This window comes from Flavobacterium sp. Leaf82, from assembly GCF_001422725.1.
Classification (GTDB): domain Bacteria; phylum Bacteroidota; class Bacteroidia; order Flavobacteriales; family Flavobacteriaceae; genus Flavobacterium.
This window is the reverse complement of record NZ_LMMA01000033.1, coordinates 1-57671: the sequence shown is the minus strand read 5'-3', so window position 1 is coordinate 57671 and position 57671 is coordinate 1. Positions and strand designations below refer to the sequence as shown.

The window sequence follows — 57671 nt, the reverse complement described above, 5'->3', positions numbered from 1 at the left end:
CCAGATCATATTTCTTTTGGTACAAATAAACTTTTGCCAGAAAAGCTTTTGCAGATCCGCTGGACACGTGCGCATTCGACGCATAATCTGAACCTCTGTTTTTTGTTCTTAAATTCTCTATTGCAAATTTTAAATCATTCTCTATGAATTTGTAAACATCCTCAGTAGGATTACTTGGAACAACAAAGTTTTTAGAATAGTCAGCATTATTTTCGATAATTGGCACATTTCCCCATAATCTTACTAAGAAGAAATATGAAAAAGCTCTGATAAAATGTGACTCACCTAAAGCGTTATTCAAGGCTTCTTTACTAACATTTGGTCCCACACTTTGAGGTAAATTACTGATATAGGCATTAGAATTTGCAATTGCGCCAAAACAAGATCTCCAGGCATCAGAAATAAAAGCCTGAGAATTGGTAAAACTTAAATCTGTGAACTTACCAAAATCATTGTATTGGCTTGCATACATATTACCCGAAATTACATCTGTAATACCATAAAATGCCGATTTATTCATGTTGAACCAAACGATCCCATACAATCCGTTACTGGCATTATCAAGTTTTGAATCTGAATCGTAATAATTACCTATCGTAGGAGTTCCCTCTGCCGGCACATCAAGAAAATCCTGAGAACAAGACGATGAGATCAACAATATCAACGCCATAGCAATAGCACTGTTTATTTTTAGTATATTTTTCATATTTATTCGTATTAAAATTCAACATTAAAACCAAAAGTTATTTGTCTTGGCGTTGGGTAACGTCCGTTATCCACACCAGATAACAATGCATCCTGGTTATAAGAACCTACTTCTGGATCGTATCCTTTATATTTTGTAAACGTAAATAAGTTTTGCCCGGAAGCGTAAAGCCTCAATCTTGATAATTTTAATTTCGAAATCATATCAGAAGGCAGAGAATACCCAAGAGTTACGTTCTGAACTCTTAAATACGATCCGTTTTCTATAAAGCGGGTTGATACAGCATTGTTTATATTATCATAAGTTGAAGGTCTTGGAAGAGAAGCATCTAAATTAGAAGCTGAATAAAAATCTGCTGCTTCTGTTAAATAATTCGTTCCCATATTACTATTCATTACGCCCGAAGCACGAGTTAAATTCATTAACTTATTTCCGGCAGTTCCCTGAACAAAAACAGATAAATCGACATTTTTATATTTAAAGTTGTTGGTAAAACCATACGTAAATTTAGGATTTGGATTTCCTATGTTAACCATATCTTTTAAGTCAATAACACCATCGTTGTTTTGATCTTTATAGATAACATCTCCTTTTTGAAAACTCGGTAATAAAGAGTTTGTTCCGTTTTTCAAAACTACTTTAGCTCCGGTTCCGTCTGTATGACCGTAAGTTGTCAAATCATCATCCGTTCTGTAAATCCCTAAAGCTTCATACCCTATAAACGATCCTATTGGCAAACCTTCCTGAGTTCTTGAAACCGTTACCGTATTATAAGCAAGAGTACCCATTGTTCTAACAATATTTAAACCTGCCATATTTGTAACCTCATTTTCATATTTGGTAAAGTTTAAATTCGCATTCCATGAAAAATTTTGAGAGAATTTCTCCGTATAACCCAGCGTAATCTCAATACCTTTATTTTCCATGCTTCCAAGATTAAAGTACGGAGGATTTACACCACCTTCATAATCTCCGCCACCAGAAAGAAAATTTGGTAAAGGAACCTGATACAAGAAGTTTTTAGAAACTTTTTTATACAAATCTACAGATGCAGTAAGCTTAGATTTGAACAATGCAAAATCTAATCCTAAGTTGGTTTGATCCTGAGTTTCCCATTTCAAATCTTTATTAGGTGTATTAGATGGCAAATAAGAAGTTCCCATCGAGCTGTTAATCAAGTGTAAATTAGCATCATATAAATTATTACCAATTTGGTTATTTCCGGTTTGTCCCCAACCAAATCTAAGTTTTATACCATCAACATATTTCTTAGTGCCTTCCATAAAAGCCTCATTCGAAATCTTCCATGAACCACCAACAGAACTAAAAACACCCCATTTATTGCCAACAAAAAACTTAGAAGATCCATCAGTTCTTACCGCAGCAGAAATTCCGTATTTATCGCCATAATCATAAACCACCCTTCCTAAATAAGAAGCTAAAGTCTGAGTTCCTGAATATACACCGCTTGTTACCGCTTTAGGCAAATCAGATGCCGCAAGAGATTTATCATTATTATCCTTATATCCTTCACCCGTTATAGTATATCCTTCCCAGTGCGCCCTGTTAGATTCCTGCACAGCCAAAACTGTAAAGTTGTGTTTACCAATAGTGTTTCTATAAGTAAGCATGTTTTTTAAGTTCCATGAATTACCACTTGATGGGCTGTAATATAAATTAGCAAAACTTTTTACCGCATTCCCCAATGAATACATCGGATCAAATCGCTGTCCTAAATTATCATAGATATAACCACCAGCTTCAAAACGATATTCTAAACCTTTAAATAAATCAACCTGAGTATAAAAATTTCCAGAATAGTTTTTTCTAACCAAAGTATTAGAACCCAGTAATGATGTTGCTACAGGATTTACAAATGATGTTGCTCCTCCTGCTGGCGGACCTGCAAAAGCACCTGACAATTCTCTGACAGCTACATCCGGAGTTGCTAATAACGAAGTTGCCACAACCCCATTAAATTGTCCGTTTAAAGTTAGTTTTTCGTCTGTAATTGCACCACTTACGTTAATACCAACCTTAATAAAGCTATTTACTTTAGCATCAACATTTGTTCTAAAGTTGTATCTTTTAAATCCGGATTCTATTACAATACCTTCCTGATTTAATACTCCTCCAGATATATAGTAATTTATTCCGTCCTTACCTCCGGAAAAAGACAACTGATTCGATGTCATAATACCTGTTTGATATATTGCATCTTGCCAATCTGTCCCTTGTCCTAAAACTTCAGGATGAGCAAATTCCGGACGTTTAGCCGTAGGATCATAAACCTCAGCAAGTGCATTTTGATGAATTGCATATTGTTGCAAATTCATAGAATGTAATTTCTTTGGAAGATTGCTAATTGAATATGAATTTTCGAATGATAATTTCCCTGTACCTTTTTTACCGGATTTTGTAGTAACAATTACTACTCCGTTAGCGCCGCGTGAACCATAAATAGCCGTTGCAGAAGCATCTTTTAAGATATCGATAGACTCTATATCATTAGGATTTATAAGTGCCAAAGGACTTAATGTAATGTTTCCTGAATTAGAAAAATTAGAATTCCCGGATGCATTTCTACCAGAAGTAGAAGAGTTACGTGCATCTCCGGATATTGGAACACCGTCAATAACATATAAAGGTTCATTTGTTCCCGTTAAAGACGAAACCCCTCTAATTTTTACAGATACATTACTTCCCGGCTCACCTGAATTACTGCTTACAACAACTCCGGCAGCTTTACCCTGCATCATTTGGTCGAAAGAAACTACTTTTAAATTTTCAATATCCTTAGAACTAATACTAGAAATAGCACTGTTTATATCTTTCCTTTTTTGAGTTCCATAACCTATTACAACTACATCTTTTAAGTCTTCGGCATTTGTTTTTAAAACGACATTAATAGTTTTATTTCCTCCTACAACTATCTTTTGTGTATTAAAACCAATAAAGGAAAATACCAAAGTAGAATTTGCAGGAACGTCAATTGTATATTTACCATCAAAATCTGTTGAAACCGTTGTTTTTAGTCCTACAACCGAAATATTTGCCCCAGGAATAGACAATCCTTTTTCATCAGATACAATTCCTGATACTTTTACCTGAGCAGCAATAAAATTACTGGTCAGCAACAAAAATAAAATCAAAGGAACTGCTCTGTGGTTAGCATTCCAATGAATGAAGTTAGTCATTAGTTTTTTCATAATAAATGTTTGGTTAGTTTAAATTTGTTTTATAATTCAAGTCCTAAAAAAGATGGTATTTATTTTTCTTAAATTATTTAACAAATCTATAACACAAGAAAACATTAAATCGATAGTATTATATCATTTAATGATAATATTTTTACTATAACGTTTTAAAAAAACACATATGAAAAAAAAATGAATCAAAAATTGCATTATTCTCAAAACACACCTATTAAATCATCAGGAATTATAAATAAAAATTAACGAATAAGCAGAAAAGCAAACGATTTCGTTAAAAATAATACTTGTTTGTGCAAAAAAAGTATCACTACAAAATACGCTTAAGTCCAGAAAAATCTTCTCTATATTGACTAGGCGTACAATTTTTAATAGCCTTAAAGCTACGATTGAAGTTTGCGATATTATTAAACCCGGATTTAAAAGCAACTTCAGAAACACTCATGTCTTTTTCTACCAGCCAACGAGCTGCATATCCAATGCGGATATCATTTATATAATTGACAAAAGTTTTGCCGGTACGTTTTTTTATAAAACGATTAAAAGAAATAATGGACATACTCGCTACATTCGCAACATCTTCAAGAGTGATTTTATCTGCAAAATGTTTTTGTACATACTCATAAACCAACTTCATTTTATCATAATCATCAAACGTATCATAATCTACCGTATAAGTCGACAGCAAACGCTGGTTTCTGGAATTCGCAAGATCATATAATAAAGAGGTGATTTCTAAAAAATAGTCCATACCGTCTAACTTAGAAAGCTTTACCAATCGTGGAGTTAATTCTTCAGCTACTTTTTTAGAAAATAAAATACCATGAATCGATCGATTGAACATATCACGAATTGGATTCATAATTCGTCTTGACAATAAAGATTCATGAAATAAATCGTTATGAAACTGAATCGTTATTTCGTGTATTTTTTTACTGGTACATTTACTTAATTCCCAACCGTGATATAAATTAGGACCAATCAAAACCAATTCGACATTGTCAATTTCTTCAATATTATCACCAACAACACGCTTCACTCCTTTTCCGTTTAAAATAAAATTGATCTCAAATTCCGGATGATAATGCACCGGAAAATCAAAGCTGTCTTTCACCCTGTCGAAAACTAAAAAGCTATCGCCAGCCGAAAGCGGAGCAATTTCTCTGTAAAAATTTTTAGTATTACTTATCATTAAAAGCTATTTAGGAAGTACTATTTGAATTTTTATTTGCAATAATATGATATATAATTGATAAAATAATATTAATTACACGATAAACATCCGATTATCTTTGAAAAATAGAATTATCAATTTTACAAAAACAACATTAATAATAAACATTAATCATTTTTAATGGAATATCTTTTTATAGTTTTGATAATTTTAAACCAAAAACAGTAGTAAATTTTCGATGAGAAAATTAAGCCTTTTTTGAAACAGTATTCAATTGACAAATTTGCAGTTACTGCACTGAACCCAAGTATATCATAATGAAAAAAAACATCCTTACGCTACTAACTACCATAATTATTGGAACTTCTTGTTCAGCTAAACTTATTACTACTAATACTAATTTGTCACTTTCAGATAAAAAAGCAACACCAGAAACGGTTTCCTTGTATAAAAAGCTAAATCAATTATCTCAAAAAGGATATCTTTTTGGACATCAGGATGATCTTGCCTATGGTGTAAATTGGAAATATGAAAACGGCCGCAGCGATATAAAAGATGTCGTTGGTGATTATCCTGCCGTTTACGGTTGGGACATTGCAGGCTTAGAAAGAAATGATGTTAATAATATTGACGGAATCCCTTTTACTAAAATGAAACAATACATTGAAGAAGCGCATGAAAGAGGCGGTATTTCGACAATAAGCATGCATTTTGATAATCCGGCAACTGGCAAAAGTGCCTGGGACAATACTCCAAATTCATTAAAAACGGTTCTGCCTGGCGGAGAAAATCATCAAAAATTCACTATTTGGCTAGATAAAGCAGCAGACTTCTTTCTTTCCTTAAAAGATAAAAAAGGAAAAAACATTCCAATACTTTTTAGACCCTATCACGAACTTACAGGCGGATGGTTCTGGTGGGGAAAAGGAAATTGTACTCCCGAAGAATTTAAAACATTATGGAAATTTACTTTCGAATATCTTCAAAATAAAGGCGTTCATAATTTAATTTATATTTACAATACCAGTAGTTTTAGCTCGCAAGAAGATTTTCTGACCAACTATCCCGGAGATGAATATGCAGATATTTTAAGCTTTGACTCTTATCAGAATAATGATGATAAAGAAGGAAAAAAATTCGTTGAAGAAGTTCAAAGTCAGCTTAAAAACTTAAGTGAAATTGGTAAAAAACAACATAAACTAATTGCGATAGCCGAAGCAGGTTACGAAGCAATTCCGGACCCAAAATGGTGGACAGGAACTTTATCTAAAGCGATTGGCGATTATAAAATTTCTTATGTTTTATTATGGAGAAACCATGGCTGGCAGGAAAAAGAACAAAAAATGCATTATTACGCCCCATATTCCGGTCAGATAAGTGAGAAAGATTTTGTTGATTTTTATAATCTGGACAAAACTTTATTCGAAAAAGACATCAAAAAATTGAGAATTAAAAATTAAATATCTGCGAGAAACATAGATTTTAAGAATATCGCATTCAAAATAAAAATCTGTTTTTATCCGCGTTTTTACGAAGTAAATCCGTTTTATCCGCGTCAAAAAAACACACAGAAACATTAAAATAATTAACCAAACAAAACCACAAAAGCCTAATGCACGACAAAATTAGTTTAAAAGAAAAAATAGGTTACGGTCTTGGAGATGCTGCATCATCCATGTTCTGGAAAATTTTCAGTATGTACCTTCTCTTTTTCTATACCGACGTTTTCGGATTGGCGCCTGCCGTTGTAGGAACCATGTTTTTGATTACCAGAATCTGGGATTCTTGCTTTGATCCTATCGTAGGAATCATTGCTGACAGAACAAAAAGCAAATGGGGAAAATTCAGACCTTATTTATTATGGGTAGCCGTGCCTTTTGCCGTAATTGGAGTATTGACTTTTTACACACCGGATTTTGACGAAAAAGGAAAAATCATTTATGCCTACATCACCTATTCAGCAATGATGATGATCTATTCGTTAATCAATGTGCCTTATGCATCGCTTTTGGGCGTAATGTCTTCTGACCGAAAAGAAAGAACAACCTTATCCTCTTATAGAATGGTTTTTGCCTTTGGAGGAAGCTTATTGGCACTTTGGCTAATTGAACCTCTCGTAAATTATTTTGGAGGAAGTTTAAATTCCAAATCTGGCTGGTTGGCAACAATTTCAGTTTTCGGAGTAATTACAACCGCTTTTTTCTGGGGATGTTTCTTCTTTACCAAAGAAAGAGTGAAACCAATTTCTGATGAACAAACGAATCTAAAAGAAGATTTAAAAGATTTACTAAAAAATAAGCCGTGGTGGATTTTACTAGGCGCCGGAATTGGTGCATTGGTTTTCAATTCTATTCGGGATGGAGCTGCCGTATATTACTTTAAATATTATGTAAGCAGCAGCGTAAATTTTGATTTTTCGCTTTTTGGTACAGATTTTCATATGACGCCAACTTCTATCTATTTGGTTTTGGGACAAGCCGCAAATATTATAGGAGTTATTGCCGCTACGCCAATTGCTAACAGAATTGGTAAAAAGAAAACTTTCTTTGGTGCTATGGCTTTAGCCGCAATTTTGAGTTTGATTTTCTATTTCTTTGGCAAAGAAGATGTTTTCCTTATCATGAGTTTTCAGGTTTTAATCAGTATTTGTGCCGGTTGCATTTTTCCGTTAATCTGGTCGATGTATGCAGATAGCGCTGATTATTCAGAATGGAAACAAGGCCGCAGAGCAACAGGATTGGTTTTCTCTGCATCATCAATGTCACAAAAATTTGGATGGACAATTGGTGGCGCCGGAACCGGATGGCTTTTAGGTTATTATGGCTTTCAGGCTAATGTTGAACAAACTGCCGTAACCCAAAACGGAATTCAATTAATGTTAAGCATACTTCCTGCCATTGCAGCAATAATATCAGTTCTTTTTATACTGTTTTATCCATTATCTGAAGAAAAACTACAGGTAATAGAACAGGATTTGAATGAAAAACGAGACCAGACCAATTAAAAATACAGATACAGAAACCTATTAATATGACAGCAATAGCCACTTCAACTACATTTCAGGATAGAAAAGTAGCATTAGAAAAAGAACATAAAATACTGATCGAGCAAAAAAATGCTCCACAGGATCACGCCGGAAACGGTATATATGAACGTTATAAAAACCCGGTTGTTACGGCTAATCACGTACCACTAAACTGGCGTTTTGATCTGGACGAACAAACCAATCCTTTTTTACAAGAACGAATTGGTATAAACGCCGCTTTTAATGCAGGCGCCATGAAATGGAACGGAAAATATCTTCTTGCTGTTCGTGTAGAAGGAATTGACAGAAAGTCTTTTTTCGCTATTGCAGAAAGTCCAAACGGAGTTGATAATTTTAAGTTTTGGGAGAAACCATGCGTGATTCCGCAAACCGAAGAACCAGACACCAATGTTTATGATATGCGTTTGATTCATCATGAAGACGGTTGGGTTTACGGTATTTTTTGTACCGAAAGAAAAGATCCAAAAGCTCCAAAAGGAGATACAAGTTCTGCGATTGCAAATGCCGGAATTGTTCGATCTAAAGATTTAGTAAACTGGGAAAGATTGCCGGATTTAATTTCAAATACCGGACAACAGCGTAATGTCGTTTTGCACCCTGAATTTGTAGACGGAAAATATGCTTTATACACGCGCCCACAAGATGGTTTTATTGATGTTGGAGCCGGTGGCGGAATTGGTCTAGGATATGTAGAAGACATGACAAACCCGGTTGTAAAAGAAGAAAGAATCATCTTTGGGAAACAATATCATACCATTTACGAATTAAAAAATGGTCTTGGTCCAGCGCCTATCAAAACAGAAAAAGGCTGGTTGCATCTCGCACATGGCGTTCGTAATACCGCTGCAGGTTTACGATACACCCTATATATGTTCATGACAGATCTACACGATATTACCAAAGTAACACACGTTCCTGCCGGACATTTCATGGGACCTGAAGGAATCGAAAGAGTTGGTGATGTATCAAATGTTCTATTCTCAAACGGATGGATCGAAGATAATGACGGAACAGTTTATGTATATTATGCGTCATCTGACACAAGAATGCATGTTGCAGTTTCATCTGTAGAAAAATTAGTTGATTATGTTACCAATGCGCCCGCAGATACTTTTATTTCTGCAGGTTCAGTAAAAACAATTATCAATCAAATTGAAAAAAATAACGCAATATAACTATCGTGTCAACAAAACTAAAGCAACTTAAAACAGAACTATCAGACGAACTGGAATCGATCTTAAACTATTGGTCAAAAAATACGCTAGATAATGAAAATGGTGGTTTTATTGGTCAAATCGATTTCAACGATAATATCATCGCCAATACTGAAAAAGGTGCTGTTTTGAACGCCAGAATTTTATGGAGTTTTTCAGCAGGATATAAAGAAACCAAAAACGAAAATTATAAAAAAATCGCCAAACGCGCTTTTGAGTTTCTTTCACAATATTTTTATGACTCGGAATTTGGCGGTTTATTCTGGAGCATTAATCCTGATAAAACACCAAAAGATACCAAAAACCAAATTTATGCTTTAGCTTTTGCCATTTACGGATTGTCTGAATATTATGCTATTTCTAAAGATGACAAAGCTTTAGAAATAGCTATTAATTTATATTTAAAAATTCAGGAACACAGTTACGATCCTGAAAACAAAGGTTATTTTGAAGCTTTGACCCGCGATTGGCAACCTATTGACGATTTGCGTTTGAGCGATAAAGATGCCAACGAAAAAAAGACCATGAATACACATTTGCATATCGTCGAGGCGTATGCAAATTTGTATAAAGTCTGGAAGGATAAAAAACTTCAAAATGATATTATTGAATTATTAGAAACAATCGAAGAACATTTTATTAATCCAAAAACGGGTCATTTAAAATTATTTTTTGATGAAAACTGGATCGAAAAACCAGACGTCATTTCGTATGGACATGATATCGAGGCAGCCTGGCTTTTGTTGCAATGTGCCGAAATTTCTGAAGATGAAACCTTAATTGCCAATTACAAAAAACACGCAATTCAGATGGCAGAAGTTACCAAAGATGGATTAGATTCTGATGGAGGTTTGTGGTACGAATTAGATCCAGAAAAAAACAAATTAGTTGCCGAAAAACATTGGTGGGTTCAGTCCGAAGCTTTAATTGGTTTTTATAACGCCTATCAAATAACTGGCGATGAAACTTATCTAGAAATAGTTTATAAAAACTGGACGTTTATAAAAAAATACATTCTGGACAAAGAAAACGGAGAATGGTTCTGGGGAATTAACCGTGACTATTCTTTAATCGAAAAAGACAAAGCCGGTTTCTGGAAATGTCCGTATCATAATAGTAGGGCTTGTTTAGAATTAATTGAGCGTATTAAAGTATAAATCAGTTTGTCATTGCGAGGAACGAAGCAAACGCACTAACGATAAAAACATTTGCTAATTAAAATGTATACTGCATGAGAATGCTTCGTTCCTCGCAATGACTAATAAAACCTAAATCCCTAGCCCTGATAGAAGTGGAAATCCTTTTATTTTTTTCTTTAAAAAAATAAAAGATTGAAACGGATAGCAGGAAATAGCTCCTAAAAAAACAACTAATGAAAAATAATTTTCTAAAAATTCTTGTATTCGGTTTAATGCTTTCTGCAATTGCTTGTCAGGCGCAGGAAAGAATTACAGTAAAAGGAACGCAATTTTATAAAGGCGATAAACCGTACGCTTATATTGGTACGAATTATTGGTATGGAAGTTTACTGGCTTCGAAAAAAGTGGGTGACCGAAAAAGATTGCTTCGCGAACTGGATTTAATGCAGAAAAACGGAATCGATAATTTACGAATTTTAGTGGGTGCCGATGGTGGGAAATATGATTTTACCGTTCGTCCGGCATTGCAATATGAGCAAGGAAAGTATGACGAAGATTTGCTTGACGGGCTTGATTTTTTAATCAATGAAATGAGCAAACGTAAAATGTATGCCGTTTTATATTTAACAAATAACTGGGAATGGTCTGGCGGAATGTCGCAATATCTGGAATGGAATGGCAAAGGCGCGATTCCGGTTCCGAATATTGCTCCAAATACCTGGCCGCAATTTATGTCGTATACAGAACAATTTCATAGTTGTGAGCCTTGTATGAAGGCTTTAGAAGATCATGTTAAGTTTATTATTGGAAGAACCAATAAATATTCGAAAAAGAAATATAACGAAGATAATACGATTATGGCTTGGCAAGTGGGAAATGAACCAAGACTTTTTACGGTAGAAAATGAAACAAAATTTACCGTTTGGTTAAATAATATTGTAAATCTGATTGATAGTTTAGATAAAAACCATTTGGTTTCGACGGGTTCTGAGGGAAAAAACAGCTCGAACGACAGCATGGAAATTTTTGAGAGAACACATCAAAATCCCAATATTGATTATTTGACGATGCACATTTGGCCAAAAAACTGGAACTGGTTTAAAGCTGACAATGCCGAAAAAACCTTAGCAATAACGCTCGAAAATGCAGGAAAATATATTGATGAGCACATTAAAGTAGCCAACAATTTAAAACGCCCTATTATTATTGAAGAATTTGGTTTACCAAGAGAAAATGAAAACTTAACTGCGGGAACTTCTGTAGCAAACAGAGATATTTTTTATAATTATATTTTTAGCAGAGTTGCCGAAAGTGTTAAAAACAAAGGTCCGTTGCAGGCAGCTAATTTCTGGGGATTTGGCGGAGAAGGAAAAGCAATAACCAAAGAAGGAAAATGGAATCCCGGAGATCCATTAACTACAGATCCTCCGCAAGAACCACAAGGATTGAACTCGGTTTTTTCGAGTGATAAATCGACTTTGGATGTTGTGAAGAAGTATAATTTACAATTGAAATAATTCAAATCAATATTTGTAATATTTTAAACCCGACAGGTTTTTGAAACCTGTCGGGTTTAAAATATTTAAGATAAAATCTTTTCAATCGCATTCAATTCATCCTGCGTAAATTCAAGACTTTGCAAACAATCAATATTATTATTTAATTGCCTAACAGAACTTGCGCCAATTAAAACCGATGTAATACGTTTGTCTTTTTGCAGCCAGGCCAAAGCCATTTGTGCCAAAGATTGATTACGGTTTTGAGCAATCTCATTAAGCTGAACTAATTTATTAATACGTTCCTGAGTAACCTCATCTTCTTTCAAATGTCCGTTTGGATTATGCGCTCTTGAGTTCTCTGGAATTCCGTTTAGGTATTTATCGGTTAAAAGCCCTTGTGCCAAAGGCGAAAAGGCAATACAACCTACTCCTTTTTCTTCCAGAACATCTAATAAACCATTTTCTACCCAACGTTCTAACATCGAATATTTTGCCTGATGAATCAAACATGGCGTTCCCAATTGCTTCAGGACATCAACCGCAACACGAGTTTCTTCTGCCGAATAATTACTGATTCCCACATACAACGCTTTTCCGCTTCTTACGGCATAATCTAATGCTGACATGGTTTCTTCAATTGGAGTTTCAGGATCTGGGCGATGCGAATAGAAAATATCAACATAATCAACCTTCATTCTTTTCAAACTCTGATCTAAACTGGATAATAAATATTTTCTGGATCCCCAATCTCCATAAGGTCCGTCCCACATTGTATAACCGGCTTTTGTAGAAATGATGATTTCATCACGTAAGTTTCCCTGAAAATTATGCCAAAGGATTTTACCAAAATTAGTTTCTGCAGAACCTGGAGCCGGTCCATAATTATTAGCCAAATCAAAATGGGTAATTCCTTTATCAAAAGCTTCTACGGCAATACTTTCTGCATTTTCAAAATTATCTACTGAACCAAAGTTATGCCACAATCCCAAAGAAATTTCAGGTAGTAATAAACCGCTTCTTCCGCATCTGTTATATTTCATTTTTTTAAATTAAAGGTTGGAGTTTTAATAGGTTTTAAAGGTAGAAAACAAACTTCAATAATTAAAAATCTAATTAGTCTTTAATTTTGTAAATTTGTTTAAATTATAAAATTATGATTAATAATTGGCAAACTTTTATTTCAATAAATCCTGATATCAGGTTTGGTAAACCTGTAATTACAGGAACCCGAATTTGTGTTTCGGATATACTTTCATGGCTAGCAACAGGAATGTCTTTCGAAGAAATTATTGAAGATTTTCCCGAATTAAATAAAGAACATATTCTGGCTGCTTTAGCCTTTGCTGCAAATAGAGAAAACATCACAAAAATAATTGCAGCATAATGAAATTACTTCTGGATGCCAATATTTCATGGAGAATAATCAAGCTTATAGAAAATGATTTTTCAGATTGCTTACATGCAAAAGATATTAAAATTAATCAACCTGCAAAAGACGTTGAAATTTGGGAATTTGCAAAACAAAATAACTTTACGATACTTACTCACGATGATGATTTTGAAAAATTATTGCTTTTAAAAGGAGCTCCACCAAAAATTATCATTTTAAAAACGTTCAATAAGAACACCAAAGAAATTGCTGAACTTCTAAGTACAAAAAAAGAAATTATTGAGTCATTTGTTTCTAATGATGAATTAATGATTTTAGAAATTTATTAATCTAGCAAAAGCACAAAGTTTTTTTTGACTTTTAATCTGAATAGCTTCCAGCTTTAGCTGGATGAAAATATAAACGTAAACAAAAAAGGCTTTAGCCAAACTTTATAGGTTTGGCTAAAGCCTTTTTCTATTCAAATCTTTTTCCCCTAGTTAAAACTAGGGGCTATGCAAAAAAACAGCCATGAATTTTCAAACAATTTATTCGTGAATTCGTGGCGAAAAAACTTTGTGTCTTACTGACTTTATAAGAATAAAAACTTCGCGTCTTGTGCATTTGTGGCAAAAACCTACTCTTTTATCTCAAAACCACTTTCCAAACCTTTATCAGAACTTCCTCCAACCATAATTTTAAAAGTTCCGGGTTCTACAAGATAATTTCCATCATTGTCATAAAAACCTAATTCTTTGTTGGTTAAAGTAAAAGTTACCGTTTTAGTTTCACCTTTTTTAAGATTTACTAATTCAAAACCTTTCAATTCTTTTATTGGTCGGACAACACTCGCATATTCATCGCGAATATAAAGTTGTACCACTTCTTTTCCGTCGTAGTTTCCTGAGTTTGTAACCGCAACGCTAACTTGCACATTTTCTCCTTTTGCAAAAGTTGTCTTGTTCAATTTTAAATCTTTATAGTCGAATTTGGTATAACTTAATCCAAAACCAAACGGATATTGAGGCGTTTTCTCCACATCCATATAATGAGACCAAAACACGTTTTTATCACTGTCAATTGGTCTTCCTGTACTATATTTATTATAATAAATTGGCACTTGACCCACATTTCTCGGGAACGACATTGGCAACTTCCCACTTGGGTTATAATCACCATACAAAACCTGAGCAACAGCATTTCCGGTTTGAGTTCCTAATTGCCACGCTTCAACAATTGCAGGAACATTTTCTGCAGCCCACGGAATACTTAGCGGACGACCGTTATTTAAAACCAAAACCACATTTGGGTTTACTTTATAAATTTCCTCCAACAATTCCTGTTGCAATCCCGGCAAATTCAGATCAGTTCTACTTCTTCCTTCTCCACTTTGAAAACCGTATTCTCCTAAAACAATTACCACAACATCGGCATTTTTTGCGGCTGTTTTTGCAGCTTCAAAACTACTTTTGTCTGTAGTATTAAAAACTGTTTCCGTTAAAAAAGTTGCTTTTTGTTTCAATAAATCGACTCCTTTTTCAAAAACCAATTGATTGTCTTTATATTGCTGCATTCCTTCTAAAACCGAAACGGCAGTATTGTCATCTGCAGCAATTCTCCAACTTCCAAGCGGACTATTTTTATCATTTGCCAAAGCGCCAATCAAAGCGATTTTCTGTCCTGATTTTTTTAGCGGAAGCAAATTCTTATCGTTCTTCAACAATACGATAGATTTTTTTGCCATGTCCAGAACACCTTCATTATTAGCTTTACTGCCAACAACCGCTTTTTCGCGTCTTTCATCACAATATCTATACGGATCATCAAACAAACCAAGCTCAAACTTCACACGCAGAATTCTGCGGACTGCATCATCAACCAATGCTTCTTTCACTTTTCCTTCCTTTACTAAACCAACTAATTTTGCCACATACAAATACGATTCCATATCCATGTCAGAACCTGCAATTACCGCTTTTGCAGTCGCATCAGCTTCATCTTTTGCATATCCGTGAGCAATCATTTCACGAATCGAAGCATAATCGGAAATTACAAAACCATCAAACTTCCATTTTCCTTTCAGGATATCTCTTTGCAGAAAAACATTTCCGGTTGCCGGAATTCCATTCAAAGTATTAAACGAATTCATAAACGTACGAACTCCAGCCTGAACCGTAGCTTCAAAAGGCGGCAAAACCGAATTATACAATTTCGAATTACTAATATCTACAATATTATATTCCAATCCAGCCTCAACATAACCATACGCCGCAAAGTGTTTCGCACAAGCCGCAATCGTATTTACTTTAGCCAGATCAGCAATTGTTTCACCCTGAAAACCGTGAACTCTGGCAATCGCAATTTTGCTTCCCAAATATGGATCTTCTCCCGCACCTTCCATCACACGACCCCAACGTGCATCATTTGCAACGTCAACATTAGGTCCAAAAGTCCAGTTAATTCCAGATGCCGAAGCTTCATCAGCCGCAATCGCCGCCGATTTTTTAATCGCTTCTAAATCCCAACTCGCCGCTTCTGCCAACGGAATCGGACTTAACGTTTTATACCCATGAATAACGTCAAAACCTATAATCAACGGAATTCCCAATCTCGTTTCTTCTACCGCAATTTTCTGTACAGAACGAACTTCCTTTACACCGCGAACCGTCAACATCGATCCAACTAATCCTTTGCGCAAATGTTCGTATTTAAGTTCTGCGGTTCCGCCTTTTGGCGCTGGTCCCGTTACATCCCAAAATCCGTTATATTGATTCATCTGACCCACTTTTTCCTCTAAAGTCATCAAAGGCAAAAGCAAATCGATACGTTGTTCAATAGTTTTATTTTTATCCAGATATGGTTTATTTTGTGCATTCATATTTCCAACTGTAAACAGGGCAAAAACCCCGATTGTTATTATTTTATTTTTCATTGGTTAGATAGTTTTTTTAAAGGTGCTAAGGTTCTGAGGCTCTAAGTTGCTAAGTTTAATATTTTGGGCGTGTCCCTCCGGGTCGGGCTATTCGTTTCAAGTCCTCGCACTTCCTTCGTCAGGCTGTGGGCTTTACTCTTCTATCCCTCACGCGAACGTTGCTAAAAGAACTTTTTTCTCATATGGATTTCCTACAATCCTGTCATCCTGAGCGAAGTCGAAGGACACACAAGAAGATCGACAAAGATTGGCGAATTACTGTGAGGAGTTTCTAGTGTGATCCTTCGTTCCTCAGGATGACAAACTTTGTGTTTCACTTTGTGGGGCTTCGACTCCGCTCAGCCTGACAAACGCAAACAAAAAATACGCATCAATCCGTTACATCAGTAAAATCCGTGGGCAAAAAAATCTAAAATCTACATTCTAAAATCTAAAATCCCTCTTACTCCGTAACAAAACAAGAAGCCGGTAAATTTGCTTTATTAAACAAATCCGACTGAATTGTATTTCCCCAAGCAAATCTCACTTTTGCAGGATTTACAACTTTTTTACTTGTCAAAATCACCTCATTATTTTTTATCGAAGCCTCAGCGGGATAGAAAACTCCATCGGCTCCAGCCACTTCAAACTGATTTGAGATTTTATTTTTGAAATGCAATCCATCTGAGAAATCAAACGAAACGATTACTTTGTTTTTATCAATCTTTACGTCCTTAAAAAGTGGGCCGTTTACCAAATTAGAATTTAGTCTCGAAACTTCGGGATAAGTTTCAGCCAAAGCCAAATTCGCCAAACGAATGCTAACTGATTTTTTATTTTTTGGATGAATATCTATAGTATCCGAAATATCACTTATCACCACCATTCCGGTTTTAGGAACCTTTTTCAGGACTTTTCTTTGAGAATTTCTTACCGTAACATTCGAGAAGTTATTCGAACCGGTTTTATAAGGTGCAATCTGAACGAAATAAAACGGGAATTCATACTTCCAAGCTTTTCTCCAGGAAGTAATCAAAGCCGATAATGTTTGATCATACACCAAAGAACCAACATTCGATTCGCCCTGATACCAAAGCGTTCCGGCAATCTTAAAACCTACAAACGGATAAATCATCGCATTATAAGCACGTCCGGGTTGGCGTGGACCGTATTCTTGTTCGTTTAGTTTTTTGGCATTTTCTAATAAAACAGGATCATTCTGAACGACTTCTTCCGGCATCCAGATTTCAGCTGGAGTTCCTCCCCAGTTCGAAGAAATTAATCCGATTGGGACATTTTTTAAATCTTCTCTCAAACGCTTGGCAAAAAAATAACCAATGGCGCTAAAGTTTTTCATGGTTTCCGGAGTCGATTCTGTCCAGTTTCCTGATAGATTATTCTGAGGAGATGTTGCAGTTAATTTTGGAACTGTAAAAAACCGAATATTAGGATTTGTGGCGTTTTTCATTTCCTCTTCGCCATTATCAATTCCCCAACTTACAGACATTTCCATGTTCGATTGTCCGGAACAAACCCAAACTTCGCCAATCAAAATATTTTTTAGCACAACTTCATTATATCCTTTTATAGAAATGGTGTAAGGTCCGCCGGCTTCTGGAGTTTTAATATGCAGTTCCCATTGTGCCTGATTGTTCGCAACCACTTTATATTCCTGATTGTTCCAGCTCGAAACCAATTTGATTTCTTCTTTTGGATTTGCCCAACCCCAAATCTTAACTTCAGAGTTGCGTTGTAAAACCATATTATCGCCAAAAATATTCGGAAGTGTAACGTTTGCCATCATAGTACTGGAAATCATCAGAATGAAAACAAACTTAAATATATTATTTTTCATTTAGCAACTTTTTTAAAAACGGAGCATATTCATTCGCTAAAACCTTATGATCAGCCACATCAGGATGCCCGCCACAACCATTTGGAGTCATTGGTTTGAATTTGAAAATCAAAATTGGTTTATGTATTTTATCAGATTCAAAAGCTGCTTTTACTTTATTCAGACAATCCTCAAAAACAACAGCTCTTTCGCCGCCAACCATCGGGCTGTTTGTAATCACAATTTGAGCATTTGGATTATGTTTGTACAACATCTTTATAAAATTGATGTAATTCGAAACGTACTTTTCCGGATTAAAAGGCAAACGCTCTTTTTTACCATCTCCTCCGGAAAAATCATTGGTTCCTAAAGCAATACTGATAATATTGGGCTGAAAAGCAAAATCATATTTAGGCTTAGAATTGTCTTTGGTCAAATACAAATTCTCATAAACGTCAGGCATAATTGCTTCGTCTTTATTCTCGTCGTTCCAGTTTCTATACATTCCGATTCCGGAAACAGAACTCATCAAATAATCGACGCCAATCGCTCTCGAAAGTACTGGACCATAAGCATAATAACCGTTGTGATGATCAAAATATTCTCCTTTATCACACGGAATATCAGATGGATCACTTGCTGCTCCGCAAGTAATCGAATCTCCTATAAATTCGATTTTCTTTTTCTTTTTAGCTGTAATCGAAGTTAGTTTTGCTGTTGTTCCCGCAAATAAAATTCCGCCGCTATGAGCTTCTGTAGTTTTATAAATTTCGAGTGTATGTACTTTTTTATTCGTAGTTGGTTTTATTGGGAAAGATTGTGCTGCACCTTTTTCGATTCTTAACTTACCTATATATTTCCCGTCTAAAACCAGTGAAACATAATTATGATGTTCCCATGAATCTATACTTTGCAATGAAATCGAACATTCGTTTCCTATAAAATTAAACGAAACCGAAGAAGCTGTCCCAATTAATACTACAGTGTTGTTTTCAAGTTTTTCTACGCGCCCCTGATAAAGAAAAGTATTTGTTTTGCTTTGTGAAACCGAAACAATTGAAATCAGCAAAAACGAAATTAAAAATGATATTTTTTTGAGAAACATAATTTATTTGTTAAAATATAAATACGATTCACAAATATATCCGAAAAACAACATATAGAAAGATACTAAAACATCAAAAAGCAATAAAAAAACACCAAAATAAAAAGACGTATCTTCCGTTCTTATTCTGCAATCAAAATTTCCTTGGCAAAACATTGCTTTGATTTTCAAAAGCATGGATATATCTTTATAAATTAAATCTTACAGCAACTTTATAAAATGAAATTAACCTTATATATAACATTTACAGCTACTGTTTTATGCACTTCTTTTTTTATAAAAGAAGAAAACAAACCGGTATTGACAACAATTCAGGCACAAAAAAAAATAGATCGGGATTCTATTGTTACTTACGCAAAACAATATCTGGGAATACCTTATTTATATGCAGGAAATGACCCTAAAAAAGGATTTGATTGTTCTGGCTTCGTAAATTATGTTTTTAAAAATTATGGTGTCACTTTACCAAGAAGTTCAGGTGGTTTTAAAAACATAGGAACCAAGTTAGCTCCTGAAGACTTTAAAGTTGGTGATATTTTAGTTTTTTATGGTTATAAAGACAAAACCATTATTGGACATCTCGGGATCATTTGTGAGGCAAACGGTATGCATTCAAAATTTATACACGCCTCATCCGGAAAAGCCGGAAGCGTAACTATTAGCGATCTGGACTCAGACCATTACAGCAAACGTTATTACAAGTGTATTAATGTATTGCCTTGATTTTTTTAGCCACGAATTGCACCAATTTTCAATAATTTTTATCTTAGAATTATAAATCATTCGTGTTAATTCATGCAATTCGTGGCAAAACTTTTTTATTCTTCAGTTAATAGTTTTATTAAACTTTCATCTCTTTTGTAAACATCTTTATAAAAGTTCAAATTTCCGTCACGATCTACCCAAGCGGTAAAATAACCTATATAAACCGGAACTTTCTTTTTTAGCGTATACCAGCTTTCTTTACCGGCATTCATCGCTTTATCAATTCTCGCCGGAGTCCAACTAGGATCTTGTTTTAATAATTCGATTGCTAAATCTCTGGGTTTCCCTACACGAACGCAACCGTGACTAAAAGCCCTGTTTTCTCTTTCGAACAAACTTTTTGCCGGAGAATCATGTAAATAAATATTATTCGAGTTTGGAAATAAAAACTTCACCAAACCAAGCGAATTATTTTTTCCCGGTAACTGACGAACAGCACCATTATTCCATTCCAGGTTTTTCTGAGCCAAATAATTTTTGTTTTTAGCCATTCCGGGTTTTATCTCACTTTTGATAATGCTTGGAGGCACGTTCCAATACGGGCTAAAGACAATATTATTCATCATTCCGCTAAAAACCACCGTTTTTGTCATTGCTTTTCCTACTACAACCGGCGAAACAAAAGCGATTTCATGATTGCGGATTAAATACAATCTAAATTCAGGAATATTAACTTCGATGTATTCTTTACCTTTTTCAAGTTCAGGATCAATCCATCTGCAACGTTCCATATTAGCAATTATGGTTTTAATTCTATCCGAAACCGGAATGTTCAATTCAGCAATATGCTCCGGTAAAATGGTGTTTTTTGGCGTTAATCCGTGATGCAATTCGTAACTTCTGATCCCTTTTATCAATGTCGAATCACAAATATTACTTTTACTATTCTCTTTAAGATCTCCCGTGATATAAAGTCTTTCTCTAATTTGACCAATTGCAGCAACAGAATCTCCAAGTTTCAGACTTTTAAAATCTTCATCAGTTTCAATAGTTTTCCAACCTCCTTTTTTCTCAATTTCCCTGTATTTATGAAGTGCGTCACGAAGTTTGTAATATTGACTGAACATTTTACTTTTTTTGTCGTCACTGATAGTCGTTTTTTTATAAATGGAATCTGAAAAAACCTGATAATTGACTTTTTTTCGAGGTAAAAGCCATTCTAATGATCTTGTTGTTTTTTCGTCTACACCAGAAACTTTCTGAACATAATAAAAATACAGGTTGCTAATCATCAAATCTGTATCTGATTTTGATAGTTTGTTTTCTGCCGTATGTTCAAAAATAGGATTGATATTTTCGTTATAAGGAAAATTTGCTTTCAAACCTTCCTGCTCTAATCCTTTGTATTTATTGAATAAAGTATTTCCGTATTCTACAACACCTTTATTATCCAGCCACAATTGAGTTGATTTATTTTTCTTGTATAAAGCCAAAACTTCATTCTGAAATTTAATCAATTTAGGATATGTTTGATAAAATGAAGTGATACCAACGCTGTCGATTGTAAGTTTAAGTTCAGGAATCGCTTTTTCTGAAGCATTTTTTAATTCTCCCTCTTTCTTTTCTGCCTTTTTATTACAGGAAATAACACTTAAAAGAAGCACAACAGCTACAAGCAAATGCAAAATTTTCATAATCTTTTTTTTAATAAAAATAGAAAAGTTTTACTCAAAACAAAGCATTTCCCAAAAAAATAATATTGCCTTTTAAATCTTATATTTCATTCATAAAAAAGCATAAAAAAACTCCGGATACATTACATATCCGGAGCTGCCACTTTATAACCAACCTTTATTTTTAAATTACTGTCCCTTTTAAAGTAAGAATTTTTGGAGCAGTTTCAGCACTTGTTGTTACAGTAACTGTTTTTGTAAAACCTCCTTTATTTGCTGCATTGTAAGTTGCTGTAACTTTAGCCGATTTACCAGGTAAAATTGGCTCTTTTGTATAATCTGTCGCAGTACAACCACAAGATCCCTGAACATTTGTAATTACAACTGCAGTTTTTCCTGTATTTTTAAATTCGTAAACAATTGCTTTTGGTGTTCCTTGCGGAATTTGACCTACATCGATAGTTTCTGCTTTCCAGATAATTGTAGAAGCTGTTGTTGTTTCAATTTTTGTTTCAGTAGCGATCGATTTGATCGGTGCAATTGCTGAAAAAGACATTAAGCTTAAAGCTAAAGCTAACATCGAAATTTTAATCATTTTCATAGTTATAGATATTAATGGTTTATAGTTCAGATTTTGTTTTACAAAGATAATTCAGACAAATCCTAATTGCTGTTAACCACTTTCAAATCTTTGTTAATGACTTGTTAATCGCTGTTTTTAAACCTAAATTTGATTAATATTACACTCTAAAATACCGTTTTCTTGAAAATAAATAAACTCAATAGTATTATCCTTCTGGGACTTGTAGCCATTATTAGCATATTGGTCGCACAATTGCTTTGGACGAAAGAGGCCTTTACTTTAGAACAAAAAAAACTGAGTCAGAAAGCAAACATTGCTTTACTGGAAGTTGCCAGAAAATTATATGAAGGAAAAGACCACGAATCATCTTGTCTGAACCCTGTTCAAAAAATTTCAAACGATTATTATATTGTAAATATCCAGAACGATTTTGAACCTGATGTTTTAGAGTTTTATTTGAGATCAGAGTTTAAAAAAATGAATATTACAACTGATTTTGAATACGCAATGTACAATTGCCAAAGTGATGAAATGGTTTATGGAAAGTACATCTCGTTTTCTGAAAAAGAAAAAGCTAAAAGAACGGTTTCTTTTCCAAAGCATAAAAACTTAGTGTATTATTTTGCTATTCGTTTTCCTAACGAAACAACTTATTTATTTAGTTCAATGCGATTTTGGTTTGTACTTTCGATTGCATTAATTCTTATTTTATTGATTTATGTATATTCGATTTTTACACTTTTGCAGCAAAAAAAATATTCTGAATTGCAAAGGGATTTTATCAATAATATGACGCATGAATTCAAAACCCCTTTGTCTTCTATACTAATTGCATCGAAATATTTAAGTGAACAAAACCCCATTAAAGACGATAAAAAACTTCATACCTATACCAATATTATTATCAATCAGAGTCATAAACTGAACAATCATATTGAGAAGATTTTAAATATTGCTAAATCAGATTATGCGCCTTTAGAATTAAAAAAAGAAACGGTTTTAATTGTGCCGATTATTGAGGAAACTATCGAAAATATTTTGTTGAAATATCCTGAAGCTTCTATTAAAATAGAAACACTTTCAAAGGAATATCAAATAGAAACCGATATTTTTCATTTTTCAAATCTGGTTTATAATTTACTGGATAATGCTATTAAGTACAGCAATGAGAAACCGGAAATCATAATTGGAATTGCACCCGAAAATTCGACTTTAAAACTGGAATTTATCGATAACGGAATCGGAATTTCTCCAAAAAATATTTCCTTTATCTTTGATAAATTCTATCGTGCTCAAAATGAGAAAAGCAATGAAGTAAATGGTTTTGGACTGGGCTTGTATTATGTAAAAGAAATTTGCAACTTGCATAACTGGAAAATAAAAGTCGGAAATAACCTTACAAATGGCATTACTATAACTTTGTCAATTCCTTATAAAAAATGAAACAATTCAAAATACTTTATACCGAAGACGACGAGACTCTGGCGTTTTTAACCAAAGATAATCTGGAACAAAGCAACTATCAGGTTGTTCATTGCTGTGACGGTAAATTAGGTCTAGAAACTTTTAAAAAAGAGAATTTTGACATTTGTATCTTCGATATTATGATGCCAAAAATGGATGGTTTTGAATTGGCAACTGAAGTTAGAAAAATAAATACTGACATTCCGATTATCTTTCTATCGGCTAAGACCTTAAAAGAAGATCGCATTAAAGGTTTGCGACTTGGTGCAGATGATTATCTGGTTAAACCTTTTAGTATTGAAGAATTATTATTGAAAATTGAAATATTTTTAAAGCGTTCACAAAAGAGTATTCCTGTAGACAAATCTGTTTATGAAATTGGTAAATATCAGTTTGATACAAACAATTTTATTCTTTTTAATGAAAATGAAAAAATCAGTCTTACACAACGTGAAGCCGAATTATTGAAATTATTTCTGGATAATAAGAATTCGGTTTTAAAAAGAGAACAAATCCTAACCTCGCTTTGGGGAACCGATGATTATTTTATGGGACGAAGTCTGGATGTTTTCATTTCACGTCTGCGTAAAATTTTAATCAATGAAAAAGGTATTTCTATAGAAAACCTTCATGGAATTGGTTTTAGATTTACAATGTAATTTTTAGTTTTTGTAAAATCCTTAAGGCAACATTAAAAACAGATTTCACTTTATTATGCATTACAAAAAATATAATAATTATGAAATCGTTCTTTTTAATGCATAAAATCAAATAATAACAATTCTAATAGAAATAAGGAAAAAACTGTAAAATTAATTTTAAAAAACTTTCGTATTTTTAATATCTAATTTTCCTCGATATGAAATTACATCACTTACGCAACGCCACTTTAGTTATTGAAACTGAAACCGATGTTATATTGGTTGATCCAATGTTAGGGAAAAGAAAAACGATTCCGCCTTTTACTATTTTTCGTTATAACCCGCATAGAAACCCGCTTGTTGCTTTACCCAAAAATAGCAGGGACATTTTGAGCCGAGTTACCATTTGCCTGATTACACATTTGCATCCGGATCATATTGACAAAGCCGGTGAAGTTTTTTTAAGACGTAAAAGTATCCCCGTGATTTGTAATATTAAAGATGAGAATGCTTTAAGCGCAAGAGGTTTGAATATTCTACAAACTTTAAATTATTGGGAACCTCAGGAATTTCTGGGAGGCAAAATTATAGGTATTCCGGCTATTCATGGCTACGGATTTATTGCAAAATTTATGGGAAACGTAATGGGTTTTCATATCGAATTACCTAACGAAAAATCCATTTATATAAGTTCAGATACTATTTTTACAGACCATGTACAAAAAGTTTTGGTTGAATTCAAACCGGAAATTGCTGTCGTGGCTTGCGGAACAGCAAGATTAGATATTGGTCAGCCTTTATTAATGAGAATGAACGATATCCTGAAATTTGTTGCCTTAGCGCCTAAATATGTTTTGGCAAATCATTTAGAAGCTTTAAATCATTGCCCAACAAAAAGATCAGAATTGCGATTAGCTCTCGAAGAAAACGGTCTTTTAGATAAAGTTTCGATTCCGGAAGATGGTGAAATTGTTTCTTACTAATTTACAAAACCAGTAAACCAAATTCACGCAATGTATTAACGGGTTTTGAATACCAGAATAATTCAAAATCTTCCAGCGTTGTTTCAAAATCAGCTTTTACTTCCTGAAAAGTATAGTTTTTAGCATTTGAGATTGTAATTTTGGTTAAAATGTCAACTAGCCACTCTCCTTCTTCTTTATTGGTTTGTAGGCTGAAACTTTCTTTTTTATCATGAAAAGTAAAACTCATCATTTCCCAGGAGCTTCCTTTTTTTGATTTTGTAAAATGTTCGGTAAAAGGCTTCCCTCCTAACCAAACTACTTTTGCATTTGGTTTTGTATTAAAATCATTTCCTTCTTCAAGTGCATTAAAAATAAAATCGGGATCAATTTTAGTTTTCGGGATTTTAAAATCGAACCAATCTTGCAATTCGTAGTCAAAACAAATTCCGTGCATGAAATTAAAAAGCGATTTTTTTAATCCAAAACTAAATTTATCGTGGTTGATTCCTGTAGAATCTGTATAATCGATATCATTATTGGCAAAAGTTCCAATAGCTTCTGTAGTTTTTGTTACGCCAAATTTCTCTGGATACAATCCAACCGGACTATGCGCGGTCATGGCAAATTGATGCCAAAATCCGGATTGCAAAATTCCCGCTTCAAATAACTGACGCACCATTTCGAGACTATCAACCGTTTCCTGAATCGTTTGTGTTGGATATCCATACATTAAATAAGCATGAACCATGATTCCGGCTTCAGTAAAATTTCGGGTTACTTTTGCTACTTGCTCTACGGTTACACCTTTGTCAATTAATTTTAATAATCGGTCAGAAGCGACTTCTAAACCTCCCGAAACAGCAATACAACCAGAAGCTTTTAGCAGCAAACATAAATCTTTAGAAAAACTTTTCTCAAATCGAATATTGGTCCACCAGGTTACGGCAAGTTTTCGTCGTAAAATTTCGAGCGCCAAAGCTCGCATCAAAGCAGGCGGCGCAGCTTCATCAACAAAATGGAATCCGTTTTGCCCTGTTTGCAGCATCATATCTTCCATACGGTCACACAATAAATTGGCTGCAACAGGTTCATATACTTTGATATAATCTAACGAAATATCACAAAAAGTACATTTTCCCCAATAACAACCGTGTGCCATGGTGAGTTTATTCCAACGACCGTCGCTCCACATTCTGTGCATTGGATTTACAATTTCGATTACCGAAATATATTTATCCAAAGACAAATCAGAGTAATCCGGAGTTCCTACGTAAGCTTGTTTATAATCGTGTTTTAGTGAATTGTTTTTGTAAACTACTTTTCCATCTTCTAAAAGAAAAGTTCGTTTGTATGAGTTGTAACCTGGATTTTCTAGATTAAATATTAATTCCTCTATCGGAACTTCTCCATCATCCAGAGTAATAAAATCGAAAAACTCAAAAACACGTGCATCAGAAAGGGAACGCAATTCTGTATTTGGGAAACCTCCTCCCATTGAAATTTTAATTTCGGGATGATGTTGTTTAATCCACTGTGCACATCTAAAAGCGCTATATAAATTCCCCGGAAAAGGAACAGAAATAAGAAAAAATGTAGGCTGAATAATTTCAATTTTAGTTTTTAAAATTGAAATTAAAATCGCATCAATATAAGTTGGTTCTTGCTGTAAAGCTTCGTATAATTCATCGAAAGAATTAGCGCTTCTACCTAAACGTTCGGCATATCGGCTAAAACCAAAATTTTCATCGACACATTCAACAATATAATCGGATATATCTTCAAGATACAAAGTCGCCAAATGTTTTGCTTTATCCTGTGTTCCCATTGTCCCAAAAGCCCAATCGAGTTCTTCTAATTGTGCAAAACGAGAAGCTTCCGGCAGGAAATCTTCCTGACAAATTTGTAATGCCAATGTTGGGTTTTTTCCCTGCAAAAACTGAATTACAGCATCAATAGTTTTGATGTATTCGTCTTGTAAAGCAAAAATACGTTTGGAATTATCTGAAACTTCTGAACCTGAAACTTGAAACCTAAAACTTGAAAATTCAAATAAATCGATCAACCCTTTTTTCGAAAACAACTCTAAAATTACATCAATACCCAAATCAGCCTGAACCGATTCGATATTTTTGGTGTTTAGAAATCCTTTTATATACGCAGTTGCCGGATACGGTGTATTCAGTTGTGTAAAAGGCGGCGTAACGACAAAAAGTTTGGTTTTCAAAGCAACATTATTTTTTTGCAAAAATACAGCATATTTAGAGACTTTTCAGGAAAAGATTCAAGTTGTTATTTTAAATTAAAAAAGCCTTTTGAAAAAATTCAAAAGGCTTTATATTATACAAATAAGATTTTTTAAAACTTATGTTCTTCTTTACTAATCACCAAAAATGCAAACAAAGAAATACATGCCGCAATTGTTAAATACAAACCTACATAGCTCACACTATAAGTAGAGGCTAACCAAATTGCGATCATTGGTGCAAATGCCGCACCAAGAATTCCTGCCATATTAAAAGTCAGGGAGGCACCGGAATACCGAACATTGGTTGGAAACAACTCTGATAAAAAAGTTCCCAAAGGTCCGTAAGTAAATCCCATTAAAGCCATACCGATACACGCAAAAGTGGTAACTAAAACAATGTTTCCTGAACTTAAAAAGTACGAAAAGAAAAATCCGAAAATCGCGATTGCGACTGTTGCAATAATTAGCATTTTGCGTCGACCAATTTTATCTGCAACTACAGCCGAAACCGGAATAAAAATCGCGAAAAATAATACCGAAAATAATTGTATCAATAATCCGTCTCTTTTAACAATTCCTAAATCTGAAGTCGCCCAACTCAATGTAAAAACAGTCATCAAATAAAAAACCAAAAAAGTTGTAATTGCAGCAAACGTTCCAAAAATCAATTGATTTTTATATGATTTTATCAATTCTAAAAAAGGAACTTTAACTTCTTCCTGTTCTTTTTTAGAGTTTTCGAAAGAAGGTGTTTCAGTAATTTTTGTTCGAATGTAGAATCCAACAATTACCAGAAGTGAACTTGCTATAAAAGGAATTCTCCAGCCGTAATCCATAAAATCTTCATTGCTCATTGAATCAGTCAACAATAAAAAAGTTCCTCCTGAAAGTAATAATCCAATTGGAGCTCCCAATTGCGGAAACATTCCGTACCAGGCACGTTTATTTGGCGGTGCATTTTCAATAGCCAATAAAACAGCTCCTCCCCACTCACCTCCTAAACCTACACCTTGTCCAAATCGACAAAGCATTAATAATAAAGGAGCTGCGAAGCCAATACTGGCGTGACTTGGCAGAAAGCCAATGGTTACAGTAGAAATACCCATGGTTAATAAAGCGGCTACTAAAGTAAATTTACGTCCAATTTTATCTCCATAATGTCCAAAAAAGGCTGAACCTAAAGGACGCGATAAAAATGCTATTGAAAAAGTAGCTAATGATTCCAGAGTTGCCATAGTCGAATCGGCACCGGGGAAAAATAATTGCGGAAAAACCAATACTGCAGCATTGGCATAAATATAAAAATCAAAAAATTCAATTGTAGTTCCAATTAAAGAACCAAAAAGAACATGTTTTAATGAGTTCTTCTTTTTAAGGTTAGTTTCCATGTAAATAGATATATCTTTTTTGTTTACAAAAATATAGTTTCGTTATTAATATTTCACATTTAGAACAATTAGTTTCAGAACACTTATACATTTTTAACAAAATTCATAAATTTTACATTTTAAAAATCTTCAAATTAATCAATATTAAAAACCTGATTACAGGAACTTTAAAATAAAAATCGAAAATCAAATCATAAGCAATCGTTAAAACTGTATTTAACTGCATATTTTCATTAAATTTACAGCTGTCAAAAATAAATTTAAAATTATGCCTACCGACTGTATCAGCTATCAAAATTCAGGATATTTCTCTAAATTGATACAAGATTATTTAGATCAAAAATCAGAATTAAAACCGCTGTACAATTATTTTCCTACTTTAGAAAATTTTGAAAAACAAATTGCAGAAAAAGCAGCGAACTTTGACAACAACAACCGAATTCCCCTGGTTGAAACTTTAAAAAAGCAATACAGGAATATCGAGATTTCTGATTTGACAAAACAAAACATAGAGCTTTTAGCACTTCCAAACACCTATACTATTACAACCGGACATCAGTTGAATTTGTTTAGCGGTCCTTTGTATTTTTTGTATAAGATTATCTCGACGATTAATCTTACCAAGGAATTAAAATTAAAATATCCAACGAATAATTTTGTCCCCATTTATTGGATGGCAACAGAAGATCACGATTTTGAAGAGATTAACTATTTTAATTTTAAAGGAAAAAAATTCCGTTGGAACACAGAAAGTAATGGTCCTGTGGGAAGACTTTCGACTGAAGGTTTAGCTGAATTTTTCGAAATTTATTCAAAAGAATTAGGATCAAGCACAAATGCAGGCGTTCTGAAAAAACTATTTGATGAAGCTTATTTAAAACATGAAAACCTTGCAGATGCAACGCGATTTTTAGCGAATAGTTTATTTGCCAACTATGGTTTAGTAATTTTAGACGCTGATGATGCAAATTTAAAACAAGCTTTTATCCCTTATATTAAAGAAGAATTAATCAATCAATCTTCTCTTAAGGCGGTTCAGGAAACTATCGAACAATTAAAGGATTATGCTGTTCAGGTAAATCCGCGTGAAATCAATTTATTTTATATCGAAAATGATTTACGTGAACGCATCATTTTTGAGAATGATACATACTTTGTAAACAATACTAAAACTTCCTTCTCAAAAGATGAAATTTTGCTCTTATTAGAAAGCAATCCGGAGAAATTTAGTCCAAATGTAATTATGCGTCCGCTATATCAGGAAATCATTTTACCTAATTTATGCTACATTGGCGGAGGTGGAGAAATCGCATACTGGCTGGAATTAAAAGCCTTTTTTGAAGTTGTAAACATCACTTTCCCAATACTTTTGGTTCGTAACTCAGTACTTTTATCTACTGAAAAGCAAGCTCAAAAAGCAGATAAATTAAACCTGACATGGGCGGATTTATTTACCAAACCTGCCGATTTAATCAATACTATTACACACAAATTATCTGCTTTCCCTATTGATTTAACACCTCAAAAAGAAGTGTTAGAAAAACAATTTGAATATCTTTATGAACTTGCACAGCAAACTGATAAATCATTTACCGGAGCTGTAAAAGCACAAGAAGTTAAACAAAAGAAAGGCTTGGAGAATCTTGAAAAAAGATTATTAAAAGCCCAGAAAAGAAAATTAGAAAACGAATTACAACGTGTAGTAGATTTGCAATTCGAATTATTTCCTAATCAAAGTTTACAGGAACGCCAAACTAATTTCTCTGAATTTTATCTGGAAAAAGGAGATCAATTAGTCCCGCTTTTATTGCAAAAACTGAAACCTTTAGAAATGAATTTTAACATTATAACAATATAAAAACCAAGCTGCAAATTCACGAATTAATCAAATAAAAATTCGTGAATTCGTGGCTGAAAAACAATAAAGTAATAATTCCTGAGAACCAAATAACCACCTATCTTCTCAAAATTATTATTTTCAAACCAAATAGCGATTTTTAAAATTATTAACTAACCAATTTACCCAAAACCAATGGTAAAAGAACGCTTAATTTCGCTAGATGTCTTTCGCGGACTCACTATTTTATTAATGACAATCGTAAACAATCCCGGAGACTGGGGCAATGTTTATCCGCCATTATTACACGCCGAATGGCACGGCTGCACACCAACCGATTTAGTCTTTCCGTTTTTTATTTTTATAATGGGAGTTGCCGTTCCGCTTGCGATGCCGGACAAATTTTACGACGGCACCACATTCAACAAAATTTTAGTTCGTTCTTTGCGAATGCTTTGTTTGGGTATTTTCTTCAACTTTTTTGGAAAAATCCAATTATTCGGACTTGAAGGAATTCCGCTTCTCATTGGCCGACTAGTTATTACAATTGCAGTGGGTTATGCTTTAATGGGCACTTTCAGTTCAAAAGTCAAAAACATTTTAGCCTTTTCAATTCTGTTTATTTATCTGTTTCTGGCATACAGCGGTATCGAAGCGTATCAAGACGTTAGACTTCCGGGCGTTTTACAACGAATTGCCATTGTTTATTTTGTAGTTTCTCTTTTGTATTTAAAAACATCTCAGAGAACACAAATCATAACCGGAATTGTTTTATTATTTGGCTATTGGGCAGTTATGACTTTAATTCCTGTTCCCGGAATTGGCGAAGCTAATCTTGACAAAGGAACCAATTTAGCTTCATGGCTGGACAGCGTTTTACTAAAAGGACATATGTACCGCGGAACCGTAACCTGGGATCCGGAAGGAATTTTAAGTACCATTCCGTCAATCGTAAACGGAATCATCGGTTTGCTTATCGGACAACTTTTGCAAGCAGATACAACTAAAATTCTAAAAGCCAAAAAAATGGGAATTGCAGGAACAATCCTTATATTTTTAGGGTTAATGTGGGATCTAGTTTTTCCAATCAACAAATCCCTTTGGACCAGCAGTTATGTTCTGTATACAACAGGACTAGCAACTGTGTTCCTAACAATCTTATATTACACTATTGATATTGCCAATTATAAAAAAGGATTCAAACCACTCCTAATCTGGGGAGTAAACCCAATGATTGTTTTCTTTACCTCGCAGATTATTCCGCAGGCTTTAGTCATGATTCAATTTAAAAACCCACATAATCCCGAAGAGCAGATCAATCTTTTAAGTTATTTATATACTTTCGGGATCGCCCCATTTTTCAGTAATCCAATGACCGCTTCTTTGGCCGGAGCCTTGGTGTATGTTGGTATATGGACTTTTATTTTATGGATATTCTATAAAAACAAACTAATATTTAAAGTTTAATTTTTTTACCATATATGTAGAGACGCACTGTTGTGCGTCTTTATTGTTATTAGGTTATAAGTTAGATGCACTGCTGTGCATCTCTACATTATATGGTTTCAAAAAAAAACAACCTTTCTTACTCAAAACATCATTCTAACGTGTTTTAATTACGAATTAATTAAAAACAATTCATAAAAAAAGTATACTTTTGCACAAAATTTAATAAAATATAAAATGGCAACTAATAGAACTTTTACAATGATTAAGCCAGATGCAGTTCAAAACGGACACATCGGGAATATCTTAGCAATGATTACTAATGGAGGTTTCAAAATCGTTTCATTAAAATTAACTCAACTTACTGTAGCTGATGCTCAGGCATTTTACGCAGTTCACGCAGCAAGACCTTTCTACGGAGAATTAGTTGAATTCATGTCTCGCGGACCAATTGTTGCTGCAATTTTAGAAAAAGACAACGCAGTAGAAGATTTCAGAACTTTAATTGGAGCTACAAATCCAGCTGAAGCTGCTGAAGGAACTATTCGTAAAGCATACGCAACTTCTATTGGAGAAAATGCAGTTCACGGTTCTGATAGCGACGAAAATGCTGCTATCGAAGGTGCATTCCATTTTGCTGGAAGAGAGCAATTCTAGTAATTAGTTTTCAGTCGTAGTCACAGTATTCAGTGATTGTAAATCATAAAAAAACCTGTTTGTTTTACAAACAGGTTTTTTTATTTCCTATAATAGATTAAGATTGAATACTGTCACTGAAAACTGCGACTAAAAATCAGCGCAATACCACATCTGTCACAACTTCACGCCCTAATTCCTCATTGATCATTTTCACGATTTTAGATTTTCCGTGACTCAATTCTTCTCTTAAAACAGCTGATCCTAATTCTACATAAAGCGTACTGCCCTTCAATATAACATTTTTTGTATACGTGTTAACTCCATTCCCCATCAACTGTCTCCAAGCTTCTTTTACATCAATTTGATCCATTCCGGCACCCAATTTATTGACCTGGATTATTTGTTGTAAAACCGCTCCAATAGTACTTTGATTATTTAGTCTTTTTGCCATCGTTTAATAAATTTATAGGTGCTGCTTTTTTATAATGATATTCTTTATTCTGTTGGTTTTTTACCACCAACTCTTTATCCGAAATTGAAATCAATTCCTCGCTCCACTTTGCATAATCTGTTTTGTAATCCAAAAAAGTTTTATCATCCTTAAACCGAACCGTAACATTCTCAAAAGAATCACTTGTTAAAAAAGTTCCATCAAATTGCGGCATTACTTTCTTTCGGATTCCTTTATTATTTTTAACTTCAAAAAAGTCAAAACTCTCATTCATTCCATATTCTTTCTCTTCACCTTTATCAAAAACCACTTTTTCAATTTCCCAATATCCATTTAATTTTGCAATATCCGCAGGTTTAATTTCCTGTTTGCAACTCACAAACAAAAGCGATAAAACCAAAATCATAAAAGTATTTTTCATAGTATACGTATTAAAATTCAACAACTGTCAATCTAAATATCCTTAAACTTCAGGAGAAGAATTTGGAGCTGATTCCTGCTGTCCGCTATATCTTTTTCCTGCAAAAAAGCAAGAAAAAGGATGCCGCTTCCATCAGGGCTAAAACTCCTGTTTTTAAAAGAATATTTTGTGATACAAAGTTAACTTTATAAATTCAAAAGAAATAAAAATTGCCAGAAACAAAAATAAGATCACGATCAAGTTATTAACATTGTCAAAAATAGAACAACGTAATTTTGATGAAATCTTATAAAAGAAAATTCGTTTATATTAAACTATCGCTTGGTACGTAATCTTTTTAGGATTCCCATAAAAAAGAAAACGATCCCCAATACTAATAAAACATAGTAAAAAGATAAAATTTTATCTCTTAATACATTTGCCAATACAAAACAAATAACACTTCCAAAATAAAAAGTAAGAGGCGTTATATTTTTTAAAGAAGAAAAACTCATTGAAACTATCTCAAAAATTATTTAAAAAAACTATCTACAAATTCATATTTATTAAAAACCTGTAAATCTTCAATTCCTTCACCTACACCAATATATTTTACAGGAATTTGAAACTGATCAGAAATACCAATTACAACACCACCTTTTGCGGTTCCGTCTAATTTGGTTACAGCAAGAGAAGTAACTTCTGTTGCAGCGGTAAATTGCTTAGCCTGTTCAAAAGCATTTTGTCCGGTAGAACCATCCAAAACCAAAAGTACATCATGAGGAGCATCAGCAACAACTTTTTGCATTACACGTTTTACTTTAGTAAGTTCATTCATTAAATTAACTTTATTATGCAAACGTCCGGCAGTATCAATAATTACAACATCGGCATTTTGCGCCACAGCTGATTGCAAGGTATCAAAAGCTACAGAAGCTGGATCACTACCCATATTTTGTCTCACAATTGGCACATCTACACGATCTGCCCAAACTTGCAATTGATCGATAGCAGCGGCACGAAAAGTATCAGCAGCTCCTAAAACAACTTTATAACCCGCTTTTTTAAACTGATAAGCTAGTTTACCAATTGTAGTAGTTTTACCCACTCCGTTAACACCAACAACCATTAAAACATATGGTTTTTTATCTTTTGGGATTTCGAATTCAGTTCCTTCTCCAGTATTGGTTTCAGATAATAAAGCACCAATTTCTTCTCTTAGAATTTGATTCAGCTCATCGGTACCTAAATACTTATCTTCAGCAACACGCTTTTCGATTCTAGAAATCACTTTCAAGGTTGTATTTACACCAACGTCTGAAGCGACAAGAATTTCTTCCAGATCATCTAAAACATCATCATCGACTTTAGATTTTCCAGCAACTGCCTTGCTTAACTTTGAGAAAAAAGTAGTTTTTGATTTTTCAAGACCTTTGTCTAAAGTCTCTTTTTTATCAGTAGAGAATAATTTTTTAAAAAAACTCATTTTTTATAGGTTGTTAGTTTTTTAGACTATATGATTTTTGACAAATCTAATAATCCTATTTTTTACAGAAGACCAATTGTTTTTATCTTACCTGACAGTAATTATATCCTTTGACTCCTACAATGCGGACAGTAAAGATATAGAGGATATCGGGAATTAATGCTTAAAAAAAAGCCAATTGTTATATTTCTATAAAATTTTAGACAAATATAAAAAATAAAAAAGCTACTTCCGAATGAAAGTAGCTTTTCTATATACTGTAATTGTTATTATTTCTTTTTCAAGAAAGTATCAACTTCTTCAGGAGCCATAATAGATTCTACGAATGTATATGCACCTGTTTTAGGAGATTTCACCATTTTGATGGCTTTTGATAATCTCTTAGAAGATGTTTGTAACGATGCTACGGTTTTCTTTGCCATGATTTAAATGTTATTGAAATTCAATAAATCTTAAAATATTACTAAGTATTACTTTTAATAATTAGTATTTAAGATTGTACTAAAATCTCTAAATTATTACTTAATTTCTTTGTGAACAGTTACACGTTTCAAGATTGGATTAAATTTTTTAATCTCTAATCTGTCTGGTGTATTTTTTTTGTTCTTAGTTGTTATGTATCTTGAAGTACCCGCAACACCAGAAGTCTTGTGTTCAGTACATTCTAAAATTACCTGGATTCTATTACCTTTCTTTGCCATCTTGCTATATATTTATTTAGGAAAAGATTATTTGATAAATCCTTCTGACTGCGCTTTTTTCAAAACAGCAGAAATTCCATTTTTATTAATTGTTTTTATCGTAGATGCTGCTACTCTAAGAGTAATCCATCTATCTTCTTCTGGAAGATAAAAACGCTTTTTAACTAAGTTTACAGAAAATTTTCTCTTAGTTTTGTTCATAGCGTGAGAAACGTTATTTCCTACCATCGCTCTTTTACCTGTAAGGTCACAAACTCTTGACATTATACTTATCTTTTATCGTTATTCAAAATCAGGGTGCAAAGAAAAGAAAAATAAACGATTGAAACAAAAAATTAGACGACATTTTTTAAAATTTCTTTCTGTAATATTTCTAAACTCTTAATCGCGGCTCTATCTATCACTTTTTCACGTGGTTGGCCAAAATTAAATTCTTCTGTAATTATACCGTTTGGAGTAGCTAAAGCGATAAAAACAGTTCCAATTTCAGCATCTGAGTCTCCTTTTGTCGGTCCGGCGTTCCCAGTTGTTGCAATTGCATAGTCTGTTTTAAGTATCTCTTTCACGTTCAAAGCCATAGCCGAAGCAACCTCTGCGCTAACTACTGAAAAACTATCGACTAAATCTTGCGAGACACCAAGAACATTGACCTTTGCCTCTGTTGCATATGAAACTATACTGCCTTTAAAGTAGTTAGACGCTCCGGGAACCGCTGACAAAATCGAAGCAATTTTTCCTCCCGTAAAACTTTCTGCCGTTGAAATACTTTTATTTTGTTTGGTTAAAATTTTACCAACTACAGATTCTATCGTTTCATTTTCTTCATAACCTACTATAATATCATGAATTATAGCATCTAATGTTTTTACGTTTTCTTCGATTGCCGCTTCCAGCAATTCTTTATTTGTTCCTCTGGCAGACAAACGCAAGCGTACTCTTCCAGGATTTGGCAAATAAGCCAGCTTTATAAATTCAGGTAAATTATTCTCCCAATCCTCAATACGTTCTGCCACTAGACTCTCGCCCTGACCATAGGTCAAAATGGTTTTATGAATAATATAGGGACGTTTGTATTCACGAACTATTTTAGGAATAATTTCTTCTTCGACTAAATATTTCATTTCATAAGGAACTCCCGGAAGCGAAATAAACACGGTATTTTCTTTCTTCATCCACATTCCCGGCGCTGTTCCCATTTTATTGTGCAAAACAGTACATTTTGAAGGAACTAAGGCCTGATCTTTATTTAATTGTGAAATTGGTCGTTTATAAAAACCTTCAATCAATTCTGTCACATGAGCCAGAACTTCGGGATTCACAACTAATTCATCATCAAAATAATCACAGAAAGTTTTTTTAGTAACATCGTCTTTTGTGGGACCTAAACCTCCGGTTACAATTACAACATCTACTTTGTTTTGCAATTGCGCAAAAGTATCCAGAATGTGTTTTTTATCGTCGCTTATCGAAATCATTTCATGGACTTCGACACCAATTCGATCTAGCGATTTAGCAATAAAACCTGAATTTGTATCTACAATTTGACCTATTAAAATTTCGTCTCCAATAGTAATGATAGTTGCTTTCATAGCTGTGGATTATTTTTACTTACTTATCGTAAGTGATTATTATAAAGTAGGTTCTTGCTGTAACGGTTTTTCATAAGGGGTAAAACAACAGCCTTTTATAACAAAAAGGCATGTGTTTTTAAGTTAAAATTATGGGATAAAATATATTATCCCAAACCGTCGAGATCATTCCTGTTATGATCCAATTAAAAAAAGAAAACAGGATGAAATATGAATTTTACAAATCGAAATCTTTTTTAATTTCTTTGATTGCTTCTTTTACCTGTATTTTAATACTTTTAAAAGTTTCGATAATTTCTTTCTTTTTGCCTTCGGCCTTTGTCCAGGCTTCAACTTGCAGAATTTCTTCAAAAGCAACATTCAACCCCATTAAATCTAATGTTGGTTTTATTTTGTGTGCATATGAATATGCATATTTATGATCTTTTTTCTTGATCCCTTCTTTGATTTGCTGTAAATCTTCAGGAACTTCAGTAACAAATAATTGCAGAATCTCGTTTACAAATTCCGGATCATTGTCTGAAAGCGCATATACTTTCGAAAGGTTATATTTTAAAGCCATTATTTTACTTGTATTCTAAATAATTTTTTATCTTCTAAAAAGCCTTCTAAAACATCATTTGGTTTAACAGAAGCTACACCTTCAGGAGTTCCTGTAAAAATAATATCCCCAATTTTTAAGGTAAAAAATTGCGATACATACGATACAAGTTCGTCTATTTTCCAGAGCATAAACCCTGTATTCCCCTTTTGAACTGTTTTAGAATTATTTGTTAACTCAAATGTAAGATTTTCCATCGAAACGAAATCAGTTTTGGGTAAAAAGTCTCCAATAACCGCAGAGCCATCAAATGCTTTTGCCTTCTCCCAAGGCAATCCTTTAGCTTTTAATTTATCTTGTAAATCCCTGGCAGTAAAATCTATACCTACACTTATCTCATCATAATACTTATGTGCAAACTTAGGCTCAATGTACTTTCCTACTTTGTTAATTTTAACAATTATCTCTATTTCGTGATGAATTTCTTCAGAAAATTCCGGAATTACGAACGGATGTTGTTTCAATAAAACTGCCGAATCCGGTTTCATAAAAACTACTGGCTCTGTTGGACGTTCGTTTTTTAATTCCTCAATATGATTGGTATAATTTCTACCGATGCAAATAATCTTCATTATTTCTAGTTTTCAGTCTCAGTTTTCAGTCACAGTCTGTGTAAACACAAAATCAGCCCCAGTATACAACTGAAGACTGACACTGTGACTGAAAACTTATTTTGTGTTTAACTTTCTTAATTTAATCGCCGTTAGAACCTTTTTGGTATATAATGGGAAGTCTGCATTTTGAATCCAGCTAAAATATCCCGGCTCGGTTTCAAGGATTTTATCAACCTTTGCACCTTTGTGTTTTCCAAAGGTAAAAATCTCTTCGTTGTCTTTATCAAAAGCGATCATTCCTGCAAAATCAGCTATTTTTTTACGGGTTGTAAATTCAGACAATGACTTCATATCATTTTCTAAATCCGGATAACGATCTAATTGTGCTTTTAATATTTCGTAAGTTGCCATTGTATCTGCTTCTGCAGAATGTGCATTTTCAAGACTTTTTCCGCAATAAAATTTCAATGCAGCACTTAAGGTACGCTCTTCCATTTTATGAAAAATAGTCTGCACATCTACTGATACTTTATTTTTCATATCAAAGTCAACTCCGGCGCGAAGTAATTCTTCAGCTAACAACGGAATATCAAAACGATCTGAATTAAAACCACCCAAATCACTATCCTTAATCATATTATGAATTTGCGGCGCCAACTCATTAAAAGTAGGTTCGTTTGCTACTTTTTCATCGGTTATACCATGAACAGCCGTAGTTTGTGGCGGAATTGGAATCGTAGGATTCACTAACCAGGTTTTACTTTCTTTATTTCCGTTTGGAAAAACTTTGAATATCGAAATTTCTACTATTCGATCTTTACCGATATCAATTCCGGTTGTTTCAAGATCAAAAAAGCAAATTGGTTTGTTGAGTTTGAGTTCCATTTTTAATTTTTATAAGATTACAAATGTAATTTTTAAAGCCGAATTTCCTCCTGTATTCTCATTTTTTTTAATCAAAAATGGATTCAATTTTTAGACTTTAACTTTAAAATATATTATTAAAGAAAGGCAACGTTGATTTCTTTAACCTTTTCTTACAAACAAAAAACCCGGAAAATCATTGAAATTTTCCGGGTTTGAATTTATTTTTATTTGATTTTAGAAATCACGATCTATATCAAAAGCTTCTAAATATTCTGCTACTCTTTTTACAAAACTTCCACCTAAAGCTCCATCAACTACTCTGTGATCGTAAGAGTGCGACAAGAACATTTTTTGACGGATTCCGATAAAATCACCTTCTGGAGTTTCGATAACTGCAGGCACTTTACGAATTGCACCAAGAGCAAGAATACCTACTTGTGGCTGATTGATAATTGGAGTTCCAAAAACACTGCCAAAAGTTCCCACGTTCGTCACTGTATAAGTTCCGCCTTGAGTATCATCTGGTTTTAGTTTTCCGGCTTTTGCACGGTTTCCTAAATCGTTAACTGCTTTTGCCATTCCAACAAGATTCAATTGATCTGCATTTTTAATTACAGGAACAATTAAGTTTCCGTTTGGTAAAGCTGCAGCCATCCCTAAATTTATATTTTTCTTTTTGATGATATAATCACCATCAACAGATATATTCATTCCCGGGAAATCTTTCAACGCTTTTGCAACCGCTTCCATCATAATTGGCGTAAAAGTCAACTTTTCACCTTCTCTTTTCTCGAAAGCAGTTTTTACTTTTTCTCTCCATTTTACAATATTCGTTACATCGACTTCGATAAATGATTGTACGTGAGCTGATGTTTGCACAGAAGCTGTCATATATCCTGAAATCAGTTTACGCATTCTGTCCATTTCGATGATTTCATCACCTCCATTTACAGAAACCGGAACTGCTTGCTGGCTTTTTTGAACCGGAGCTACTTTTGCTACTGGTTCTGGTTGCGCTACTGGTTCTGCCACTTTTGGAGCAGCAACAGCAGGTATTGGAGTTACGGAACCTGATTTACGATCTTCAATATATTTTAAAATATCTTCTTTTGTTACACGTCCATCTTTTCCTGAACCGGCAAGACTTTCTAATTCAGCAACAGAAATTCCTTCTTCTTTCGCAATATTTTTTACTAACGGAGAAAAGAATTTATCAGATCCTGAAAAATCCTGTGGAGCAGTTACCACATCTTTCGCAGCTTCTATAGTTTGTTCTATTTCTGCCACTTCAGCAGGAACTGTGGTTTCTTCAGATTTTGCACTTGGTGCATCGCCTTCTGTTTGAATAATTGCAATGGTTTGTCCTACCTTAACTAAATCATCTTTGCCAAATAACTGTTCAACTAAAATTCCTGAAACTTCACTTGGCACTTCACTGTCAACCTTATCAGTTGCAATTTCCAGTACAGCTTCATCAGCTTCAATTTTATCTCCCACTTCTTTCAACCAGTTGGTAATAGTTGCTTCAGCGACACTTTCTCCCATTTTAGGAAGCTTTAATTCAAATCTTGCCATATTGTTAATCTAAAGGATGATTTTGATTTTCTGATTGCGAAATTACTGAATATTTTAAATATAAATTACACTTAATATAATTTTTTACTCAATTTTTATAATTTGCCCTCTGTCATTTCTGGAATTACTCCCAATAATAAAATTTGTGTTTTTGGGGAAAATCTTAAAAGTAATGTTCTTATCTTTAAGAGTTTCTATGATTTTGATACATTTTTTGAACGAAACATACTGATTATCTAAAATAATCTCAACCTTTTTACCCTTAAAAATCAGGGACGAATTTACCATTTTTTCTTTTTTCAAATCTAAAAAGAGAACTTTATTTTTTAAAATAAAAGGTAATTTTTCAGACAAATTCTTATTTGAAGAATAAAAAACAACACTTTCCGGTGAAGGTTTTGACTTCGTTTTTCCCTCAAACATTTTTATGAAAGAGAAAATCCAAATTCCGATTTGAATGAAAAACTCAAAAAACCATGATTTTTTAAAATGCTTCTGATAGAAAAAACTCATTGCTTCCTGAAAACGTTTCATATATTTTTCGTCTTTCACGGTGCTTTCTCCTTTATAATGCAAAACGGTTGTTTCATGAAAGTAATAGTTTGATTTCTGTTTTTGCAACACCCGATATGACAAATCGATATCATCTGCATACATGAAACATTTTTCATCAAAACCTTCCAGTTCAAGATACAAATTACGATGCATTACCATAAATGCGCCAACTAAAATTTCGACTTTTCCGGTTTCATTTTCAGGTATATGTTGCGCATAATATTGATTAAAAACCTTCCATTTTGGAAAAACTTCATACAAGCCAAAAATCTTTGTAAAAGCAACCCACGGCGTTGGAATCCCACGTTTACTTTCGGGCAGAAAACTTCCTGTTCCGTCAATCAATTTACATCCTATAATACCTAAATCAATTTGCCTTTCGGCGAAAGCCAAAACTTTAATAAACGTATCTTCAGCAACAACCGTATCCGGATTTAAAATGCAAATATATTTTCCTGAAGCTTCATTGACTCCAATATTATTACCTTTTGGAAATCCGCAATTAGAATTGTTTTGAATTAATTTTACGTTTGGAAATTTACTTTTCATCATCAAACAGCTTTCGTCTGATGAATTATTATCGACTACAATAATTTCGGCATCAAGTGTCAAAAGCGCTTCCTGAACACTTAAAACACATTGTTCCAGAAAGTAACGTACATTATAATTGAGAATAATTACCGATAATTGCATGAAATTTTGATCTGTGGATTTTTTGGAAAGTTAGAAATTTTCAGCCAAACCTAACCGCAATGACCAATCGTTTTTACTAACACCAAAATCCAAGACTAAATTGCTGTTGTTTTGCTTGTTCCATTTTATTCGCAAACCGGTTCCAACGGCAGGATTCCATTTTTTGAAATCATAAGTATCTAACTTTGAAACCGAGGAAAGATTGGTAAAAAACACAACTCCCCAAAATCCGTTTTTAGAAATATCTGTTCGATATTCGCTTTCAAAATAAATCAGCGCATTACTACGAAATCTATTTCTTGTAAATCCGCGACCGGTTTTTCCGTCACGATCCCAACCAATACTTGGCAAATCAAGATAATGTGGTTTTCCGCCAAAAGTAGACCAATAAAAAGCTCGATAAGCTAAAACTCTGTGTTTGTATTTATGGAAAGAATGATATTTTCGGGCATCCAGATAAATAGATTTCCATTTTGAGCCCTCTACTCCACTGGTATTAATTCTATAATCTGCTTCGACATACAAACCTTGTTCCGGGTTTACATTGTTTTTTCTGGAATCATACAATCCCTGAATAGCAACACCAAAAGAATTTTCGTTTGAGAAATCACCATTCATATATTTTGAATAATCGGTTTGATCGTCTATATAGGATTCTTCAGAAATATTTTGATAATTATCCAACAACAAACCTAATCCTAAACGGAAATCGCCAATAATTTTTCGGGTTGCAAATTGATAAAAACGCCATTGCTGATAATCTAAAGTCGACATTTTTTTATCTGTATTATGTCCGCCTAAACCGTATGTAGGCTGTGGATAAATCATATAACGATAATCACCAATAAAATTCCAGTTGTTGTCTTTTGTATAAATATAAGATTGTACAGGAAAAACATATTGTTTGGTAAAACTAAAATAAGGCGAAAACGAAACCTGTGACATTTTTGTCGTATTGCTGTCACCTAGGTAAAATGTAGTCAAAAAAGAAACTACTAATCCTGCACTTTTATTTGCATCTATGGGAACCGGAAGCAAAGAAAAAGCAACTTTTTTATCCGGATTAATTCGTGTTGAATCATTTTTATGAAAGAGCTTATATAAAACATCCAAAATATCTTTTTCGTTATTCGAAATTGAATCATTTTGCGAATAACAAAGTGAACTCAGAAAAAAGAAAAACAAAAGAATTAGAGATTTTACATTTTTCATTTCGTAATTATTTAAGAAACAACTTCTTACAAATTTAAAATTAAATTTAGAACCGAAGCTGATTTTAGAAATAATAAAAAAAGAAAACCTGTAACAAACTATAAAATCATATTTTTGATGGTAAATAAGATTTCATTTATATGAAAAAGAAAATATTGATTAAAACTGAATTCTTGCTTTTAATTCTAATGATAGCATTTTTCATGTTTGGATTTAGCGCTTTTAAAAACAATTCAGATAAGAATTTAATCAAAACCTCAACTTGGTATATTGCCGGACCTGCGGTAGAAAATCAGGAAACTATAAATAGGGTTCGTCAGGAACAAGGGATTGTTAGAATAACTGCAAAAAATAATCCGGTTGGTGAAATTGAATTAAATGTTATGGTCACAAATTCAAGTTCTAATGATGGCGCTCCAACAAACTTATCTGACAATTCTAGATTTGTAACGATTACTTATAAATCATCTCATCTTATAAAATTACAAGCCAGAGAAGGAAATCCGGAAGGAACCGGCTGTGTGCACGGAGGTTCGCACCCAAGAGTTGATTTAGCATCTTCACCCATAAAATTTACAACTATAAAAATTCTTTGGTCAGACTTTAAACAAGACGGACTCTCTGATGGTAAAATTTTAGATATTCATAATCTTTGTAAATTCAATTTTGTGAATTACAATCCGGTTTCGGGAGCATTTTTAGAAATAAAATCAGTTATAATTGAGAGGTGAAAGTTGTTTTATGTTTCAAGCTTCAGGTTTCATGTTAACGCAATTTGAAACCTGAAACCTGAAACTTTTATTTTTTTACAAATGCAATTGAATTTTATACCTGTTGCATAATTTCATTACAAACAACATAATGGTAGAAAACACAAGTGACCAGATAATTCCCGGAACTCCTTCACGGAAATATCCCGGAATAATATGAATATTAAAAGCTTTACAGAAATAATAAATTACGCCCGGCAAAATATAAATCAATAACGGATTTGCCGCTGCAGGCATAAAGAAATTACTCCATTTGGTTATCTTTTTTATTTCCATCAACCAATAAAGAAAGTAGAACAAAATGGTACAAATTGCTGCCGAAAACATGGTCCAGGACGGAGTTCCTTTAATTTTTGAAATTCCATAATAAGGTCTTAATAAATATCCTGTAACAAAAAACAAAATTGCAAAACCTATTACCGCCCAATTGATTTTTGCAGGCACTTTTCGATCAAAAAACAATAGCGAAATAACTACTCCTGCAGCAACTAGAGCAGCGTGTGTTAAATGTCCTGAAATAAAATTAAACCAAGGCAAATTCTGCAAAGGTGCGCCTTGAGTTAAATTTATAGCATTGGCTAAAACACAAACTACTAAAAAAGCAATCATTGCCCATAACTTTCCGCAAACCAGCCAATAATAAACTACCGTAAAAAGATATGCCCAACCTATTAAACCCAGAATCCCCCACCATTTTGGCGTCATCCCAATTTCTCCTGTATCCTGAACATATAAAAAATACAACGCTACTAAAACCAACATTCCGCCATATTGAAGGGTGTTTTTTAACCAAACCGGAAAATTTTTATCATATTTATTCCAGATCGGGATTGGCATTGTATAAGCCAAAAGTCCCCAAAATGCTGGCGCGATTATCATTTTTGCAGCATCATAACCATATTCTGCATTAACCATAAATACACCAATTATGATCAATGCCAAAGCTCTTTTTAAAGTATGAGACCAAATTATTTTAGCACTATCTCCTTTTAACAATCGGGCATTAAAAGCAAACGGAACTGACATGCCTACAATAAATAAAAAAGCGGGAAAAACAGCATCAACAAAAGTCATCGCATCAGCATCTGCCGGCATATGTTTCATCCATTGAGGCACATTTTTGATACTTGCAAGTTCATTTACAAAAATCATAACAAAAATTGTAATTCATCGTAAAGCATCTATAGAAATAATCCTCTGGTTGTATAAATTTTCGTTAATTTTCATAAAATGGTAGATTTTTAGCAATTCAAATATAATATAATTACAAAAGGTCAGGTTACATTTGTTACATTAAATTTAAGTAATAACAAATCCCTTCTGTTTTCATACTTTTGCAACATGCTATCGTTTTTAAAATCCAAACCAGTTCTAAAAGACCTTTTGTCTGATAATTATATTGATATTCATTCGCATTTATTACCCGGAATAGACGATGGAGCAAAAACCATAAAAGATACCACAAAACTTGTAACTGAATTTCAGAAAATTGGGATTACTCAATTTATCACAACACCACATATTAGCCATTATGTATGGAATAATTCTGCAGAAATTATTACTGCCAGGCATCAGGAAGTTAAACTTATTTTAGAAGAAAAAAATACAACGATTCCTTTTCATGCCGCTGCCGAATATTTTATGGATGACTGGTTCGAAAATCATTTCAAAAACGAAAAGCTTCTCACTTTAAAAGACAATTATGTATTGGTAGAAATATCATATCAAAGTCCTCCTATTCATCTGTACAAAACACTTTTTGAATTGCAAGTTGCCGGATATACTCCGGTTTTGGCGCATCCGGAACGTTATTTATACTATCGAAAGGATTTTAGCGAATATGAAAAACTAAAAAAAGTGGGATGTTTATTTCAACTGAATTTATTATCTACAGTAGGTTATTATGGAGAAAGGATAACTAAAATTGCTGATGAACTTCTAAAAAAAGGAATGTACGATTTTACAGGAACTGATGTACATCATATGAAACATATTGCCTCTTTTAGCGAAAAAATAAAAATTGATAACGTTTCTAATCTAAAGGAAGTTATAAAAAACAATCAGTTTTTTAAATTGCATTAATAAGCATTCTCTTCGCCCTTGAATATATTGATGATTGTTTTTATAATGATTTTCATATCCAGTAATAAGCTCCAGTTTTCGATATACCAAATATCATATTCTACCCGATTCTCCATGTCGCTTAATATTTTTGTTTCACCGCGAAAACCATTAACCTGCGCCCATCCTGTAATTCCGGGTTTTGCATATTGGCGGACAACATAGTTATTAATTAGATCACTATATTCTTTTACAACATTCATCATATGTGGTCGCGGTCCTACAACAGACATGTCTCCCCAGAAAACATTAAAAAACTGTGGCAGCTCATCAATACTTGTTCTGCGTATAAAAGCACCAAACTTAGTCACGCGGCTATCTCCTTTTTGGGTTATTTTATCATGCGCAAAATCATTTACATACATACTTCTAAACTTAAAACACATAAAAGATCTATTATCCCGCCCTGATCGCTTTTGTTTAAAGAAAATTGGACCCGGAGATTCTATTTTAATAATCAGCATTATAATAGGAAACAACCACGGAAACACAAAAAAGATAACCAATGAAGAGAAACAAATATCAAATATTTTTTTTACAAGTCTGTTTACAGGAAATTCCAAAGGTTCTGTACGAAACATTAGTACAGGAGTATTTTCATAAAAAGTAACTTCGACCTTGCTTGATTTTGTGTACAATTGAAAATCAGGAATAAATTTGATCCTTACCATGTTTTGTTCGCAAATTCTGGTCAATTCGTTGATTATTTCGATCTTATCAATATGTAATGCCACATACATTTCATCTACTTTTTTTTGAATAACGAAATCTCTAATCGCATCAAATCCGCCCAAAATTAAATTTGAACTAACAATTTTATCATCTGTTTTGTCATCTGTTTTGTCATCAAAAAAACCTAAAAACCGATATCCGTAAGTTAGATCTTTGGCTAATATTTTGCGGATTTTATCTCCGGATTCATTAGCTCCAACGACTATAAAAGTTTTAAAATTATATCCTTTTGCCCGAATATATTTTAAAAGTTTCATCGAAAAATAACGCGAAATCATTAATAAACCGAAGAATATAAGGTAAAAAGACAGCAATCTCAATCGCGAAATATCAGTGTAGTTCAGGTACACAACAAAAATTGAAATTAGAGATGCATGAATTACTAATTTTTTTATTGTCCGTACCAATATCGATTCGATCGGCTCAACCCGAATACTTCTGTTGGAATCATTTTGAAGCAATAAACCAACCCATATTAAAATTGCCAGCAATGAAACCGTTCTTTCTTCTTTAGACAAAAGCCTGTCTAAACTGCCAAATCTTGCCAATGCAGAAAGGATTGTAGCTAAATTTAACAATACCAAATCTACACCTACAAATAAAATTTTAAAATAGCGTGAAATACGATAATGTGAAAGTTGTTGTAAAATTTTCATATTTGGGAATTATGCTACATCCAGAGAAAAGCCTAAATTAAATTAGCACCGCAAAATAACATTTTAATTATATTTTTTCAATAATATTTAAAGCTATTCTTTAAAACTTTACTTTTATCTTATGCAAATATAACATTGCAGAATATGCTAAAAACTATTTTATTTTTTTGTTTCATTTTTACTTCTAATTATGCACAAATTAAGGGTTGTACAGATCCCAGCTCTAAAAACTATAATCCGCAAGCAACAATAAATGACGGAAGTTGCTTGTATAAAGATCTCAAAATCAAACCACAATATTCTATTAAATTAAGTGACTCGATACGCGAAACTTCAGGATTAATTGCTTTTGATAATTTATTATGGACACATAATGACGATCATGACAAAACAATATACGGGTTAGATTCGTTGGGGAAAATCCGGAAAAAAATCATTCTTGACAAAACCACAAATCACGACTGGGAAGAAATTTCTCAGGACAGCAGTTATTTATACATAGGTGATTTTGGCAATAACTATTCTGGAAACCGAAGTGATCTTAACATTTTAAAAATTGAAAAAAAATCCTTTTTACAAGGAAATCCCATTACAGAAACCATTTCTTTTACCTATTCAGACCAAAAAAATCTGAATTTAGAAAAACCAAATACAACCAATTTTGATTGCGAAGCTTTTATCGTTTCAAAAGACAGTATCTATTTATTCACCAAACAGTGGAACTCTTCTAAAACCAGCATTTATGCATTATCTAACAAATCCGGCAATCACGTTGCACGACTAAAAGATACTCTTGATACAAAAGGTTTAGTAACTGGAGCAACCTATTTAGAATCACAAAAATTAATTGTTCTTTGCGGATATTCAAAAATTGGAAAACCATTTTTATACCTATTATACGATTACAAGGACAATGATTTTTTATCCGGAAATAAAAGACGAATTAGCATTAAATTCCCCATTCTTCAAATAGAAGGAATTGCAACTCAGGATGGTTTGCATTATTACGTGACAAATGAAGCTTTGGTACGCAAACCTATTATTAATGTTATCCAGCAAATTCATCGTTTTGATTTAAGCGAGATCCTAAAATCCTACATCCATAAATAATTTGTAATAAGCGTATAATAGTTTACTTTTTGCGGAAAAATTATTTTACACGATATTTTTTTATCTTTGAAACTCATGCTTTTCATCGAAATGGGTTTATCTTTGAATCTTTAGAAAATTGATATTCATTATGGAACAAAAAATACATCAGGGAAGAAACGTAAAACGTTTTAGAGAAATGCTTGGAATCAAACAAGAAGGATTGGCTTTTGATCTGGGAAATGACTGGAATCAGAAGAAAATTTCTATGCTGGAGCAAAAAGATGTAATTGAAGATGATATACTAAATCAAATCTCAGATGTATTAAAAATTCCTGTTGAAGCTTTTCAAAATTTTGATGAAGAACAAGCAGTGAATATTATTGCAAATACTTATTCATTCCAGGATTTTAAAGATAATGCAGTCGCTTCTGGATTTAGCTACCAACCTTCTTTTAATCCCGTAGATAAAATTATTGAGTTATATGATGCCAAAATTGCATTGTATGAACGTATGTTGAAAGAGAAAGATGAAATGATGCAAAGACTTGAAAAATTAATCAATAAATAATTTTGTAATTATTATATATCACCAAACATAAAAAAAGTGCCATTTTCATGACACTTTTTTTTATTTTTAAACCTTCTTTACAAGTGATTTAAAATGTAAATTATTTAAGAATTTTTTTGCGGTTTCAACTTTTTCGGGAAACAAAATTCTTTCCTTCAATTTTGAAGAAACCAATGATAAAAGAGCACTTTCTGACACTTTTACATATTTGTCGTTTTTTATAACTTTATTTTCCATAGTACAAAGGTATTATATTTTTTCTACTACCACACTAAAATACTCTTTGTTTTTCACGTAATCCTCTAAGTAAGAGTTTTGAAATTCATCTTTAAAGCCACCATAAAACTTATATTCCTTAATTAAAATATCATAGTTTTTGTCAACGTAGCCTTTATAAATTTTCAATCTCTGATTGAACTTTCTGCATTTATTATCTTTGCAATTCTTTATACAGTTTTCTTTACATTTTTCTAAAAAATCTTGTGTTCCGTCACTTCCTTGGACAATTATTTTGTCATTTGGAAAAATTTCAAAAAAAGCAGTTATACTAAGTAAAACAGTATTGAATACAGGATAAACATCACCATTATTTGAATTTGCATCATCAACTACGATATCTTTTTCTGCATCATAATTTCCAAATGCTAAATTATAAATATCATGTTCCTCATATTCCTGAACATATTGATAATCAATGACTTTAATAATTGATTCTTTACCTTCACTTATAAAATAATATCTTAAATAATTATTATTCTCATCTTTACTTTCGGATAAATTATATGTATAGGAATTCAGGTTCATTTAGAAGTTTTAAAAAATTAAAAGTAAATATTTTCTTTCAATTATATTGTATTTTTTCTTATAATTTGTAAACTGATTTGCCTTTTACAGCTTATATCCATAAACTTTAATTTAGTTTGTTATGTCATTTTTTTTAAAATCAAATAAAAATATCCAAAGCCACTATATTTTTACATTTGAACACTAATGTTAAGCTATTTTTTTCTTTGATCCAAAAAGGTATCTTTGCACCGTCTAAATTAAACTCCTATTTAAAATTAGAGACCTAATTAGAGACCTCTTTTTTTAAATAAACAAAAAAGCCCTATTTTAGGCAACATTACAACATGAATTACTTATCTGTAGAAAATATATCGAAGTCGTTTGGCGAGAAAACGCTTTTTGACAACATTTCATTTGGAATCAATAAAGACCAAAAAATTGCTTTTATTGCCAAAAATGGTTCTGGAAAAACAACCATTATGAGCATTATTAATGGTTTAGACGAACCAGATACTGGTCAGGTAGTTTTAAGAAAAGGCATTAAAATGGCTTTTTTGTCGCAAAATAATAATTTGCAGGAAGAACTGACTATCGAAGAAAGTATTTTTGCTTCAGATAATGAGACTTTAAAAGTTATAGAAAAATACGAAAAAGCACTTGAAAATCCAGACGATGAAGAAGCATATCAAAAAGCTTTTGACGGAATGGACCAACATAATGCGTGGGATTTTGAAACGCAATACAAGCAAATCCTATTCAAATTAAAACTGGAAGATTTTAAACTAAAAGTAAAAAATCTTTCCGGAGGGCAAAAAAAGCGTCTTTCGTTGGCGATTATCTTAATCAATCGTCCGGATTTATTAATTCTTGATGAGCCAACCAATCACCTGGATCTTGAAATGATCGAATGGCTTGAAAGTTATTTTGCAAAAGAAAACATTACCTTATTTATGGTTACGCACGACCGTTTCTTTTTAGAACGTGTTTGTAATGAAATCATCGAACTTGATAACGGAAAATTATACCAGTATAAAGGAAATTACTCTTATTATTTAGAGAAAAAAGAAGAACGAATTGCATCTGAAAATGCCAGCGTTGACAAGGCTAAAAACTTATTCGTAAAAGAATTAGAATGGATGCGCCGTCAGCCAAAAGCAAGAACTACAAAATCAAAATCCCGTCAGGATGATTTTTATTTAATTAAGGAAAAAGCACAAAGCCGTCGTCTTGAAAACAAAGTCGAACTTGAAATTAATATGGAACGAATGGGAAGCAAAATTATTGAGCTTCACAAGATTTCAAAAAAATTCAAGGATCACGTTATTCTGGACAATTTTAGTTTCGATTTTCAGCGTGGAGAACGTATTGGTATTATTGGAAAGAACGGAACTGGAAAATCTACTTTTTTAAATCTTTTAACCGGAACACTTCCATTAGATAGTGGTCGCGTGATAAAAGGTGAAACGATAAAAATTGGTTATTACACACAAACCGGTATCAACCCAAAACCACAACAGCGTGTAATTGATATTATTAAGGAATACGGAGAATTTATTCCGCTTGCAAAAGGGCGTATGATTTCGGCTTCACAATTATTGGAGCGTTTTCTTTTTGATGCCAAAAAACAATATGATTTTGTAGAAAAATTAAGCGGTGGAGAATTAAAACGTTTGTACTTATGTACTGTTTTAATTCAGAATCCTAACTTTTTGATTCTGGATGAGCCTACAAACGATTTAGATATTGTTACGCTAAACGTTCTGGAGAGTTTTCTATTAGATTATCCCGGATGTTTGCTTGTAGTTTCTCACGACCGTTATTTTATGGATAAAATCGTGGATCACTTATTTGTCTTTAGAGGAAATGGTGAAATAGAGAATTTCCCAGGAAACTATTCTGATTTCAGAGCTTATGAAGATAGTGCCGATGTTGCTCAAAAAGAAGAAAACAAAGCCGAAAAGAAAGACTGGAAACAAAATAATCCAACAGGAAACCTAACTTTCAATGAGCAAAAAGAATATCAAAAACTAGAAAGAGAAATTAAAGATCTGGAAATTGATAAAACTAAAATCGAGCAATTATTCTCTGACGGAAAAGTTGCCGATGCTGATATCGAGAAAAAAGCAAACGAACTACAAAACATTATCAATAAAATAGATCAGAAAGAAGAGCGTTGGTTTGAGCTTTCGGCTAAAATTGAAGGGTAATATTTAGTTTTCAGTCTCAGTTTTCAGTCTCAGTTTTTATCTTGAAATTTTAATATATTTACGCTTTTAAAAATCGAAAATTCATGAAATACCTTTTAACTTCATTATTAGCTTTAACACTTTTTATATCTTGTAACGGTGATAAAGAAACAAATCAACCGGAAAAAGATTTCACTGTTGAAAACGAAAAAGAAATTACAGATTATATTGCAAAAAATAATTTAGTTGCCATAAAAAGTGAATCTGGCTTGTATTATGTCATCAATGAACCAGGAACCGGAAAACAACCAACAGCAACATCAAATGTAACTGTAGCTTATAAAGGATATTATTCTAACGGAAATGTATTTGATAAAAGTAAAGACGAAGGGCTTTCTTTTGGATTAAATCAGGTTATTAAAGGCTGGACTGAAGGTATTACATATTTTAAAGAAGGCGGAAACGGAATTTTATTAGTTCCTTCACGTTTAGGCTACGGAAGTTTTGATTATAATGGAATCGCAGGAGGTTCTGTACTTATTTTTGACGTTAAATTAATTAAAGTCAACTAAAGGAATTAAAGCATTATTTCTATATATAAAAACCACAACAGAATATATTTTGTTGTGGTTTTCTTTTTGCATTAAAATCTACATAAATGAAATAATATTAAAAAATGAGAACTATTTTATTAAAATGAAAATTTCAATATGTAATTATTAAGAAAAATTATGTAAATAACTATCTGGAGTGTTTCACGAGCTTTGTGTAAGTGAAAATGAATTCACAATATAAATTTACATAAAATGGAAAATACACATAACCCTGACGGAACTAAACGTCAAATATTAACAGGAATGTTTACAGATCGTGAAAGCACAGAAAGAGCTTACAACACTTTAAACGACAGAGGATATACAAAGGATGAAATAAACCTTATCATGTCTGACGAAACAAGAAAAAAACATTACTCAGATAAAGATGATCATTCTGAATTGGGTACAAAAGCTGCTGAAACTGCAGGAACAGGATCTGCAATTGGAGGAACAATTGGTGCTATCGTAGGAGTAATTGCTGCTTTAGGAACAAGCCTTGTTATTCCGGGATTAGGATTAATTATTGCTGGACCTCTTGCTGCAGGATTAGCCGGAGCCGGAGCGGGTGGAATTACAGGAGGATTAATTGGAGCCTTAGTAGGATCTGGTATTCCTGAAGACAGAGCAAAAGTTTATGAAGACGGAATTAAAGATGGTCACGTTGTATTAGGAGTTCATACTCGTAATGACGAAGATGCTGAATATTTTGAAAGAGAATGGAAATCAAACAAAGGAGAAAACGTTTACCGTTAATCGACTTATATTTCTAAAAGAAAACCACAACAGAATATATTTTGTTGTGGTTTTTTATTTTTTAGATCACAAAGAAAACTGAGACTGAATAGTGAGACTGAGACTAAAAGTCTACCACGGAATCGGATTATAATCTTTCAAAAATTTCCCGCACCAATGTTTGCCTGTATTTATACCATCAAACAAAGGATCCATAACTCGTGCTGCGCCATCTACAATATCTAATGGCGGCTGAAAATCTTCTAATTCCAGTTTCTTTTTCGCCAGTTCGGCAGGATCTTCATCGGTTACCCAGCCTGTATCAACGGCATTCATAAAAATACCATGTTTTGCTAAAGTTCCGGACGAAGTATGCGTTAACATATTCAAAGCAGCTTTTGCCATATTGGTATGTGGGTGACGATCTTCCTTAAAAAAACGATGAAATTTTCCTTCCATTGCCGAAACGTTTATAATATGCTTTTGCCCTGTATTGTCTTTTTTCATGACTTCAGAAAGTCGGTTACATAAAACAAAAGGCGCAACAGAATTTACCAACTGAACTTCGATCATTTCAGTAGTTTCTATTTGTCCCAAACGCAAACGCCAACTATTGGTTTTACGTAAATCTACTTGTTGTAAATCAGCATCGAGTTCTCCTTCCGGAAAAACCTCATTTGCTATCAAGGCATTATCAAACGAATACGGAATTTGTGATAATTGAGCCGAGGCACGCAAACCAATTCCTGGTTCCGGACCATGCCACGTTACCGGCATATTATCGTTTGAAGAAGCTCCGCTTGTCAGGATTTTCAATTCATCAAGACAATTCAAATGATCAGATAATAAATCTTGTGCTTGTTTGGGCAATGCGCTTATAGGCAATTCTTCATTTGGCATTAAATGCGAATAAAAACCGGCAGGACGTCTCACTGTTTGTGCTGCATTATTAATTAAAATATCAAGGCGTTCGTATTTTTGCTCAATAAAATTGCAAAAAATCTCAACACTCGGAATATGTCTTAAATCTAAACCGTGAATTTTTAAGCGATGACCCCACTCCATAAAATCTTCTTCTTTTGCAAAACGCAAAGCCGAATCTACAGGAAAACGTGTTGTAGCAATAACTGTTGCCCCGCCACGTAAAAGCATCAACGTAATGTGATATCCAATTTTTAAACGAGAACCTGTAATAATAGCAATTTGCCCTTTTACATCAGCCGTCTGGAAACGTTTGGCATAATTAAAATCACCACAATCTGTACACATTGTATCATAAAAATGATGCATTTTAGTAAATTCTGTTTTACAGACATAACAATTTCTTGGCTTTTCGAGTTCTAATTGTTCTTTATGAGCAAGATCATTTACTGCCAATAATTTTGGTGCAACAAATATACTCGCTTCACGTGCGTGACGAATTCCAGTTTCTTTACGCGCTGTTTTGTCTTTCTTTTCTTTTTTACGCTTGATTGCTTGTACTCCGTCTTTAACTCTTCTCGCAAACTCATCACGATCCGGTCTCGAAAACATTCCGGCTTCTTTGATTAAAGCGATTCGTTGTTCTTTCGGAATATCAAATATCTGATCTGTATTGGTGTTCAATTGTGCCAAAATAGCAATGCATCGATTAATTTCTTCAGAAGATATCTTGCTCATATCCTCTATTTCTTCCTTCAACATCATAAAAAATGTATTACTATTAGCTTAAATTAAAGTTGACAAATATAGTCTTTTAAAAGTCTTAAAGTCGAAAGCTTAAAGTCTTAAAATAATACCCTTGCCTTTAAACTTCACTTTATGACTTTAGGCTTTCGACTTTCGACTTTTTTGTATCTTCGCATTTATATGTAATTATTTTTATGCTATTTCAGATAAAATCTTATTTAAAATTCCTTTGGAACTCTAAAAACGAACATGGAGTTCATTCCCCTTTCGTATTTAATTTATTGACGAAATGTTTTTACGACAAAAAGCAAAAACCAGAGTATTCGATCTTAAAGAATTACAGAAAATCGCTTTTAGAAAATAAAAAATTTATCGAAGTAACAGATTTCGGAGCAGGTTCAAAAGTTTTTAAATCAAACAGAAGACAGATTTCAAAAATAGCAAAGACAGCAGGAATTTCTCCAAAACGAGCCGAATTATTATTTCGCGTAACTAATTATTTTCAGCCCAAAAACATTCTAGAAATTGGAACATCTTTAGGTTTGGCAACTTCTGCCTTAGCTTTAGGAAACACAAGCGCAAAAGTAATTACGCTTGAAGGTTGTCCGCAAACGGCAGATGTGGCGAAAAATCAATTAAATAAATTTGACTGTAATAATGTTGACCCAATAATTACAGAATTCGAAAGTTATCTTAAGGATCTTCAACTGGGACTAAAAACCGAGACTGAAAACTTCGACTTAATATATTTTGACGGAAATCATTCTAAAAAAGCGACTTTAGCTTATTTCGATCTTTTATTGACGACTATTACAAATGATTCTGTTTGGATTTTTGATGATATTCATTGGTCTCCAGAAATGGAAGAAGCTTGGGAAATCATTAAAAACCATCCAAAAGTTACTGTAACAATTGATACTTTTCAATGGGGATTTGTGTTTTTTAGATACGAGCAGGAAAAAGAACATTTTGTGATTAGGGCATAATATCTGACAAAAGAACGTTTTATAAGATGTTTTTTTATCTTTGAAATTCATTTTTTTTAATACAGATAGCTTTATCTTTGAACTTTCAGAAAAACGACATTCATTATGGAACAGAAAATTCATCAAGGCAGAAACGTAAAACGCTTCAGAGAAATGCTTGGCATTAAACAGGAAGCATTAGCTTATGATTTGGGAGAAGACTGGAACCAGAAAAAAATTTCTATGTTGGAACAGAAAGATGTAATCGAAGATAATCTACTAAGACAAATATCCAATTCTTTGAAAATTCCGGTTGAAGCTTTTCAAAGTTTTGATCAGGATCAGGCGTTAAATATTATTGCTAATACTTTTAGTGATAGTACATTAATAATTAACAACTACAATCCAATTGAAAAGATTATTCAATTGCATGAAGAAAAAATCGCATTATATGAGCGTATGCTTAAAGAGAAAGATGAAATGATGACAAGGCTTGAAAAACTAATCGTCAAATAAATTTCAGGGCGATTCAGCAATATTAGTGCATAAAAAAAAGACAATCATTTCTGATTGTCTTTTTAAGACTAATTCAATTTTAAACTAATTATTTTTTAGCTTCTTTATTTTCTTCAGATTTAGCACCCATTCTGTTAACAGTATACATTGGTGCAAATTTCAATTTTAAACCTGCGATTTTTCTATTATCTTCAGATGTAAGACCTTCTTTTTCAACTGTATTTTTACGGCTGTCAAGTGCTTCGTACATTAATTTTACTTCATCCCAGTCTTCACGAGAATATTTATCTTTGTTATTCTCTACTGTATGAACAAATTGTTGGTACACACTATGAATATTTTTAGCGTTTACCCAATCAAAATTCATATCATCGCCAATTTTTCCTTCACCAAATAAGGCGTTTCTTAATTGTTGTTTTGGGCTTGGAGCCGGTGGGGCAAAAACGGTGGTCATTTCATTTTTAAATTCTTCGTATTTAATCTTGCTCTCATTTATTTTTTCTGTAGCAGCAGTATTGTCTTTAATATCTGCAAGGGCAGTTTGAGCTTCTGCAGCTTTTCTGTCATATTCAGCTTCGACATTTTTCCAGTCTGCTTTCAAGTCGTCAGCTTTGACATTTTTAACTGAGTCTACGTAGGCTACATAGGCGTCGATTGTTTTTTGAGCTTTTTCTTGTTTCTCATCTTTACATGATGTAAAAGCTAATGCTATTAATGCAATTCCCGATAATAATTGTATGTTCTTCATAATTCTGATTATTTAAGATTAGATAACAAATATAGTTAAATTTTCAAATAAAAATA

The 57671-nt window shown here is 33.1% G+C and carries 53 protein-coding genes (1 of these 53 running past the window's edge); 23 read left to right on the top strand and 30 right to left on the bottom strand.

Features of this window, described 5'->3' with window-relative positions; genetic code table 11:
- The 3 genes from ASF10_RS18475 to ASF10_RS18465 form a co-directional block, all read right to left on the bottom strand.
- On the bottom strand, positions 1-706 hold the 5' portion of the coding sequence (locus ASF10_RS18475) for a RagB/SusD family nutrient uptake outer membrane protein (RefSeq protein ID WP_056252408.1). The gene continues 893 nt to the left of window position 1, outside the view; the window shows 706 of its 1599 coding nt (coding positions 1-706); the start codon lies at positions 704-706; its stop codon lies beyond the left edge, outside the window.
- A gap of 11 nt (positions 707-717) precedes the next feature.
- Positions 718-3915: a SusC/RagA family TonB-linked outer membrane protein gene (locus ASF10_RS18470; protein WP_056252406.1), complete on the bottom strand. Its 3198-nt coding sequence runs from the start codon at positions 3913-3915 to the stop codon at positions 718-720.
- A gap of 313 nt (positions 3916-4228) precedes the next feature.
- Positions 4229-5107 carry a helix-turn-helix domain-containing protein gene (locus ASF10_RS18465; RefSeq protein ID WP_055095604.1) on the bottom strand — a complete coding sequence of 293 codons (879 nt, stop codon included), beginning with the start codon at positions 5105-5107 and terminating at the stop codon, positions 4229-4231.
- Positions 5108-5409: 302 nt separating this feature from the next.
- On the opposite strand from ASF10_RS18465, the gene ASF10_RS18460 reads away from it, so the two are divergent.
- The 5 genes from ASF10_RS18460 (at position 5410) to ASF10_RS18440 (ending at position 12008) form a co-directional block, all read left to right on the top strand.
- A complete protein-coding gene (locus ASF10_RS18460; RefSeq protein WP_056252403.1) occupies positions 5410-6552 on the top strand; it encodes a glycoside hydrolase family 26 protein in 1143 nt (380 codons plus the stop codon).
- 152 nt (positions 6553-6704) lie between these two features.
- A complete protein-coding gene (locus ASF10_RS18455) occupies positions 6705-8096 on the top strand; it encodes an MFS transporter (protein WP_056252400.1) in 1392 nt (463 codons plus the stop codon).
- Between the two features lie 26 nt (positions 8097-8122).
- A complete protein-coding gene (locus ASF10_RS18450; protein ID WP_056252396.1) occupies positions 8123-9313 on the top strand; it encodes a glycosidase in 1191 nt (396 codons plus the stop codon).
- 5 nt (positions 9314-9318) lie between these two features.
- Complete coding sequence (locus ASF10_RS18445; RefSeq protein ID WP_056252394.1) at positions 9319-10509, top strand: AGE family epimerase/isomerase; 1191 nt, start codon at positions 9319-9321, stop codon at positions 10507-10509.
- Positions 10510-10724: 215 nt separating this feature from the next.
- Positions 10725-12008 carry a glycoside hydrolase 5 family protein gene (locus ASF10_RS18440; RefSeq protein WP_056252392.1) on the top strand — a complete coding sequence of 428 codons (1284 nt, stop codon included), beginning with the start codon at positions 10725-10727 and terminating at the stop codon, positions 12006-12008.
- Positions 12009-12073: 65 nt separating this feature from the next.
- Here ASF10_RS18440 and mgrA read toward each other — a convergent pair whose 3' ends face one another.
- Positions 12074-13030 carry an L-glyceraldehyde 3-phosphate reductase gene (mgrA, locus tag ASF10_RS18435; RefSeq protein ID WP_056252389.1) on the bottom strand — a complete coding sequence of 319 codons (957 nt, stop codon included), beginning with the start codon at positions 13028-13030 and terminating at the stop codon, positions 12074-12076.
- Between the two features lie 113 nt (positions 13031-13143).
- Here mgrA and ASF10_RS18430 point away from each other — a divergent pair, with 113 nt between their 5' ends.
- A complete protein-coding gene (locus ASF10_RS18430) occupies positions 13144-13374 on the top strand; it encodes a DUF433 domain-containing protein (protein WP_056252386.1) in 231 nt (76 codons plus the stop codon).
- The gene (locus ASF10_RS18425; protein ID WP_056252383.1) at positions 13374-13709 is read left to right on the top strand and encodes a DUF5615 family PIN-like protein; all 336 of its coding nucleotides are present in this window, start codon (positions 13374-13376) and stop codon (positions 13707-13709) included. The genes ASF10_RS18430 and ASF10_RS18425 overlap by 1 nt, the downstream gene beginning before the upstream one ends.
- A gap of 287 nt (positions 13710-13996) precedes the next feature.
- On the opposite strand, the gene bglX is transcribed toward ASF10_RS18425, so the two are convergent.
- The 3 genes from bglX to ASF10_RS18410 form a co-directional block, all read right to left on the bottom strand.
- On the bottom strand, positions 13997-16291 hold the full coding sequence (gene bglX, locus ASF10_RS18420; RefSeq protein WP_056252382.1) for a beta-glucosidase BglX: 2295 nt from the start codon (positions 16289-16291) through the stop codon (positions 13997-13999).
- A 442-nt stretch (positions 16292-16733) separates the two neighbouring features.
- Entirely contained in the window at positions 16734-18125 is a 1392-nt protein-coding gene (locus ASF10_RS18415; RefSeq protein WP_056252378.1) for a sialate O-acetylesterase, read from the bottom strand.
- Positions 18115-19209 (bottom strand): SGNH/GDSL hydrolase family protein, encoded by a 1095-nt coding sequence (locus ASF10_RS18410; protein WP_056252375.1) that lies wholly within the window; start codon positions 19207-19209, stop codon positions 18115-18117. The genes ASF10_RS18415 and ASF10_RS18410 overlap by 11 nt, the downstream gene beginning before the upstream one ends.
- A 219-nt stretch (positions 19210-19428) precedes the next feature.
- On the opposite strand from ASF10_RS18410, the gene ASF10_RS18405 reads away from it, so the two are divergent.
- A complete protein-coding gene (locus ASF10_RS18405) occupies positions 19429-19932 on the top strand; it encodes a C40 family peptidase (RefSeq protein WP_056252372.1) in 504 nt (167 codons plus the stop codon).
- A 95-nt stretch (positions 19933-20027) separates the two neighbouring features.
- On the opposite strand, the gene ASF10_RS18400 is transcribed toward ASF10_RS18405, so the two are convergent.
- Both ASF10_RS18400 and ASF10_RS18395 read right to left on the bottom strand, forming a co-directional pair.
- Entirely contained in the window at positions 20028-21608 is a 1581-nt protein-coding gene (locus tag ASF10_RS18400) for a murein L,D-transpeptidase (protein ID WP_056252369.1), read from the bottom strand.
- A gap of 163 nt (positions 21609-21771) precedes the next feature.
- Positions 21772-22188: a DUF1573 domain-containing protein gene (locus tag ASF10_RS18395; protein ID WP_056252366.1), complete on the bottom strand. Its 417-nt coding sequence runs from the start codon at positions 22186-22188 to the stop codon at positions 21772-21774.
- A 162-nt stretch (positions 22189-22350) separates the two neighbouring features.
- Between ASF10_RS18395 and ASF10_RS18390 the strand changes: the two genes are divergently transcribed.
- The 3 genes from ASF10_RS18390 to ASF10_RS18380 all read left to right on the top strand — a co-directional run bounded on the left by ASF10_RS18390 (position 22351) and on the right by ASF10_RS18380 (position 25258).
- Positions 22351-23613, top strand: a complete 1263-nt coding sequence (locus tag ASF10_RS18390; RefSeq protein ID WP_056252363.1) for a sensor histidine kinase — start codon at positions 22351-22353, stop codon at positions 23611-23613.
- On the top strand, positions 23610-24293 hold the full coding sequence (locus ASF10_RS18385) for a response regulator transcription factor (protein ID WP_056252361.1): 684 nt from the start codon (positions 23610-23612) through the stop codon (positions 24291-24293). Before ASF10_RS18390 ends, ASF10_RS18385 begins: the two co-directional genes overlap by 4 nt.
- A gap of 200 nt (positions 24294-24493) precedes the next feature.
- Positions 24494-25258 (top strand): MBL fold metallo-hydrolase, encoded by a 765-nt coding sequence (locus ASF10_RS18380; protein ID WP_056252359.1) that lies wholly within the window; start codon positions 24494-24496, stop codon positions 25256-25258.
- Position 25259: 1 nt separating this feature from the next.
- On the opposite strand, the gene ASF10_RS18375 is transcribed toward ASF10_RS18380, so the two are convergent.
- Together ASF10_RS18375 and ASF10_RS18370 are read right to left on the bottom strand one after the other, a co-directional pair.
- The gene (locus tag ASF10_RS18375; RefSeq protein WP_056253025.1) at positions 25260-27464 is read right to left on the bottom strand and encodes a B12-binding domain-containing radical SAM protein; all 2205 of its coding nucleotides are present in this window, start codon (positions 27462-27464) and stop codon (positions 25260-25262) included.
- Between the two features lie 131 nt (positions 27465-27595).
- On the bottom strand, positions 27596-28873 hold the full coding sequence (locus ASF10_RS18370) for an MFS transporter (protein ID WP_056252357.1): 1278 nt from the start codon (positions 28871-28873) through the stop codon (positions 27596-27598).
- A 268-nt stretch (positions 28874-29141) separates the two neighbouring features.
- On the opposite strand from ASF10_RS18370, the gene bshC reads away from it, so the two are divergent.
- The 3 genes from bshC to ASF10_RS18355 all read left to right on the top strand — a co-directional run bounded on the left by bshC (position 29142) and on the right by ASF10_RS18355 (position 32813).
- On the top strand, positions 29142-30731 hold the full coding sequence (gene bshC, locus ASF10_RS18365) for a bacillithiol biosynthesis cysteine-adding enzyme BshC (protein WP_056252355.1): 1590 nt from the start codon (positions 29142-29144) through the stop codon (positions 30729-30731).
- Between the two features lie 174 nt (positions 30732-30905).
- Positions 30906-32177, top strand: a complete 1272-nt coding sequence (locus ASF10_RS18360; RefSeq protein ID WP_056252352.1) for an acyltransferase family protein — start codon at positions 30906-30908, stop codon at positions 32175-32177.
- A 216-nt stretch (positions 32178-32393) separates the two neighbouring features.
- Positions 32394-32813 carry a nucleoside-diphosphate kinase gene (locus ASF10_RS18355; RefSeq protein ID WP_035625955.1) on the top strand — a complete coding sequence of 140 codons (420 nt, stop codon included), beginning with the start codon at positions 32394-32396 and terminating at the stop codon, positions 32811-32813.
- 136 nt (positions 32814-32949) lie between these two features.
- Here the strand turns inward: ASF10_RS18355 and ASF10_RS18350 are convergent, their stop codons facing one another.
- From ASF10_RS18350 to ASF10_RS18290, 13 genes are all read right to left on the bottom strand, one after another.
- Complete coding sequence (locus ASF10_RS18350) at positions 32950-33246, bottom strand: DUF721 domain-containing protein (RefSeq protein WP_056252349.1); 297 nt, start codon at positions 33244-33246, stop codon at positions 32950-32952.
- Positions 33227-33667: a lipocalin family protein gene (locus ASF10_RS18345; protein WP_056252347.1), complete on the bottom strand. Its 441-nt coding sequence runs from the start codon at positions 33665-33667 to the stop codon at positions 33227-33229. Before ASF10_RS18345 ends, ASF10_RS18350 begins: the two co-directional genes overlap by 20 nt.
- A 511-nt stretch (positions 33668-34178) precedes the next feature.
- A complete protein-coding gene (gene ftsY, locus ASF10_RS18335; protein ID WP_056252342.1) occupies positions 34179-35132 on the bottom strand; it encodes a signal recognition particle-docking protein FtsY in 954 nt (317 codons plus the stop codon).
- 269 nt (positions 35133-35401) lie between these two features.
- Positions 35402-35554 (bottom strand): DUF4295 domain-containing protein, encoded by a 153-nt coding sequence (locus tag ASF10_RS23980; protein WP_007805819.1) that lies wholly within the window; start codon positions 35552-35554, stop codon positions 35402-35404.
- Positions 35555-35650: 96 nt separating this feature from the next.
- On the bottom strand, positions 35651-35833 hold the full coding sequence (gene rpmG, locus ASF10_RS18330) for a 50S ribosomal protein L33 (protein WP_017495179.1): 183 nt from the start codon (positions 35831-35833) through the stop codon (positions 35651-35653).
- A 27-nt stretch (positions 35834-35860) separates the two neighbouring features.
- A complete protein-coding gene (gene rpmB, locus ASF10_RS18325) occupies positions 35861-36097 on the bottom strand; it encodes a 50S ribosomal protein L28 (RefSeq protein ID WP_007805815.1) in 237 nt (78 codons plus the stop codon).
- Between the two features lie 71 nt (positions 36098-36168).
- Positions 36169-37422 (bottom strand): CinA family nicotinamide mononucleotide deamidase-related protein, encoded by a 1254-nt coding sequence (locus ASF10_RS18320; RefSeq protein WP_056252339.1) that lies wholly within the window; start codon positions 37420-37422, stop codon positions 36169-36171.
- Positions 37423-37639: 217 nt separating this feature from the next.
- Positions 37640-37984, bottom strand: a complete 345-nt coding sequence (locus tag ASF10_RS18315; RefSeq protein ID WP_056252336.1) for an Hpt domain-containing protein — start codon at positions 37982-37984, stop codon at positions 37640-37642.
- On the bottom strand, positions 37984-38595 hold the full coding sequence (locus tag ASF10_RS18310) for a fumarylacetoacetate hydrolase family protein (protein ID WP_056252334.1): 612 nt from the start codon (positions 38593-38595) through the stop codon (positions 37984-37986). The genes ASF10_RS18315 and ASF10_RS18310 overlap by 1 nt, the downstream gene beginning before the upstream one ends.
- A 96-nt stretch (positions 38596-38691) precedes the next feature.
- Positions 38692-39462, bottom strand: a complete 771-nt coding sequence (locus ASF10_RS18305) for a 3'-5' exonuclease (RefSeq protein WP_056252330.1) — start codon at positions 39460-39462, stop codon at positions 38692-38694.
- 216 nt (positions 39463-39678) lie between these two features.
- The gene (locus tag ASF10_RS18300) at positions 39679-41019 is read right to left on the bottom strand and encodes a dihydrolipoamide acetyltransferase family protein (RefSeq protein ID WP_056252328.1); all 1341 of its coding nucleotides are present in this window, start codon (positions 41017-41019) and stop codon (positions 39679-39681) included.
- An 84-nt stretch (positions 41020-41103) separates the two neighbouring features.
- On the bottom strand, positions 41104-42267 hold the full coding sequence (locus ASF10_RS18295; protein WP_056252323.1) for a glycosyltransferase family 2 protein: 1164 nt from the start codon (positions 42265-42267) through the stop codon (positions 41104-41106).
- Positions 42268-42297: 30 nt separating this feature from the next.
- Positions 42298-43479 carry a hypothetical protein gene (locus tag ASF10_RS18290; RefSeq protein ID WP_056252321.1) on the bottom strand — a complete coding sequence of 394 codons (1182 nt, stop codon included), beginning with the start codon at positions 43477-43479 and terminating at the stop codon, positions 42298-42300.
- 140 nt (positions 43480-43619) lie between these two features.
- On the opposite strand from ASF10_RS18290, the gene ASF10_RS18285 reads away from it, so the two are divergent.
- Positions 43620-44210: a hypothetical protein gene (locus ASF10_RS18285; RefSeq protein WP_056252318.1), complete on the top strand. Its 591-nt coding sequence runs from the start codon at positions 43620-43622 to the stop codon at positions 44208-44210.
- A 75-nt stretch (positions 44211-44285) separates the two neighbouring features.
- Here the strand turns inward: ASF10_RS18285 and ASF10_RS18280 are convergent, their stop codons facing one another.
- Positions 44286-45401 carry a DUF5009 domain-containing protein gene (locus ASF10_RS18280; protein WP_241774984.1) on the bottom strand — a complete coding sequence of 372 codons (1116 nt, stop codon included), beginning with the start codon at positions 45399-45401 and terminating at the stop codon, positions 44286-44288.
- Positions 45402-45590: 189 nt separating this feature from the next.
- Between ASF10_RS18280 and ASF10_RS18275 the strand changes: the two genes are divergently transcribed.
- Positions 45591-46331 carry a tyrosine-protein phosphatase gene (locus ASF10_RS18275; RefSeq protein WP_056252315.1) on the top strand — a complete coding sequence of 247 codons (741 nt, stop codon included), beginning with the start codon at positions 45591-45593 and terminating at the stop codon, positions 46329-46331.
- On the opposite strand, the gene ASF10_RS18270 is transcribed toward ASF10_RS18275, so the two are convergent.
- Positions 46328-47758, bottom strand: a complete 1431-nt coding sequence (locus ASF10_RS18270; RefSeq protein WP_056252312.1) for an undecaprenyl-phosphate glucose phosphotransferase — start codon at positions 47756-47758, stop codon at positions 46328-46330. The genes ASF10_RS18275 and ASF10_RS18270 overlap by 4 nt on opposite strands.
- A gap of 144 nt (positions 47759-47902) precedes the next feature.
- Between ASF10_RS18270 and ASF10_RS18265 the strand changes: the two genes are divergently transcribed.
- The gene (locus ASF10_RS18265; RefSeq protein WP_056252310.1) at positions 47903-48868 is read left to right on the top strand and encodes a hypothetical protein; all 966 of its coding nucleotides are present in this window, start codon (positions 47903-47905) and stop codon (positions 48866-48868) included.
- Positions 48869-48998: 130 nt separating this feature from the next.
- A complete protein-coding gene (locus tag ASF10_RS18260) occupies positions 48999-49418 on the top strand; it encodes a helix-turn-helix domain-containing protein (protein ID WP_056252306.1) in 420 nt (139 codons plus the stop codon).
- 66 nt (positions 49419-49484) lie between these two features.
- Here the strand turns inward: ASF10_RS18260 and ASF10_RS24265 are convergent, their stop codons facing one another.
- Both ASF10_RS24265 and ASF10_RS18255 read right to left on the bottom strand, forming a co-directional pair.
- On the bottom strand, positions 49485-49655 hold the full coding sequence (locus tag ASF10_RS24265; RefSeq protein ID WP_157849071.1) for a hypothetical protein: 171 nt from the start codon (positions 49653-49655) through the stop codon (positions 49485-49487).
- A gap of 12 nt (positions 49656-49667) precedes the next feature.
- Positions 49668-50222 (bottom strand): DUF6934 family protein, encoded by a 555-nt coding sequence (locus tag ASF10_RS18255; RefSeq protein ID WP_056252304.1) that lies wholly within the window; start codon positions 50220-50222, stop codon positions 49668-49670.
- A 326-nt stretch (positions 50223-50548) separates the two neighbouring features.
- Between ASF10_RS18255 and ASF10_RS18250 the strand changes: the two genes are divergently transcribed.
- The 3 genes from ASF10_RS18250 (at position 50549) to ASF10_RS18240 (ending at position 53739) form a co-directional block, all read left to right on the top strand.
- Positions 50549-52411: an ABC-F family ATP-binding cassette domain-containing protein gene (locus ASF10_RS18250; RefSeq protein WP_056252302.1), complete on the top strand. Its 1863-nt coding sequence runs from the start codon at positions 50549-50551 to the stop codon at positions 52409-52411.
- An 83-nt stretch (positions 52412-52494) separates the two neighbouring features.
- Positions 52495-52962 carry an FKBP-type peptidyl-prolyl cis-trans isomerase gene (locus ASF10_RS18245; protein ID WP_056252299.1) on the top strand — a complete coding sequence of 156 codons (468 nt, stop codon included), beginning with the start codon at positions 52495-52497 and terminating at the stop codon, positions 52960-52962.
- 234 nt (positions 52963-53196) lie between these two features.
- Positions 53197-53739: a hypothetical protein gene (locus ASF10_RS18240; protein WP_055095520.1), complete on the top strand. Its 543-nt coding sequence runs from the start codon at positions 53197-53199 to the stop codon at positions 53737-53739.
- Positions 53740-53850: 111 nt separating this feature from the next.
- Here the strand turns inward: ASF10_RS18240 and ASF10_RS18235 are convergent, their stop codons facing one another.
- Positions 53851-55401: an SDR family oxidoreductase gene (locus ASF10_RS18235; protein WP_056253023.1), complete on the bottom strand. Its 1551-nt coding sequence runs from the start codon at positions 55399-55401 to the stop codon at positions 53851-53853.
- Between the two features lie 179 nt (positions 55402-55580).
- Between ASF10_RS18235 and ASF10_RS18230 the strand changes: the two genes are divergently transcribed.
- Complete coding sequence (locus ASF10_RS18230) at positions 55581-56372, top strand: O-methyltransferase (protein ID WP_056252298.1); 792 nt, start codon at positions 55581-55583, stop codon at positions 56370-56372.
- Positions 56373-56477: 105 nt separating this feature from the next.
- Positions 56478-56867 (top strand): helix-turn-helix domain-containing protein, encoded by a 390-nt coding sequence (locus ASF10_RS18225; protein ID WP_056252295.1) that lies wholly within the window; start codon positions 56478-56480, stop codon positions 56865-56867.
- 88 nt (positions 56868-56955) lie between these two features.
- Here ASF10_RS18225 and ASF10_RS18220 read toward each other — a convergent pair whose 3' ends face one another.
- Positions 56956-57615 (bottom strand): DUF6565 domain-containing protein, encoded by a 660-nt coding sequence (locus ASF10_RS18220; protein WP_056252292.1) that lies wholly within the window; start codon positions 57613-57615, stop codon positions 56956-56958.
- Between the last annotated feature and the right edge of the window lie 56 nt (positions 57616-57671).

What these genes read in the sequence shown, in the direction of transcription:
- bglX (WP_056252382.1), bottom strand. Translation starts at nt 16,291, where the DNA reads ATGAAAAATAAAATAATAACAATCGGGGTTTTTGCCCTGTTTACAGTT.
- ASF10_RS18345 (WP_056252347.1), bottom strand. Translation starts at nt 33,667, where the DNA reads ATGAAAAATACTTTTATGATTTTGGTTTTATCGCTTTTGTTTGTGAGT.
- ASF10_RS18380 (WP_056252359.1), top strand. Translation starts at nt 24,494, where the DNA reads ATGAAATTACATCACTTACGCAACGCCACTTTAGTTATTGAAACTGAA.
- ASF10_RS18250 (WP_056252302.1), top strand. Translation starts at nt 50,549, where the DNA reads ATGAATTACTTATCTGTAGAAAATATATCGAAGTCGTTTGGCGAGAAA.
- ASF10_RS18295 (WP_056252323.1), bottom strand. Translation starts at nt 42,267, where the DNA reads ATGCAATTATCGGTAATTATTCTCAATTATAATGTACGTTACTTTCTG.
- ASF10_RS18440 (WP_056252392.1), top strand. Translation starts at nt 10,725, where the DNA reads ATGAAAAATAATTTTCTAAAAATTCTTGTATTCGGTTTAATGCTTTCT.
- ASF10_RS18225 (WP_056252295.1), top strand. Translation starts at nt 56,478, where the DNA reads ATGGAACAGAAAATTCATCAAGGCAGAAACGTAAAACGCTTCAGAGAA.
- ASF10_RS18400 (WP_056252369.1), bottom strand. Translation starts at nt 21,608, where the DNA reads ATGAAAATTTTGCATTTGCTTGTAGCTGTTGTGCTTCTTTTAAGTGTT.
- ASF10_RS18470 (WP_056252406.1), bottom strand. Translation starts at nt 3,915, where the DNA reads ATGAAAAAACTAATGACTAACTTCATTCATTGGAATGCTAACCACAGA.
- ASF10_RS18405 (WP_056252372.1), top strand. Translation starts at nt 19,429, where the DNA reads ATGAAATTAACCTTATATATAACATTTACAGCTACTGTTTTATGCACT.
- ASF10_RS18265 (WP_056252310.1), top strand. Translation starts at nt 47,903, where the DNA reads ATGCTAAAAACTATTTTATTTTTTTGTTTCATTTTTACTTCTAATTAT.
- ASF10_RS18280 (WP_241774984.1), bottom strand. Translation starts at nt 45,401, where the DNA reads ATGATTTTTGTAAATGAACTTGCAAGTATCAAAAATGTGCCTCAATGG.
- ASF10_RS18260 (WP_056252306.1), top strand. Translation starts at nt 48,999, where the DNA reads ATGGAACAAAAAATACATCAGGGAAGAAACGTAAAACGTTTTAGAGAA.
- ASF10_RS18360 (WP_056252352.1), top strand. Translation starts at nt 30,906, where the DNA reads ATGGTAAAAGAACGCTTAATTTCGCTAGATGTCTTTCGCGGACTCACT.
- rpmG (WP_017495179.1), bottom strand. Translation starts at nt 35,833, where the DNA reads ATGGCAAAGAAAGGTAATAGAATCCAGGTAATTTTAGAATGTACTGAA.
- ASF10_RS18300 (WP_056252328.1), bottom strand. Translation starts at nt 41,019, where the DNA reads ATGGCAAGATTTGAATTAAAGCTTCCTAAAATGGGAGAAAGTGTCGCT.
- mgrA (WP_056252389.1), bottom strand. Translation starts at nt 13,030, where the DNA reads ATGAAATATAACAGATGCGGAAGAAGCGGTTTATTACTACCTGAAATT.
- ASF10_RS18425 (WP_056252383.1), top strand. Translation starts at nt 13,374, where the DNA reads ATGAAATTACTTCTGGATGCCAATATTTCATGGAGAATAATCAAGCTT.
- ASF10_RS18320 (WP_056252339.1), bottom strand. Translation starts at nt 37,422, where the DNA reads ATGAAAGCAACTATCATTACTATTGGAGACGAAATTTTAATAGGTCAA.
- ASF10_RS18270 (WP_056252312.1), bottom strand. Translation starts at nt 47,758, where the DNA reads ATGAAAATTTTACAACAACTTTCACATTATCGTATTTCACGCTATTTT.
- ASF10_RS18355 (WP_035625955.1), top strand. Translation starts at nt 32,394, where the DNA reads ATGGCAACTAATAGAACTTTTACAATGATTAAGCCAGATGCAGTTCAA.
- ASF10_RS18255 (WP_056252304.1), bottom strand. Translation starts at nt 50,222, where the DNA reads ATGAACCTGAATTCCTATACATATAATTTATCCGAAAGTAAAGATGAG.
- ASF10_RS18450 (WP_056252396.1), top strand. Translation starts at nt 8,123, where the DNA reads ATGACAGCAATAGCCACTTCAACTACATTTCAGGATAGAAAAGTAGCA.
- ASF10_RS18240 (WP_055095520.1), top strand. Translation starts at nt 53,197, where the DNA reads ATGGAAAATACACATAACCCTGACGGAACTAAACGTCAAATATTAACA.
- ASF10_RS18370 (WP_056252357.1), bottom strand. Translation starts at nt 28,873, where the DNA reads ATGGAAACTAACCTTAAAAAGAAGAACTCATTAAAACATGTTCTTTTT.
- ASF10_RS24265 (WP_157849071.1), bottom strand. Translation starts at nt 49,655, where the DNA reads ATGGAAAATAAAGTTATAAAAAACGACAAATATGTAAAAGTGTCAGAA.
- ASF10_RS18415 (WP_056252378.1), bottom strand. Translation starts at nt 18,125, where the DNA reads ATGAAAAATAATATATTTAAGTTTGTTTTCATTCTGATGATTTCCAGT.
- rpmB (WP_007805815.1), bottom strand. Translation starts at nt 36,097, where the DNA reads ATGTCAAGAGTTTGTGACCTTACAGGTAAAAGAGCGATGGTAGGAAAT.
- ASF10_RS18290 (WP_056252321.1), bottom strand. Translation starts at nt 43,479, where the DNA reads ATGAAAAATGTAAAATCTCTAATTCTTTTGTTTTTCTTTTTTCTGAGT.
- ASF10_RS18455 (WP_056252400.1), top strand. Translation starts at nt 6,705, where the DNA reads ATGCACGACAAAATTAGTTTAAAAGAAAAAATAGGTTACGGTCTTGGA.
- ASF10_RS18275 (WP_056252315.1), top strand. Translation starts at nt 45,591, where the DNA reads ATGCTATCGTTTTTAAAATCCAAACCAGTTCTAAAAGACCTTTTGTCT.
- ftsY (WP_056252342.1), bottom strand. Translation starts at nt 35,132, where the DNA reads ATGAGTTTTTTTAAAAAATTATTCTCTACTGATAAAAAAGAGACTTTA.
- ASF10_RS18350 (WP_056252349.1), bottom strand. Translation starts at nt 33,246, where the DNA reads ATGGCAAAAAGACTAAATAATCAAAGTACTATTGGAGCGGTTTTACAA.
- ASF10_RS18285 (WP_056252318.1), top strand. Translation starts at nt 43,620, where the DNA reads ATGAAAAAGAAAATATTGATTAAAACTGAATTCTTGCTTTTAATTCTA.
- ASF10_RS18315 (WP_056252336.1), bottom strand. Translation starts at nt 37,984, where the DNA reads ATGGCTTTAAAATATAACCTTTCGAAAGTATATGCGCTTTCAGACAAT.
- ASF10_RS18235 (WP_056253023.1), bottom strand. Translation starts at nt 55,401, where the DNA reads ATGTTGAAGGAAGAAATAGAGGATATGAGCAAGATATCTTCTGAAGAA.
- ASF10_RS18310 (WP_056252334.1), bottom strand. Translation starts at nt 38,595, where the DNA reads ATGAAGATTATTTGCATCGGTAGAAATTATACCAATCATATTGAGGAA.
- ASF10_RS18395 (WP_056252366.1), bottom strand. Translation starts at nt 22,188, where the DNA reads ATGAAAATGATTAAAATTTCGATGTTAGCTTTAGCTTTAAGCTTAATG.
- bshC (WP_056252355.1), top strand. Translation starts at nt 29,142, where the DNA reads ATGCCTACCGACTGTATCAGCTATCAAAATTCAGGATATTTCTCTAAA.
- ASF10_RS18385 (WP_056252361.1), top strand. Translation starts at nt 23,610, where the DNA reads ATGAAACAATTCAAAATACTTTATACCGAAGACGACGAGACTCTGGCG.
- ASF10_RS18245 (WP_056252299.1), top strand. Translation starts at nt 52,495, where the DNA reads ATGAAATACCTTTTAACTTCATTATTAGCTTTAACACTTTTTATATCT.
- ASF10_RS18220 (WP_056252292.1), bottom strand. Translation starts at nt 57,615, where the DNA reads ATGAAGAACATACAATTATTATCGGGAATTGCATTAATAGCATTAGCT.
- ASF10_RS23980 (WP_007805819.1), bottom strand. Translation starts at nt 35,554, where the DNA reads ATGGCAAAGAAAACCGTAGCATCGTTACAAACATCTTCTAAGAGATTA.
- ASF10_RS18230 (WP_056252298.1), top strand. Translation starts at nt 55,581, where the DNA reads ATGCTATTTCAGATAAAATCTTATTTAAAATTCCTTTGGAACTCTAAA.
- ASF10_RS18430 (WP_056252386.1), top strand. Translation starts at nt 13,144, where the DNA reads ATGATTAATAATTGGCAAACTTTTATTTCAATAAATCCTGATATCAGG.
- ASF10_RS18460 (WP_056252403.1), top strand. Translation starts at nt 5,410, where the DNA reads ATGAAAAAAAACATCCTTACGCTACTAACTACCATAATTATTGGAACT.
- ASF10_RS18305 (WP_056252330.1), bottom strand. Translation starts at nt 39,462, where the DNA reads ATGGAACTCAAACTCAACAAACCAATTTGCTTTTTTGATCTTGAAACA.
- ASF10_RS18410 (WP_056252375.1), bottom strand. Translation starts at nt 19,209, where the DNA reads ATGTTTCTCAAAAAAATATCATTTTTAATTTCGTTTTTGCTGATTTCA.